57 protein-coding genes (1 of these 57 running past the window's edge) are annotated in these 57,671 nt (G+C 68.8%); 41 read left to right on the top strand and 16 right to left on the bottom strand.

What is annotated here, in order from left to right:
* The 10 genes from HOV91_RS03205 to trmD form a co-directional block, all read left to right on the top strand.
* Positions 1-479 carry the 3' portion of a [protein-PII] uridylyltransferase gene (locus HOV91_RS03205; RefSeq protein WP_174183915.1) on the top strand. It extends 2,014 nt beyond the left edge of the window, so only the last 479 of its 2,493 coding nucleotides appear in the window; its start codon lies off the left edge, out of view; it ends in the stop codon at positions 477-479.
* Positions 480-600: 121 nt separating this feature from the next.
* Positions 601-915: a hypothetical protein gene (locus HOV91_RS03200; RefSeq protein ID WP_312884447.1), complete on the top strand. Its 315-nt coding sequence runs from the start codon at positions 601-603 to the stop codon at positions 913-915.
* A gap of 104 nt (positions 916-1,019) precedes the next feature.
* Positions 1,020-2,579, top strand: a complete 1,560-nt coding sequence (gene ffh, locus HOV91_RS03195; protein ID WP_174183914.1) for a signal recognition particle protein — start codon at positions 1,020-1,022, stop codon at positions 2,577-2,579.
* A gap of 89 nt (positions 2,580-2,668) precedes the next feature.
* On the top strand, positions 2,669-3,763 hold the full coding sequence (locus HOV91_RS03190; RefSeq protein ID WP_174183913.1) for an amidohydrolase family protein: 1,095 nt from the start codon (positions 2,669-2,671) through the stop codon (positions 3,761-3,763).
* 54 nt (positions 3,764-3,817) lie between these two features.
* On the top strand, positions 3,818-4,801 hold the full coding sequence (locus tag HOV91_RS03185; protein ID WP_174183912.1) for an LLM class F420-dependent oxidoreductase: 984 nt from the start codon (positions 3,818-3,820) through the stop codon (positions 4,799-4,801).
* 49 nt (positions 4,802-4,850) lie between these two features.
* Entirely contained in the window at positions 4,851-5,588 is a 738-nt protein-coding gene (locus HOV91_RS03180; protein ID WP_217439361.1) for a class I SAM-dependent methyltransferase, read from the top strand.
* 190 nt (positions 5,589-5,778) lie between these two features.
* Positions 5,779-6,210 (top strand): 30S ribosomal protein S16, encoded by a 432-nt coding sequence (gene rpsP / locus HOV91_RS03175; RefSeq protein ID WP_043728855.1) that lies wholly within the window; start codon positions 5,779-5,781, stop codon positions 6,208-6,210.
* 94 nt (positions 6,211-6,304) lie between these two features.
* Positions 6,305-6,547 (top strand): RNA-binding protein, encoded by a 243-nt coding sequence (locus HOV91_RS03170; protein WP_011210690.1) that lies wholly within the window; start codon positions 6,305-6,307, stop codon positions 6,545-6,547.
* Positions 6,548-7,072 (top strand): ribosome maturation factor RimM, encoded by a 525-nt coding sequence (rimM, locus tag HOV91_RS03165; protein ID WP_174183911.1) that lies wholly within the window; start codon positions 6,548-6,550, stop codon positions 7,070-7,072.
* 73 nt (positions 7,073-7,145) lie between these two features.
* Positions 7,146-7,853: a tRNA (guanosine(37)-N1)-methyltransferase TrmD gene (gene trmD, locus HOV91_RS03160; protein ID WP_174183910.1), complete on the top strand. Its 708-nt coding sequence runs from the start codon at positions 7,146-7,148 to the stop codon at positions 7,851-7,853.
* Positions 7,854-8,075: 222 nt separating this feature from the next.
* Here the strand turns inward: trmD and HOV91_RS03155 are convergent, their stop codons facing one another.
* Complete coding sequence (locus HOV91_RS03155) at positions 8,076-8,927, bottom strand: LuxR C-terminal-related transcriptional regulator (protein ID WP_174183909.1); 852 nt, start codon at positions 8,925-8,927, stop codon at positions 8,076-8,078.
* 99 nt (positions 8,928-9,026) lie between these two features.
* Here HOV91_RS03155 and HOV91_RS03150 point away from each other — a divergent pair, with 99 nt between their 5' ends.
* The 14 genes from HOV91_RS03150 to HOV91_RS03090 all read left to right on the top strand — a co-directional run bounded on the left by HOV91_RS03150 (position 9,027) and on the right by HOV91_RS03090 (position 24,127).
* On the top strand, positions 9,027-10,661 hold the full coding sequence (locus tag HOV91_RS03150; RefSeq protein ID WP_174183908.1) for an AMP-binding protein: 1,635 nt from the start codon (positions 9,027-9,029) through the stop codon (positions 10,659-10,661).
* Entirely contained in the window at positions 10,658-12,298 is a 1,641-nt protein-coding gene (locus tag HOV91_RS03145) for an AMP-binding protein (RefSeq protein ID WP_174183907.1), read from the top strand. Before HOV91_RS03150 ends, HOV91_RS03145 begins: the two co-directional genes overlap by 4 nt.
* Before the next feature lie 105 nt (positions 12,299-12,403).
* The gene (locus tag HOV91_RS03140) at positions 12,404-14,785 is read left to right on the top strand and encodes a Tex family protein (protein WP_174183985.1); all 2,382 of its coding nucleotides are present in this window, start codon (positions 12,404-12,406) and stop codon (positions 14,783-14,785) included.
* Positions 14,786-14,812: 27 nt separating this feature from the next.
* Entirely contained in the window at positions 14,813-15,730 is a 918-nt protein-coding gene (locus HOV91_RS03135) for a hypothetical protein (RefSeq protein WP_246349777.1), read from the top strand.
* 169 nt (positions 15,731-15,899) lie between these two features.
* On the top strand, positions 15,900-16,241 hold the full coding sequence (rplS, locus tag HOV91_RS03130) for a 50S ribosomal protein L19 (RefSeq protein WP_011210681.1): 342 nt from the start codon (positions 15,900-15,902) through the stop codon (positions 16,239-16,241).
* 77 nt (positions 16,242-16,318) lie between these two features.
* Entirely contained in the window at positions 16,319-17,101 is a 783-nt protein-coding gene (gene lepB / locus HOV91_RS03125; protein ID WP_438822622.1) for a signal peptidase I, read from the top strand.
* A 48-nt stretch (positions 17,102-17,149) separates the two neighbouring features.
* Positions 17,150-17,935, top strand: a complete 786-nt coding sequence (locus HOV91_RS03120; protein ID WP_312884451.1) for a ribonuclease HII — start codon at positions 17,150-17,152, stop codon at positions 17,933-17,935.
* A 46-nt stretch (positions 17,936-17,981) separates the two neighbouring features.
* Positions 17,982-18,287 carry a DUF2469 domain-containing protein gene (locus HOV91_RS03115; protein ID WP_011210678.1) on the top strand — a complete coding sequence of 102 codons (306 nt, stop codon included), beginning with the start codon at positions 17,982-17,984 and terminating at the stop codon, positions 18,285-18,287.
* Between the two features lie 101 nt (positions 18,288-18,388).
* On the top strand, positions 18,389-18,745 hold the full coding sequence (locus HOV91_RS03110) for a YraN family protein (RefSeq protein WP_174183906.1): 357 nt from the start codon (positions 18,389-18,391) through the stop codon (positions 18,743-18,745).
* Positions 18,746-20,254, top strand: coding sequence for a YifB family Mg chelatase-like AAA ATPase (locus HOV91_RS03105; RefSeq protein WP_174183905.1), 1,509 nt, complete (start codon positions 18,746-18,748; stop codon positions 20,252-20,254).
* Positions 20,251-21,603, top strand: a complete 1,353-nt coding sequence (gene dprA / locus HOV91_RS03100; RefSeq protein ID WP_246349775.1) for a DNA-processing protein DprA — start codon at positions 20,251-20,253, stop codon at positions 21,601-21,603. The genes HOV91_RS03105 and dprA overlap by 4 nt, the downstream gene beginning before the upstream one ends.
* Positions 21,604-21,657: 54 nt before the next feature.
* Positions 21,658-22,581 carry a tyrosine recombinase XerC gene (locus HOV91_RS03095; RefSeq protein WP_174183904.1) on the top strand — a complete coding sequence of 308 codons (924 nt, stop codon included), beginning with the start codon at positions 21,658-21,660 and terminating at the stop codon, positions 22,579-22,581.
* A gap of 418 nt (positions 22,582-22,999) precedes the next feature.
* Complete coding sequence (locus HOV91_RS40445) at positions 23,000-23,122, top strand: hypothetical protein (protein WP_281370818.1); 123 nt, start codon at positions 23,000-23,002, stop codon at positions 23,120-23,122.
* Positions 23,123-23,560: 438 nt separating this feature from the next.
* Complete coding sequence (locus HOV91_RS03090) at positions 23,561-24,127, top strand: FHA domain-containing protein (RefSeq protein ID WP_312884445.1); 567 nt, start codon at positions 23,561-23,563, stop codon at positions 24,125-24,127.
* A 45-nt stretch (positions 24,128-24,172) separates the two neighbouring features.
* On the opposite strand, the gene HOV91_RS03085 is transcribed toward HOV91_RS03090, so the two are convergent.
* From HOV91_RS03085 to HOV91_RS03075, 3 genes are all read right to left on the bottom strand, one after another.
* Complete coding sequence (locus HOV91_RS03085) at positions 24,173-24,838, bottom strand: chymotrypsin family serine protease (protein ID WP_174183903.1); 666 nt, start codon at positions 24,836-24,838, stop codon at positions 24,173-24,175.
* 200 nt (positions 24,839-25,038) lie between these two features.
* Positions 25,039-25,296: a hypothetical protein gene (locus HOV91_RS03080; protein WP_174183902.1), complete on the bottom strand. Its 258-nt coding sequence runs from the start codon at positions 25,294-25,296 to the stop codon at positions 25,039-25,041.
* Between the two features lie 231 nt (positions 25,297-25,527).
* Positions 25,528-26,991, bottom strand: a complete 1,464-nt coding sequence (locus tag HOV91_RS03075; protein WP_174183901.1) for an MFS transporter — start codon at positions 26,989-26,991, stop codon at positions 25,528-25,530.
* Between the two features lie 54 nt (positions 26,992-27,045).
* Between HOV91_RS03075 and HOV91_RS03070 the strand changes: the two genes are divergently transcribed.
* The 5 genes from HOV91_RS03070 to HOV91_RS03050 all read left to right on the top strand — a co-directional run bounded on the left by HOV91_RS03070 (position 27,046) and on the right by HOV91_RS03050 (position 31,794).
* The gene (locus tag HOV91_RS03070) at positions 27,046-27,780 is read left to right on the top strand and encodes a TetR/AcrR family transcriptional regulator C-terminal domain-containing protein (RefSeq protein WP_174183900.1); all 735 of its coding nucleotides are present in this window, start codon (positions 27,046-27,048) and stop codon (positions 27,778-27,780) included.
* A gap of 150 nt (positions 27,781-27,930) precedes the next feature.
* Positions 27,931-28,662 carry an acetoacetate decarboxylase family protein gene (locus HOV91_RS03065; protein WP_174183899.1) on the top strand — a complete coding sequence of 244 codons (732 nt, stop codon included), beginning with the start codon at positions 27,931-27,933 and terminating at the stop codon, positions 28,660-28,662.
* Between the two features lie 511 nt (positions 28,663-29,173).
* Positions 29,174-29,539, top strand: a complete 366-nt coding sequence (locus HOV91_RS03060) for a YidH family protein (protein WP_174183898.1) — start codon at positions 29,174-29,176, stop codon at positions 29,537-29,539.
* Entirely contained in the window at positions 29,536-29,844 is a 309-nt protein-coding gene (locus tag HOV91_RS03055) for a DUF202 domain-containing protein (protein ID WP_174183897.1), read from the top strand. Before HOV91_RS03060 ends, HOV91_RS03055 begins: the two co-directional genes overlap by 4 nt.
* A 48-nt stretch (positions 29,845-29,892) precedes the next feature.
* The gene (locus HOV91_RS03050; protein WP_174183896.1) at positions 29,893-31,794 is read left to right on the top strand and encodes an alkyl/aryl-sulfatase; all 1,902 of its coding nucleotides are present in this window, start codon (positions 29,893-29,895) and stop codon (positions 31,792-31,794) included.
* Between the two features lie 349 nt (positions 31,795-32,143).
* Here HOV91_RS03050 and HOV91_RS03045 read toward each other — a convergent pair whose 3' ends face one another.
* Positions 32,144-32,659 carry a DUF1990 domain-containing protein gene (locus HOV91_RS03045; RefSeq protein ID WP_174183895.1) on the bottom strand — a complete coding sequence of 172 codons (516 nt, stop codon included), beginning with the start codon at positions 32,657-32,659 and terminating at the stop codon, positions 32,144-32,146.
* A gap of 204 nt (positions 32,660-32,863) precedes the next feature.
* Positions 32,864-33,319: a M23 family metallopeptidase gene (locus HOV91_RS03040; protein ID WP_246349786.1), complete on the bottom strand. Its 456-nt coding sequence runs from the start codon at positions 33,317-33,319 to the stop codon at positions 32,864-32,866.
* Between the two features lie 756 nt (positions 33,320-34,075).
* Between HOV91_RS03040 and rpsB the strand changes: the two genes are divergently transcribed.
* From rpsB to HOV91_RS03015, 5 genes are all read left to right on the top strand, one after another.
* On the top strand, positions 34,076-34,888 hold the full coding sequence (gene rpsB, locus HOV91_RS03035; RefSeq protein ID WP_174183893.1) for a 30S ribosomal protein S2: 813 nt from the start codon (positions 34,076-34,078) through the stop codon (positions 34,886-34,888).
* A gap of 99 nt (positions 34,889-34,987) precedes the next feature.
* Positions 34,988-35,812 carry a translation elongation factor Ts gene (gene tsf, locus HOV91_RS03030; protein WP_174183892.1) on the top strand — a complete coding sequence of 275 codons (825 nt, stop codon included), beginning with the start codon at positions 34,988-34,990 and terminating at the stop codon, positions 35,810-35,812.
* A 193-nt stretch (positions 35,813-36,005) separates the two neighbouring features.
* Complete coding sequence (gene pyrH, locus HOV91_RS03025) at positions 36,006-36,734, top strand: UMP kinase (RefSeq protein ID WP_174183891.1); 729 nt, start codon at positions 36,006-36,008, stop codon at positions 36,732-36,734.
* A 50-nt stretch (positions 36,735-36,784) separates the two neighbouring features.
* Positions 36,785-37,342: a ribosome recycling factor gene (frr, locus tag HOV91_RS03020; protein ID WP_040868343.1), complete on the top strand. Its 558-nt coding sequence runs from the start codon at positions 36,785-36,787 to the stop codon at positions 37,340-37,342.
* A 191-nt stretch (positions 37,343-37,533) separates the two neighbouring features.
* Complete coding sequence (locus HOV91_RS03015; RefSeq protein ID WP_438822624.1) at positions 37,534-38,460, top strand: phosphatidate cytidylyltransferase; 927 nt, start codon at positions 37,534-37,536, stop codon at positions 38,458-38,460.
* 9 nt (positions 38,461-38,469) lie between these two features.
* Here HOV91_RS03015 and HOV91_RS03010 read toward each other — a convergent pair whose 3' ends face one another.
* Positions 38,470-38,832 carry a LapA family protein gene (locus tag HOV91_RS03010; RefSeq protein WP_174183890.1) on the bottom strand — a complete coding sequence of 121 codons (363 nt, stop codon included), beginning with the start codon at positions 38,830-38,832 and terminating at the stop codon, positions 38,470-38,472.
* Positions 38,833-38,956: 124 nt separating this feature from the next.
* On the opposite strand from HOV91_RS03010, the gene rlmN reads away from it, so the two are divergent.
* Positions 38,957-40,066 carry a dual-specificity RNA methyltransferase RlmN gene (rlmN, locus tag HOV91_RS03005; protein ID WP_217439357.1) on the top strand — a complete coding sequence of 370 codons (1,110 nt, stop codon included), beginning with the start codon at positions 38,957-38,959 and terminating at the stop codon, positions 40,064-40,066.
* Between the two features lie 5 nt (positions 40,067-40,071).
* On the opposite strand, the gene HOV91_RS03000 is transcribed toward rlmN, so the two are convergent.
* Positions 40,072-40,485, bottom strand: a complete 414-nt coding sequence (locus tag HOV91_RS03000) for a DUF5997 family protein (RefSeq protein ID WP_174183888.1) — start codon at positions 40,483-40,485, stop codon at positions 40,072-40,074.
* A 61-nt stretch (positions 40,486-40,546) separates the two neighbouring features.
* On the opposite strand from HOV91_RS03000, the gene HOV91_RS02995 reads away from it, so the two are divergent.
* Complete coding sequence (locus HOV91_RS02995) at positions 40,547-41,467, top strand: LysR family transcriptional regulator (RefSeq protein WP_174183887.1); 921 nt, start codon at positions 40,547-40,549, stop codon at positions 41,465-41,467.
* A 51-nt stretch (positions 41,468-41,518) separates the two neighbouring features.
* Here HOV91_RS02995 and HOV91_RS02990 read toward each other — a convergent pair whose 3' ends face one another.
* Together HOV91_RS02990 and HOV91_RS02985 are read right to left on the bottom strand one after the other, a co-directional pair.
* Positions 41,519-41,833 (bottom strand): hypothetical protein, encoded by a 315-nt coding sequence (locus HOV91_RS02990; RefSeq protein ID WP_174183886.1) that lies wholly within the window; start codon positions 41,831-41,833, stop codon positions 41,519-41,521.
* A 141-nt stretch (positions 41,834-41,974) separates the two neighbouring features.
* Positions 41,975-42,241 (bottom strand): DUF2631 domain-containing protein, encoded by a 267-nt coding sequence (locus HOV91_RS02985; RefSeq protein ID WP_043728783.1) that lies wholly within the window; start codon positions 42,239-42,241, stop codon positions 41,975-41,977.
* Between the two features lie 145 nt (positions 42,242-42,386).
* Between HOV91_RS02985 and dxr the strand changes: the two genes are divergently transcribed.
* The 5 genes from dxr (at position 42,387) to HOV91_RS02960 (ending at position 48,991) form a co-directional block, all read left to right on the top strand.
* A complete protein-coding gene (gene dxr, locus HOV91_RS02980; protein ID WP_174183885.1) occupies positions 42,387-43,526 on the top strand; it encodes a 1-deoxy-D-xylulose-5-phosphate reductoisomerase in 1,140 nt (379 codons plus the stop codon).
* A 163-nt stretch (positions 43,527-43,689) separates the two neighbouring features.
* On the top strand, positions 43,690-44,892 hold the full coding sequence (locus tag HOV91_RS02975) for a M50 family metallopeptidase (protein ID WP_174183884.1): 1,203 nt from the start codon (positions 43,690-43,692) through the stop codon (positions 44,890-44,892).
* Positions 44,893-45,043: 151 nt separating this feature from the next.
* Entirely contained in the window at positions 45,044-46,198 is a 1,155-nt protein-coding gene (gene ispG, locus HOV91_RS02970) for a flavodoxin-dependent (E)-4-hydroxy-3-methylbut-2-enyl-diphosphate synthase (protein ID WP_174183883.1), read from the top strand.
* A gap of 67 nt (positions 46,199-46,265) precedes the next feature.
* A complete protein-coding gene (locus tag HOV91_RS02965; protein ID WP_174183882.1) occupies positions 46,266-47,129 on the top strand; it encodes a GNAT family N-acetyltransferase in 864 nt (287 codons plus the stop codon).
* Positions 47,130-47,203: 74 nt separating this feature from the next.
* Positions 47,204-48,991, top strand: coding sequence for a penicillin-binding transpeptidase domain-containing protein (locus HOV91_RS02960; protein ID WP_174183881.1), 1,788 nt, complete (start codon positions 47,204-47,206; stop codon positions 48,989-48,991).
* A 219-nt stretch (positions 48,992-49,210) separates the two neighbouring features.
* On the opposite strand, the gene HOV91_RS02955 is transcribed toward HOV91_RS02960, so the two are convergent.
* The 6 genes from HOV91_RS02955 to HOV91_RS02930 all read right to left on the bottom strand — a co-directional run bounded on the left by HOV91_RS02955 (position 49,211) and on the right by HOV91_RS02930 (position 56,648).
* A complete protein-coding gene (locus tag HOV91_RS02955; protein ID WP_174183880.1) occupies positions 49,211-50,218 on the bottom strand; it encodes a hypothetical protein in 1,008 nt (335 codons plus the stop codon).
* A gap of 121 nt (positions 50,219-50,339) precedes the next feature.
* Positions 50,340-54,272, bottom strand: coding sequence for a beta strand repeat-containing protein (locus tag HOV91_RS02950; protein ID WP_174183879.1), 3,933 nt, complete (start codon positions 54,270-54,272; stop codon positions 50,340-50,342).
* A gap of 336 nt (positions 54,273-54,608) precedes the next feature.
* The gene (locus HOV91_RS02945; RefSeq protein ID WP_174183878.1) at positions 54,609-54,914 is read right to left on the bottom strand and encodes a hypothetical protein; all 306 of its coding nucleotides are present in this window, start codon (positions 54,912-54,914) and stop codon (positions 54,609-54,611) included.
* A complete protein-coding gene (locus HOV91_RS02940) occupies positions 54,911-55,348 on the bottom strand; it encodes a hypothetical protein (protein WP_174183877.1) in 438 nt (145 codons plus the stop codon). The genes HOV91_RS02945 and HOV91_RS02940 overlap by 4 nt, the downstream gene beginning before the upstream one ends.
* Positions 55,345-55,566, bottom strand: a complete 222-nt coding sequence (locus HOV91_RS02935; RefSeq protein WP_174183876.1) for a hypothetical protein — start codon at positions 55,564-55,566, stop codon at positions 55,345-55,347. The genes HOV91_RS02940 and HOV91_RS02935 overlap by 4 nt, the downstream gene beginning before the upstream one ends.
* 14 nt (positions 55,567-55,580) lie before the next feature.
* Positions 55,581-56,648, bottom strand: coding sequence for an N-acetylmuramoyl-L-alanine amidase (locus tag HOV91_RS02930; protein WP_174183875.1), 1,068 nt, complete (start codon positions 56,646-56,648; stop codon positions 55,581-55,583).
* Positions 56,649-57,671: the final 1,023 nt, after the last annotated feature.

The following is a 57,671-nucleotide window of genomic DNA, read 5'->3' as shown; positions in this document are numbered from 1 at the left end:
CCGCCGCCGTGGACACTTTCGTCGTCGCGCCGAAGTTCGGCGACCCGCCGGATCCCGGGCTGTTGCGGCAGGAACTGATCCGCGCCACGGCAGGCGATCTGAACGTGTCGGCGGCGCTGGCCAAACGCGAACGCGAGGCGAGCCCCGTCGGCCGGAGCCGGTACGCGCGGGCCGTGCCGCGGGTGATCTGGACGGACACCTCGGTGCCCGGACAGGTGATCCTGGAGTTGCGCGCCGAGGACCGGATCGGGATGCTCAGCCGCTTGGCCGCCGAACTGGCCGGCTGCGGAGCCGACGTCCGCTGGGCGAAAGTGGTCACGATGGGGTCCGCGGTGGTCGACAGTTTCTGCCTCGAGCTGGGGTCCGAGGACGGTCCCGCGCGCAGGGAGGCGATCGAGAAAGCGCTCCTCGCGGTGGTTCCCAGAACTGCGCCGAATCCGCCCGAGGAGGGTGCGGAAGATGCGAAAAACAGCGACTAGCTGCGCATTTCTCCGGTGACCAATCTGTTGCGAGATATTTGCTGCATCTGAACGCCGCCCCAGCGGCCTGCCCCTACGATCTAGATCGTCCGGCTATCGCGAGCACGAGGGGAGCAGGTCGGTGGCAATCGAAGTCGTTTCGGCATCCACGATGACGAGTGACGAGACCACGCACATGGCGCGCTGCGTCGGCGGCGACCGGTGGGTGGTCTCCTGGCTTCCGGGTCGCACCTTGACCGGACAGCAGGCGGTGACCGCGATGCGGATCGCGTCCACGGTCGCCACCTCGCCCATCCCGAGCACCGCGGAGTGGGCCGCCCTCGACGACCTGGCCCTCGTGCTTGGCCTGACCGCCAACGAAGCGGTGTTCATGGTGGCCGCGGAGAACCACGACTACCGCAAAACGGTCAAACCGCGCCGTCGCGTGCTCGACTGACCGGCGCTGCTGCGCCCGAAGGACGCACCGCCTGCGCGAACCCGCGGGTGATCCCATTACCCTGGGAGAGAATGTGACGTCCCCCGAGATCAGGAGCGCGATCGGTGTTCGAATCCCTGTCCGACCGGCTTACCGGTGCCCTCAAGGATCTGCGCGGCAAGGGGCGTCTGTCACCGGCCGACATCGACGCCACCTGTCGGGAGATCCGCCTCGCCCTGCTCGAGGCCGACGTCGCGCTGCCCGTGGTCCGCGGTTTCATCGGGCGGATCAAGGAGCGCGCCAAGGGCGCGGAGGTCTCCGCGGCGCTGAACCCGGCCCAGCAGGTCGTGAAGATCGTCAACGAGGAACTCGTCGGCATCCTCGGCGGCGAGACCAGGCGGCTGAACCTGGCCAAGAACCCGCCGACCGTGGTCATGCTGGCCGGTCTGCAGGGTTCCGGTAAGACCACGCTCGCGGGCAAGCTGGCGAAACACCTCAAGGCGCAGGGCCATCAGCCGCTGCTGGTGGCCTGCGACCTGCAGCGCCCCGGCGCGGTCACCCAGCTGCAAGTGGTCGGTGAGCGCGCGGGCGTGCCCGTCCACGCGCCGCACCCCGGCACCTCCGTCGGTGGCGGCGAGAACCCGCTGGGCATCTCGGCCGCCGATCCGGTGAACGTGGCGCGCGGCGGTGTCGAGGAAGCACGGCAGAAGCAGTACGACGTCGTCATCGTCGACACCGCGGGCCGGCTCGGCATCGACGAGGAGCTCATGCGGCAGGCCGCGGGCATCCGCGACGCCGTGCAGCCGGACGAGACCCTCTTCGTGCTCGACGCGATGATCGGCCAGGACGCGGTGAACACCGCCGAGGCGTTCCGCGACGGCGTCGGTTTCACCGGCGTGGTGCTCACCAAGCTCGACGGCGACGCGCGCGGTGGCGCGGCGCTGAGTGTCCGCGAGGTCACCGGCGTCCCGATCCTGTACGCCTCGACCGGTGAGAAGCTCGAGGACTTCGACGTCTTCCACCCCGACCGCATGGCCAGCCGCATTCTCGGCATGGGTGACGTGCTCACCCTGATCGAGCAGGCCGAGCAGGTCTACGACGCCAAGCAGGCCGAGGAGGCCGCCCGCAAGATCGGCAGCGGCGAACTCACCCTCGAGGACTTCCTCGACCAGATGCTCGCCATTCGCAAGATGGGCCCGATCGGCAACCTGCTCGGCATGCTGCCGGGCGCGGGCCAGATGAAGGACGTGCTCGCCCAGGTCGACGACAAGCAACTCGACCGCGTGCAGGCGATCATCCGCGGCATGACCCCGGCCGAGCGGGAGAACCCCAAGATCATCAACGCGTCCCGCCGCCTGCGCATCGCCAACGGTTCCGGCGTCCAGGTCTCCGAGGTCAACCAGCTCGTCGACCGGTTCTTCGAGGCCAAGAAGATGATGGCGATGATGGGCCGCCAGATGGGCCTGCCCGGCTCCCGCCGCGGCAATGCCAAGAAGGGCAAGAAGGGCAAGAAGGGTCGCGGTCCGACGCCGCCGAAGGTGCGCGGCGGCTTCCCGGGCATGGGCGGCATGCCCGGCATGCCCGCCGGGATGCCCGACATCTCGAATATGCCCGCCGGTCTCGACCAGCTGCCCCCCGGTCTGGACGGTTTCGACCTGTCGAAACTGAAGTTCCCGAAGAAATAGAAGGAGCCCGTCGCTGTCGCACGTGCGGATGACCACCCGGGGGCGTGCCAAGTAGGTTGGAGGCAACCGAGGACGTCCAGGAGGTTGCCGTGCATCTGCGAGGTGTGATTCTCCCCGAAGGCGAGACGCGCGATCTCTGGGTACGGGATGGCCTGGTGTCCTTCGAGCCCGTGCCGGGAGTCGAAACGCTCTGTGACGCGGGCTGGATCGTGCCGGGACTGGTGGACGCGCACTGCCACGTCGGTATCCGGTACGGGGGCGGTCACGAGGACCGGGCGGGTGCCATCGCCCAAGCCGAGACCGAGCGCGACGCCGGGGCGCTGCTGCTGCGCGACGCGGGCTCGCCGATCGACACCCGCTTCATCGACGAGCACGACGAACTTCCGCGCATCATCCGCGCGGGCAGGCACATCGCCCGGCCGAAGCGCTACATCCGAGAGCTGGGCATCGAGCTCGACGACGAACGCGACCTGCCGGACATCGTGGCCGAGCAGGCCCGCCGCGGCGACGGCTGGGTCAAGATCGTCGGCGACTGGATCGACCGCTCCGTGGGCGACCTGCGCCCGCTGTGGAGCGACGCGATCCTGAAGGAGGCCATCGCCGCCGCGCACGCCAACGGCGCAAGGGTCACCGCGCACGTCTTCGGCGAGGACGCGCTACCCGGCCTGATCGACGCCGGGATCGACTGTCTGGAGCACGGCACCGGCCTCACCGACGAGACCATCGAGATGATGGTCGAGCACGGCACCGCCTTGGTCCCCACCCTGGTCAATATCGACACCTTCCCCGGCATCGCCGACAGTGCGGGCAAATTCCCGGTCTACGCCGCGCACATGCGTGATCTGCACCGGCGGGTGCGCGGCACGGTCGCCGCCGCGCACGAGGCGGGCGTGCCGATCTTCGCGGGCACCGACGCGGGCGGTTCCATCCGCCACGGGCGCATCGCCGACGAGATCGCCGCCCTCGGCGCCGCGGGCCTGTCCCGGCACGACGCGCTCGGCGCGGCCTCGTGGAACGCGCGCGACTGGCTCGGGCGGCCCGGCATCGAAGCCGGCGCGCCCGCGGATTTCGTTGTCTACCAGCAGGATCCGCGCACCCACCCGGAAGCGCTCGGCACGCCGTACGCCGTGGTCCTGCGCGGGCGCGTGTACGGCGAGCGCGGCCCGGTCACCGGCCATAGGTAACTCGTCATCGCGGCTCACCCGCGCGTTTGCGATCGCGGCGTAAGGTCGGATTCCGTGACAATCCGCCTCGGATATCAAATGCCCAATTTCAGCTACGGCAAGTCGGTGCGCGAGCTGTTCCCCACCGTGGTCGCGCAGGCCAGAGAAGCCGAAGCCGCCGGTTTCGACACGGCCTTCGTCATGGACCACTTCTATCAGCTGCCCGGCATCGGCACGCCCGACGAGCCGATGCTCGAGGCGTACACCGCGCTCTCCGGCCTGGCTGCGTCCACGGACCGAATCCAGTTGTCCGCCTTGGTGACCGGCAACACCTACCGCAACCCGGCCCTGCTCGCCAAGACCGTCACGACGCTCGACGTGGTCAGCGGCGGCCGTGCGGTGCTGGGGATCGGCGCGGGCTGGTTCGAGCTCGAGCACCAGTCCTACGGCTTCGAGTTCGGCACCTTCACCGACCGGTTCGAGCGCCTCGAGGAGGCGTTGCAGATCGTGCGGCCGATGCTGCGCGGCCGGCGCCCCACCTTCGAGGGCAAGCGGTACCGGGTGGAGAACGCCATGAACGAGCCGCGCCTGCGCGACGACCTGCCGATCCTGCTCGGCGGCAGCGGCGAGAAGAAGACCTTCGGCCTTGCCGCCCGCTTCGCCGACCATCTCAACATCATCTGCAACGCCTCCGAACTGCCGCGCAAGATCGATGCGCTGCGCGAACGCTGCGCCGAGGCCGGCCGCAATCCGCAGACCTTGGAGACCAGCTACCTGTGCTTCGTGATGATGGACGAGGACGGTGACCTGGTGCGCAAGCAGCAGCGGGACTACCTCGGCCGCATGGGGATCGACCTGTCGGCGCTGTCGGAGTCCGAGCGCGCGCAGAGCCCGGCCGACCGCCAGTTCGTCGGCACGCCGGACGATGTTGCCGAACAGCTGCGGACCCGCGTTCTCGACCGGGGCGTCGACGGGCTCGTCATCAACATGGTGTTCAACGGGCACGAGCCGGGCGCGGTCGAGCTCGCCGGGCGCACCTTTGCTCCACTGGTGGGCTGACGAGCGCGAACCGGGCGCGAATGCCGTTGGCGCTGGTTACAATCGGCCGATGATGGCTCCTCCGTGGCGAGCGTCGTACGGTTTCGACGCGCCGTCGGTGTTGCTGTTGCTCGGAGTTCTCGCGGTCGGGTATCTCGCCGCCGCTCTGGTGGTGGCGCTGTTCCAGCAGTTGCGTCCGAGCCTGCTGCTCCTGCTGATCGGGGTCGTGCTGGCCGCACAGTTCGGGCTGTTCCTGCATGCCACTCGCCGGGGGAAGTTCCGGGTCTGGGCGGGCCTGCTCGACGACCTCGGACTGCGCGGCGACGAACGACTACTCGACATGGGATGCGGGCGCGGCGCGGTGCTGCTGGCCGCCGCGCGCCGGTTGCCCGCCGGGCGCGCGGTGGGCCTGGACCTGTGGTGCTCGGCCGACCACTGCGGCAACACTCCGGCCACGGCCGAGCAGAACGCGCTCGCCGAGAACGTCGCCGACCGGATCGAACTGCGCACCGGCGACATGACCCGCATGCCGTTCCCGGACGGCGCGTTCGACGTGGTCGTCTCCAGTTTGGCGATTCACACCATCAGAACCGCCGAGGGCCGGGCGGCGGCGGTCCGGGAGGCATACCGCGTGCTGCGTCCGGGCGGCAAACTGGTCATCGTCGATATCGGCAAGACCCGTCGATATCGCGCCGTCCTGGCCGCGAACGGCGCGACCGCCCTCACCCTGCGCTCCGTGGGCTGGCGGATGTGGTGGGGTGGCCCGTGGGTGCCCACCCGCGCGCTCACCGCCAGCGCACCGGGGTAGGGGACGGACGCGATTTCCGGCGTGATCATCGCGTCTGGCATGATGGACCACCGTCCTTCCGGACAAGTGTCAGCCCGTCTCCGGTTCCGTACCGCGCGGCGGTCACACACTCGAAAGCGCAAAACCGGGCTCGCAGACCATGCGGGTCGCCGAATTGCGTCGTGACCAACCAACGAAAGGCAGATCAGCAGTGGCTGTTCGCATCAAGCTCACCCGCCTGGGCAAGATCCGCAACCCGCAGTACCGCGTCGTCGTCGCGGACGCGCGCACCCGCCGGGACGGCCGGGCCATCGAGTCCATCGGCAAGTACCACCCGAAGGAAGAGCCCTCGCTCATCGAGATCGACTCCGAGCGCGCGCAGTACTGGCTGGGCGTCGGCGCGCAGCCGACCGAGCCCGTCCTCCAGCTGCTGAAGATCACCGGCGACTGGCAGAAGTTCAAGGGCATCGAGGGCGCCGAGGGCACCCTGAAGGTCAAGCCGGCCAAGCCGTCGAAGCTGGACCTGTTCAACGCCGCGCTGGCCGCCGCCGACAACGAGCCGGTCGCCGAGGCGGTCACCCCCAAGAAGAAGGCCAAGAAGGACGCCGAAGAGGGCGCCGAGGCTGCTGAGGCCACCGAGTAATGAGCGGGCGTTACCCGTCCACCCCCTACCTGTCGCGAGCCGTCCACAGACCGGCCAGGACGACGGGTGAGTCGCGTCTCGAGGTGATGGAGCAGTGAGTGCCGTCGTCGCCGATGCCGTCGAGCACCTGGTGCGCGGCATCGTCGCCAATCCCGACGACGTGCGCGTCGAGCTGATCACCGGCCGCCGCGGACGCACCGTCGAGGTGCACGTGCATCCCGATGACCTGGGCAAGGTGATCGGTCGCGGCGGACGGACCGCGACCGCGCTGCGTACCCTCGTCGCCGGTATCGGCGGCCGGGGTATCCGGGTCGACGTGGTCGACACCGACCAGTAGATGGAACTCGTCGTCGGACGGGTCGCCAAGTCGCACGGCGTGCGCGGCGAGCTCGTCGTCGAGGTACGCACCGACGAGCCCGAGGCGCGTTTCGCGCCCGGTGCCACGTTGCGGGGCCGGTTGCCGCGAGCGACGGAGGTCCGCGAGTTCACCGTGGAGTCGGTCCGGGAGCACTCGGGCCGGCTTCTGGTGTTCCTGGCCGGTGTGGCCGACCGCGGCGCCGCCGATGCGCTGCGCGGCATGCTGTTCCTGGTCGACAGCGCCGACCTCCCGCCGTCGGAGGACCCGGACGAGTTCTACGACCACGAGCTGGAGGGGTTGGAGGTCCGGCTCACCGACGGCACCGTCGTGGGGTCCGTGCGCGACGTGCTGCATTCCGCGGCCGGTGAGTTGCTCGAGGTGCGCGCCGCCGAGGACGGGCGGGAGATCCTGATCCCGTTCGTCACCGCCATCGTGCCCACGGTGTCGCTCGCCGAGGGCGTCATCGTGATCGATCCGCCCGAAGGTCTGCTCGACCCGGAATGAGGCGGTCGTTCATCCGACCGCGTGGCGCTCGCCCGGCCGACGAGGTGCGGCCCGGCGGCGACAGGAGACAGGCATGAAACTCGACGTCGTCACGATCTTCCCGGAGTATCTGGAGCCGCTGCGCACGGCGCTGCTCGGTAAGGCGATCGACAAGGGACTGATCTCGCTCACCGTGCACGACCTGCGCCGCTGGACGCACGACGTGCACAAGTCGGTCGACGACGCCCCCTACGGCGGTGGGCCCGGCATGGTGATGAAGCCGACCGTCTGGGGCGACGCGCTCGACGAGGTCTGCCCCGACGAGGCGCTGCTGGTGGTGCCCACCCCGGCGGGTGTGCCGTTCACCCAGGCCACCGCTCACCGCTGGGCCGCCGAAGAGCATCTGGTGTTCGCCTGTGGCCGCTACGAGGGCATCGACCAGCGCGTCTTCGACGACGCCGCCCGCCGCGTGCGGGTGGAGGAGGTCAGCATCGGCGACTACGTGCTGATCGGCGGCGAGGCGGCGGTGCTGGTGATGACCGAGGCGGTGGTCCGGCTGCTGCCGGGCGTGCTCGGCAATCAGCAGTCCCATCAGGAGGATTCGTTCTCCGACGGATTGCTCGAAGGCCCCAGCTACACCCGCCCGGTCTCCTGGCGCGGCCTCGATGTTCCGCCCATCCTGCTCTCCGGCGACCACGCGAAGGTGGCCGCCTGGCGGCGCGAGCAAGCCCTCGCCCGCACCCGGGAACGCCGCCCGGACCTGCTCGCGGACCGGGACATGCCCCACGGTCCCGGCCGGTAGACCGGGATGCCCTGCTCGGCGCCCTGGATGTCCGCGGCGGGCCACCTCGCCGCGGACGGCAAAGGCAAAGCCTATGCCACCGACCTGGTGGACGACTTGCTCGCCTATCTTCGTCCTGCGGCGTGACGGGGAAGGCTGCCGAGGTGCCCTACTCGTGCAGGCGGCGCTGAAAGCTGCACTACATCACGGTGACGGTCGCGGCGAGGAGTGTGCGGCTCGTCCTCAGGGCAGCAAGCCGTGGCGGCGGGCCGCTACCACCGCCTCGTGCCTGGAGTGAGCGTCGAGTTTGACCATCGCGTTGCGCAGGTAGCTCTTCACGGTCTCGGGGCCGAGTGAGAGGCGTTGCGCCGCTTCCTGATTGGTGCAACCCAAGGCGATCTGGGCGAGCACGTCGAGTTCGCGGCGGGACAGGCGCGGGCTGTCGGGGTGCGGTTCGCCGGCCAGGACCCGGGTGAGTCGTTCGCACACCGCGTGCAAGCGTCCGCGCAACCGGTCGTCCTCCGTGGAACGCGCCATGCCGCGCAGTTCGGCGTGGATGTCGCGGAGTTCCTCGGTGACGGCCGGGGCGCCTGCGGCCGACGGGGAGGTCAGCTCCAGCATGCGCACGCGACGGTCGACCTCGTCGCGGATGGCGATCTCGGTGGCCAAGCGGCGTCCGGCCTGGACGACGAGATCGGCGGTGCGGTCGCCCAGCGGGCTGACGCCCCTGGTCGCGGCGTAGAGCACCGCGCGTGCGCGCCGGTCCACCACGACGGGGACGGCGAGCACGGAGCGGATGCCCTCCCCGGAGACCGGCCCGTCGTAATCATGGGTGATCGAGGAGGCGCGGCGATAGTCCGAGACCGCGGCGGGCCGCCCGGATTCCATCACCCGGCCCCCCAGCCCCGAAGTCCGCGCGACGGCCAAGCCGCGCAAGCCGTTGGTCAGCGTGCCGACGAATTCCGACAGCAGCAACGCGTCACCGTGTACTTCGCCGCCGAAGGCCACCGGCACACCCGCTGTGCTCGCCACCCAGCGGATCTCGGCGCGCAGAGCGTCGCTGTCGCGCGGGCGCAGCAGAGCGGTGTGGGTCACGAGACTCACCCCTTTTCGGGGGTAGTGGACAGCGGGATGTGACCCACATCCTATTGCACACCCGGGTTGCGCTGGATCACAGAACGAGGAGAACCGAAGATGGGCACCGATCCGAATCAGCGGGTGCGCGAACTGCTGGACTTTTACGACCGCGGTGACGCGTCGGCCGCCGACCTGCTGTGCGATCGGCACCCGGCCGACCGGGTCGCCTTCACGATCGTCGAGGCCGACCTGTCCTCCACCGACCTCACCTACGGCGAACTGCGTGAACGCTCCGCCCGCTGCGCCGCCGCGCTGGCCGACCTCGGCGTCGAGCCCGGCGACCGGGTCGCGACGCTGATGGCGAAGTCGGCCGATCTGGTGGTCGCCCTGCTCGGCATCTGGCGCCGCGGCGCGGTGCACGTTCCGCTGTTCACCGCGTTCGCGCCGCCTGCCATCGCCCTGCGGCTGGACGCGAGCCGGGCCTCGGTCGTCATCGCGGACGCCGACCAGGCGCCCAAGCTGGCGCCGGGGCCGGATCTGCCCGCGAACCCGCCCTGGCGGTTGATCATCGCCGGCGCCGAGGCTCCCGGCTCGGCGGTGGCGCTGGACGAACTGCTCGACGCCCATTCGGCCACCCACCCGGGTGCTCGTCCCGTCGCGGTGGGCGGCAACGGACTGCTCGTCCAACTGTTCACCAGCGGCACCACGGGCACGCCCAAAGGCGTCCCGATTCCGCTGCGCGCGCTCGCGTCGTTCCACGCCTACCAGGAATTCGCGCTGGACGTGCGGCCCGACGACGTCTTCTGGAACGCCGCCGATCCGGGCTGGGCCTACGGGCTCTACTACGCCATCCTCGCCCCGCTGGCCACCGGCGTCCGCAGCATCCTGCTGCACGCAGGCTTCTCCGCCTCGCTCACCTGGCAGGTGCTGGAGACCTTCGGCGTCACCAACTTCGCCGCCGCCCCGACGGTCTATCGCGCGCTGCGCGCCGACAGCGCCACCGCGCCCGTGCATTCCCGGTTGCGCCGCGCCTCCTCTGCGGGGGAGCCGCTGACACCGGAGGTGGTCGCCTGGTCCGTCGAACACCTGGGCGTCGCGGTGCGCGACCACTACGGCCAGACCGAGCACGGCATGGTCATCTGCAACGCCTGGCACGAAGACCTCGACACGGAGACGCCCACCGGATCGATGGGCCGCGCCTTACCGGGCTGGACCTGCGCCGTGCTCGCCGACGACGCCGATGTCGTCGCTCCCGCCGGCGAAGTGGGCCGGGTCGCGATCGACACCGAACGCAGCCCGCTGCTGTGGTTCCTCGGCTACCTCGACGCACCGGAGCGCACCGCGCAGCGTTACACCGCCGACGGCCGCTGGTATCTGACCGGTGACGCGGGTTCACGGGACGCGGACGGCTTCTTCCGCTTCTCCTCGCGGGACGACGACGTGATCATCATGGCGGGCTACCGCATCGGCCCGTTCGAGGTGGAGAGCGTGCTGGTGCTGCACGAGCAGGTCGCGGAGGCGGCCGTGGTCGGCGTGCCGGACGAACTGCGCGGCGAAGTGCTGGAGGCGTTCGTCGTGCTGCGCGACGGCGCCACGGGCGGTCCCGACCTGGAAACCGAGCTACAGAGCCTGGTGAAGAAGAAGTTCGCCGCGCACGCCTACCCGCGCAAGGTCCACTTCGTGCCGAACCTGCCGAAGACGCCCAGTGGCAAGGTGCAGCGATTCGTGCTGCGGCAGGGCGGTGCGCGATGACGTCGACCACGCGGCCGCCCCTGCCGAGCTACGCGTCCGGGGTCTCCGATGTCCCGTTGCTCGGTGACACCATCGGCGGCAATCTCGACCGGGCGGTGGCGGCGTTCCCGCAGCGAGAAGCGCTGGTGGACTGCCCGACCGCACGTCGCTGGACCTATCGGGAACTCGGCGCCGCGGTCGATGCTCTGGCCTGTGGCCTGGCCGGGCAGGGCATCGGCAAAGGGGACCGGGTCGGCATCTGGGCGCCGAACTGCGCGGAATGGTTCGTGTTGCAATACGCCACGGCGAAGATCGGCGCGATCCTGGTCACCGTCAACCCGGCCTACCGCACCAGCGAATTGGAGTACGTGCTGCGCCAGGCGGGCGTGCGGATGCTCGTCGCGGCCGAGCGGTTCAAGTCCTCGGACTATGTCGCGATGATCGAGCAGGTCCGGCCGAATTGCCCGGGATTGGCGCAGGTGCTCGTGCTGGGCACACCCGAGTGGGACACGCTGGCCCGCACCGAGATCGACTCCGACCGGCTCGCCGCGCTCGGCGCGCGACTGTCGGCCGACGACCCGATCAACATTCAGTACACCTCCGGCACAACGGGTTTCCCCAAGGGCGCCACGCTCAGCCACCACAACATCCTGAACAACGGCTATTTCGTCGGCGAGCTGTGCGGATATACCGAACACGACCGGATCTGCGTGCCGACGCCGTTCTATCACTGTTTCGGCATGGTCATGGGCAATCTCGCGAGCACCAGCCACGGTGCGGCGGTCGTGATCCCGGCGCCGTCGTTCGACCCGCGAGCGACGTTGGCGGCGGTCGAGGCCGAGCGATGCACGTCCCTCTACGGCGTGCCGACCATGTTCATCGACATGCTCGCCGAATTGGATTCGGCCACCGTGGAACTGTCCACGCTGCGCACCGGCATCATGGCTGGTTCGCCCTGCCCGGTCGAGGTGATGAAGCGAGTGATCGACCGGATGGGCATGCGCGAGGTGTGCATCTGCTACGGCATGACCGAGACGTCTCCGGTCAGCACCCAGACCCGCCGCGACGACGGCATCGACCGGCGCACCGCTACGGTCGGCCGGGTCGGGCCGCACCTGGAGGTCAAGATCATCGACCCCGCAACGGGTCTCACGGTGCCGCGCGGCGAACCGGGCGAGCTGTGCACCCGCGGCTATTCGGTGATGCTCGGCTACTGGGACGATCCGGACAAGACCGCCGAGGTCGTCGACGCCGCCCGCTGGATGCACACCGGCGACATCGGCGTGATGGACGACGAGGGGTACCTGGCCATCACCGGCCGGATCAAGGACATGGTCATCCGCGGCGGCGAGAACATCTACCCCCGGGAGATCGAGGAATTCCTCTACACCCATCCGGACATCCTGGACGCGCAGGTGATCGGGGTGCCCGATCCGAAATACGGCGAGGAACTGATGGCCTGGGTCCGGATGCGCGCGGGCGCAACGCCGTTGGACGCGACGGCGGTGCGCGAGTTCGCCACCGGCAAGCTGGCGCACTTCAAGATCCCCCGCTACGTGCACGTGGTCGAGGAGTTCCCGATGACGGTCACCGGCAAGATCCGCAAGGCCGAGATGCGGAAGCTGTCGCGGCGGCTGCTCGGGCTGGGCGACAGCTGAGGTTCGGAGGTTCACCTGGGCGTGGATCGCCTGTCAGGCGGCGACGGTAGTGTCTCGGTCGTGACGACAGCGCCCGAGACTGCCAGTGCAGAGTCCACACCCGCCGTGCCACGCTCCGACGCCGCGGGCCCAGCCAGCGTGAACCGGCGCATCGCCGAGGAACTCGCGGTGCGCGAGTCCCAGGTGCGCGCCGCTGTCGAGCTCCTCGACGGTGGCTCGACGGTGCCGTTCATCGCCCGGTACCGCAAGGAGGTCACCGGCGGGCTGGACGACGCGCAGCTGCGCGTGCTCGACGAGCGTCTGCACTACCTGCGCGAGCTGGACGAGCGCCGGGCCGCGATCATCGAATCGATCCGGGGCCAGGGCAAACTCGACGAAGCCCTGCACCGGCAGATCCTGCTGGCCGAGACCAAGGCCCGGCTCGAGGACATCTACCTGCCGTACAAACCGAAGCGGCGCACGAAGGCGCAGATCGCGCGCGAGGCCGGGCACGAGCCGGTGGCCGACGCGCTGATCGAGGATCCGAACACCGATCCGGCGCAGTACACCGCCGAGCAGCTCGACGGCGCGCGCGCCATCCTGGTCGAACGCTTCGCCGAGGACGCCGACCTGGTCGGCGAGCTGCGCGAGCTGATGTGGAACCGCGGACAGGTCACCTCGACCGTGCGCGCGGGCAAGGAGGAGGCCGGCGCGAAGTTCGCCGACTACTTCGACTTCAGCGAGCCGTTCGACAAGCTGCCCTCCCACCGCATCCTCGCGCTGCTGCGCGGGGAGAAAGAAGAGGTGCTCACGCTGCACCTCGAGCCGGACACCGAGGAGCCGCAGCCGGGCGAGCGCACCATCTACGAGGGCCGCATCGCCGCCCGCTTCGGCATCGCCGACCGGGGCCGTCCCGCCGACTCCTGGCTGCTGGACACCGTGCGCTGGGCCTGGCGGACCAAGCTGCAGGTCAGCCTCGGCATCGACACCAGGATGCGGCTGCGGCAGGCGGCGGAGAAGGACGCGGTCGACGTGTTCGCCGCGAACCTGCGCGATCTGCTGCTCGCCGCGCCCGCGGGTACCCGCACCACGATGGGCCTGGATCCCGGCTACCGCACCGGCGTGAAGGTCGCGGTGGTCGACGCCACCGGCAAGGTGGTCGCCACCGAGGTGATCTACCCGCACAAACCGCAGGGCCAGACCGAGAAGTCGCTGGCCGTGCTCGGCGCGCTGGTCGCACGGTTCGGCGTGGAACTCATCGCGATCGGCAACGGCACCGCCTCGCGCGAGACCGACGCCCTCGCCGCCGAACTGATCGCCCGCATCCCGGAGAACAAGCCGACCAAGATCGTGGTGTCCGAGGCGGGCGCCTCGGTGTACTCCGCGTCGGCCTACGCCTCGCAAGAGCTGCCCGAACTCGACGTGTCGCTGCGCGGCGCGGTGTCCATCGCCCGGCGGTTGCAGGACCCGCTGGCCGAACTGGTGAAGATCGACCCGAAGTCCATCGGCGTCGGCCAGTACCAGCACGACGTGTCCGAATCGCTGCTGGCCCGCTCGCTGGGCGCGGTGGTCGAGGACGCGGTGAACGCGGTCGGCGTCGACGTGAACACGGCCTCGGTGCCGCTGCTGTCGCGGGTGTCCGGCATCGCCGGTTCGGTGGCGGAGAGCATCGTGGCGCACCGGGATCAGAACGGCCCGTTCCGCAGCAGGACCGCGCTGCTGGACGTGCCGCGCCTGGGCCCGAAGGCGTTCGAGCAGTGCGCTGGCTTCCTGCGCATCCGCGGCGGCGACGATCCGCTGGACACCTCCGCGGTGCACCCCGAGGCATATCCGGTGGTCCGGCGCATCCTCGAAGCGACAGGTCGTGGCATCGCGGAGGTCATCGGGAACACCACGGTGCTGCGCTCGCTGCGCGCGGGCGAGTTCACCGACGAGCGCTTCGGTGTCCCCACCGTCACCGACATCATCGCCGAGTTGGAGAAGCCGGGCCGGGACCCGCGCCCGGAGTTCAAGACCGCGGAGTTCGCCGCGGGCGTGGAGAAGGTTGCCGACCTGAAACCGGGCATGGTGCTCGAGGGCGTGGTGACGAACGTGGCGGCCTTCGGCGCGTTCGTCGACGTGGGTGTGCACCAGGACGGTTTGGTGCACGTCTCGGCCATGTCGCACAACTTCGTCAAGGACCCGCGCGAAGTGGTGAAGTCCGGTGACGTGGTCAAGGTGAAGGTGCTCGAGGTGGACGTGGCCCGCCAGCGCATCGGCCTGACCCTGCGGCTGGACGACGAGCCCGGCGCGCCGGCCAAGGGCGGCGACAACCGGCAGCGCGGCCAAGGCGGTCAGGGCGGCCGGTCCGGCGGAGGCGAGCAGCGGCAGCGGCAGAACGGCCAGAAAGGTCAGCAGGGCCAAGGCCGCAATCAAGGACAGAACCGCGGCGGCAACCAACGCCGCAACGCGCCCGCACCCAGCGGCGCGATGGCGGACGCGTTGCGCCGGGCGGGTTTCGGTCAGTAGTCCGGTGCGCGGGAGGGAGTAGCGGCCATGCGACGGTGGCTCCACGAGGACGTGATCGCCCAAGGGCGGCTGCCGTTGCTGTGCTTCCTGCTCGGGTTCATCGTCGGGTTCCTGTTCATCCGCGTCAGCGTGCGGCTGATCCGCGCGCGGGTGCGCTGGTGGCCGGGCAACCTGCGAGCCGGTGACACCCACGTCCATCACATGGTCTTCGGGGTGGTCCTGGTGCTCGCCTCGGGCATCGGCATGGTCACGGAGTACCAGAGCGCCGATACCACCACGGCCAGTGTCCTCGCGGCCGTCTTCGGTGTCGGTGCGGCGCTGGTCCTCGACGAATTCGCGCTGATCTTCTATCTGCGCGACGTGTATTGGGAGGAACAGGGGCGCACGTCGGTGGACGCGGTGTTCGTCGCCCTCGCGGTGACGGGGTTGCTGCTGCTGGGCTTCCACCCGCTGTGGCTGCTGGACATCAACGACTTCCGGCGCGACCCGAGTATCGAGGTCCGCCTCTTCGTCGTCGTGTTCTCCGTGGTCAACCTGGCGCTGGCCGCGATCGTCATCGCCAAGGGCAAGATCTGGACCGGTCTGTTCGGCATGTTCTTCCTGCCGCTGCTGGTCGTCGGCGCGCTGCGCCTGAGCCGTCCGGGTGCGCCCTGGGCGCGCTGGCGTTACGGCGACCGCAGGCGTCTGATGTACCGGGCCATCGTGCGAGAACGGCGCTATCGCCGCCCGGTCATCCGCGCGAAGATCTTCGTGCAGGATCTGGTCGCGGGAAAGCCGGACGTCGAGCATGTCCGCACGGCGGCGGAGGCGGAACTCACCCGCACGGTGGTGCCCGCTCCGCCCGCGCCGCATCGGCCCCATTCGCTGTGGCATTCCGACCACGGCCCGCTGCACACGCCCGGCCCGCCCGAACAGGACGCCATCTCCGGCGAACGGAATCACTGACGGCCGCCACCCGGGCCGATTTCTTCCGCAGCGCGCCGATCTGGCACAATGCACAGGTTGCCCTGGGTGATTGTCGACCCGGCGCACCCCATTGATCGGAGCATGAACCGGCCGCGCACGTCCAGTGCCGCCAGGGTCCTCTGTTCGCGCGAAAACCATAAGGATGGAAATGAACACCCTTGACTTCGTCGACGAGAAGTCGCTGCGCAGCGACGTCCCCGACTTCCGGCCGGGCGACACGCTGAACGTGCACGTGAAGGTCATCGAAGGCTCGAAGGAGCGCATCCAGGTCTTCAAGGGCGTCGTGATCCGCCGCCAGGGTGGTGGCATCCGCGAGACCTTCACGGTCCGCAAGGTGTCGTTCGGTGTCGGCGTGGAGCGCACCTTCCCGGTGCACAGCCCGAACATCGACCACATCGATGTCGTGACCCGCGGTGACGTCCGCCGCGCCAAGCTGTACTACCTGCGCGATCTGCGCGGCAAGGCCGCCAAGATCAAGGAAAAGCGCTGAGCTAGCTTCTCGGCACAGCAGATTTTCCCTAGCCCGGCATCGGACCTCGGTTTCGCTGCCGGGCTAATCTGTTCGGCGTGGCAGACGAAAGTGGGTCGGTGTCGGTGTCCGAATCGGGCGACGAGAATACGCGGGCCGGTCGCGCGAAGCGGCGGGCGAAGAAGAAACAGCGGCCGTTCTGGCAGGAATTGCCGATCCTCATCGTGATCGCCGCGGTGATCGCCGCGCTGATGGTCACCTTCGTCGGTCGGCCGTACGTGATTCCGTCGGAGTCGATGGAAACCACGCTGCACGGCTGCGCCGGCTGCACCGGTGACCGCATCTACGTGCAGAAGCTGACCTACTACTGGAGCGATCCACAGCCGGGCGACGTGGTCGTGTTCGTCGGCCCGCCCTCGTGGAACACCCACTACAAGTCGATCCGCTCGGACAACGCCGCCATCCGTGGCGTGCAGAACTTCTTCTCCTTCTTCGGCCTGGTGCCGCCGGACGAGAACGACCTGGTGAAACGCGTGATCGCGGTCGGCGGTCAGACCGTGGAGTGCTGCGACCCGCAGGGCCGGGTCCTCGTGGACGGCAAGCCGCTGGACGAGCCGTACGCGCGCTACCTCGCCCCGTACGTGCCGGGCCAGCCCTACAACTCCGCCGGCGGTCGTGAGTTCAAGGCCGTGAAGGTCCCCGAAGGGCACCTGTGGGTGATGGGCGACAACCGCAACCAGTCCGCCGACTCCCGCGCGCACATCAACGACGAACTGCAGGGCACCATCCCAGTGGACAACATTCGCGGCAAGGCGGTGTTCAAGATCTGGCCGCCCGGCCGGATCGGTCCGGTGCACTCGGAGAATCCCCAGCGGAACTGAGCACGCGGGGCGCGGGATAATCGGACGGTGGGGCAAGGGCGAGTGCCGGTGGGTAATGGTTGGCCGCCGCGCGTGGTGATGCGCAGGGCCGGAGGGCTGCGCACACTCGAGGCGGCATTGATCCGCAGTGGTCTCGGGCCGGTCGCCGGAGTCGACGAGGCGGGACGGGGGCCGTGCGCGGGACCACTGGTCGTGGCGGCGTGCCTGCTCGCCCCGAAGGCCTACGACAAGCTGGCCGGTCTCGACGACTCCAAGAAACTCTCCGAGGCCACCCGCGAAGAGCTCTACCCGGTGATCACCCGGCTGGCGCTGGCCTACCAGGTCGTCGTCATCCCGGCCTGGGAGATCGACTCGATCGGCATCCACGTCGCCAACATCGAGGGCATGCGCCGCGCCGTCGCCGGGCTCGGCCACGAGCCCGGCTACGTGCTGACCGACGGGTTCCGGGTGCCCGGCATTCCTGTGCCCTCGCTACCCGTGATCGGCGGCGACGGGGCCGCGGCCTGCATCGCGGCGGCCAGCATCCTGGCCAAGGTCACCAGGGACCGCATCATGGTCGAGCTGGACCAGCGGTTCCCCGGCTACGGCTTCGCCGCCCACAAGGGGTACAACACGCCCGAGCACACCGCCGCGTTGCACCGCCTCGGCCCGAGCAGTGAGCACCGCCGCTCCTGGCGCAATGTCCGCGAGGCCGCCGGGTTGCGGCCGGTCGCGGCGGCCGCCGACGCAGCGGACGCGGTGCTGGCCGAGGGCCTGGACGAGGCGCTGTCCGAGCAGTTTCCGAACGGGCGTACGGCTGGCCGAGTGGCTACCGACGCAGCGCATGCGCGATGATGTCATCACACGACGCGATGCGGCGAGAAGGAGGACGTCCCACCCGATGAGTGCCGAGGACCTCGAGAAGTACGAAACCGAGATGGAGCTCTCGCTGTATCGCGAGTACAAGGACATCGTCGGTCAGTTTTCGTACGTGGTGGAGACCGAGCGCCGCTTCTACCTGGCCAATTCCGTGGAGCTGCGGCCGCAGAACGCGGACGGCGAGGTGTACTTCGAGGTGCGGATGAGCGATGCGTGGGTGTGGGACATGTATCGCCCGGCCCGCTTCGTCAAGCACGTCCGGGTGATCACCTTCAAGGACGTCAACATCGAGGAGCTGGAGAAGCCCGACCTGCGGCTGCCGGAGTGAGCGGCCGGAGAGTTCTGCACAGCGGCCCGGTTGTCCACAGGTTTCCTGTTCGCCCAGGTCGGCGGCGCTGACCTGATCCGGACCCGGCGCACGCTGGCCGGGTGACGGACAAACAGGCGCTCGGCGCGCACGGGGAGGAACTGGCGGCGGACTTTCTGCGCGCCGCGGGGATGGAGATCGTCGCCAGGAACTGGCGTTGCCGGTACGGCGAGCTGGACCTGATCGCCCGCGACGGGGACGTGACCGCGTTCGTGGAGGTCAAGACCCGTTCCGGGCTCGGTTACGGCACGCCGGCCGAGTCGGTCACCTTCGCCAAGCGGCAGCGGATTCGCCGGCTGGCCCTGCTGTGGCTGGCCGAACAGGACGGACCGTGGCGGCGGATCCGGTTCGACGTGGTGTCGGTGCTTGCGGTGCGAGGTCGCGCACCGGTCATCGACCACCTCGAGGCGGTGTTCTGAATGGCCCTCGGGCGGGCGCATTCCGTCGCGGTCACCGGCGTCGACGGTCTGCTCGTCGAGATCGAGGCCGATATCGGGCAGGGCCTGCCCTCCGTCCACCTGGTCGGGCTGCCCGACACCGCGTTGCAGGAATCTCGCGACCGGATCCGTTCGGCGGTGGCGAACTCGGGGGAGAAGTGGCCCGACGGCCGGGTCGTCCTCGCGCTGTCGCCCGCCACCCTGCCCAAGCTGGGCAGCGTCTACGACTTGGCGCTGGCCGTCGCGGTACTCGACGCGTCCGGGTCGGTTCCCTCCGAGCGGCTCGCGAAGACGGTGCTGCTCGGCGAGCTCGCGCTGGACGGGCGGGTGCGCCGGGTGCGCGGCGTCCTGCCCGCTGTGCTCGCGGCGCGCAAGGCCGGCTGGTCGACTGTCGTGGTACCGGCGGCGACCATGGCGGAGGCCGGACTGGTCGAGGGTATCGAGGTCTTCGGGGCGCGCAGTTTGCGTGGGGTGGTGGCCTGGCTGCGCGGGGAAGGCGCGCTCGACGAGCCGGACAACGACCTGCCGGATACCGTGCGGCAGGGCGGCGATCTCAGCGAGGTGGTTGGGCAGGACGAAGCGCGCTGGGCCTTGGAGGTGGCCGCCGCGGGCGGCCACCATCTCTTGCTCACCGGCCCGCCCGGCATCGGGAAAACGATGCTGGCACAACGTCTTCCGGGACTGCTGCCACCGCTCACCGAGACCGAGGCGCTGGAGGTGACCGCGATCCACTCGATGGCGGGCACGCTCGCCGGTGACCAGCCGCTGATCACCGCGCCGCCGTTCGTCGCCCCGCACCATTCCACCTCGGTCACCGCGATGATCGGAGGCGGCTCGGGGACCGCCCGGCCCGGCGCGGTCAGCCGGGCCCACCGCGGCGTGCTGTTCCTCGACGAATGCGCCGAACTCGGCACGAAGGTGCTGGAAGCGATGCGGACACCATTGGAAGAGGGGGAAGTACGCATTGCCCGGCGCGACGGTGTGGCGCGATACCCGGCCCGCTTCCAGCTCGTACTGGCCGCGAATCCATGCCCTTGCGCCCCGGCCCGCGACGTCGACTGCATCTGCGCGCCGCTGGCGCGCCGCCGCTACCTCGGCAAGCTGTCCGGGCCGCTGATCGACCGAATCGACATCTGGGTGCGAATGCACGGGCAGTCCGGCGCGGCGTTCAGCACCGACGCCGCCGAGAGCAGTGAGGTGGTCCGGGGGCGGGTCGCCGTCGCGCGGCACGCCGCCGCCGAGCGCTGGCGGGAGTACGGGTGGCTCACCAACGCCGAAGTCCCCGGTCACATCCTGCGCCAGCGGTTCCGGCTGCCCCGCGAATCGCTCGCTCCCGTCGAGACCGCGTTGCGTCTCGGCCGCATGTCCGCGCGAGGCGCGGACCGCGCCATCCGGGTCGCATGGACCATCTGCGATCTCCGCGGAGGCGAATCGCCCTCGGCACAAGACGTTCTGGCCGCATTGAACTTCCGTCAGCGGGGTGCACAATGAGCGCGCCGATGCCGACCGAGGGCGCGGCGGCGAATGTGCCTGCGGTGGACGTATCGCATGTAGCGGCCGCCCACGTGCCAGCCGCAGTGGGCGTGCCTGTGGCGGCGAGTGGGCCTGTGGCCGCTGACGTGCCTGTGGCCGCTGACGTGCCTGTGGCGGTGGACGTGCCTGCGGTCGTCGACGCGCCCGCGTTCGGTTCCGGGTTGTCGTTCGGTGGAGGTGATGCTCGACGGCTCGCGTGGGTGTACTTGTCGCGGGTGGTGCAGGGGCCGTGCGCGCCGCTGTCGGCGCTCATCGAGTCGGTCGGGGTGGTCGAGGCGGCGCGTGCCGTGCGGGAGTGCGCGCTGCCCGAACCGCTGCGCGGGCCGACGGCGCAGCGGCGGGATATCGACGTGGCTGCGCGGGATCTGGAGGCGATCGAGCGGATCGGCGGACGGGTGGTGACGCCGGACGATCCGGAGTGGCCCGCTTGGCGCATGCTCGGTCTCGCGCAGCTCGAGCCGGGGCGGGATCGCGACGGCGCCGTTCCGCTCGTGCTGTGGGCGCGCGGCCCGCGCTCGCTGCTGGAATCCAGCGAACGTGCGGTCGCGGTGGTGGGGGCGCGGTGCAGCACCGGGTACGGCAACCGGGTGACGGCGGAGATCGCGGGCGATCTCGCGGCGCAGGGGTGGACCATCGTGTCCGGGGCGGCGTTCGGGATCGACGGTATGGCGCACCGAGCGGCACTGGCGGTAGAGGGTCCGACGATCGCGGTGCTGGCGTGTGGCATCGACCGTCCTTACCCGGCGCAGCATGAGCGCCTGCTGGCCGACATCGCCGAATCCGGCTTGGTGGTCAGCGAGTACCCGCCCGGTGTCGTCGCGCGGAAGCACCAGTTCCTCGCCCGGAACCGGTTGATCGCGGCACTGGCCGACGGCGTGCTGGTCATCGAGGCGGGACTGCGCAGCGGCGCACGCAACACCGTCAAATGGGCACGCCGCCTCGGCCGTCCGGCCTTGGCGGTGCCGGGCCCGGTCACCTCGGCCGCGTCGGTGGGCTGCCACCGCATGATCCGTGACGGGGAAGCCCTCCTGGTGACCCGTGCCGAGGAAGTCGTCGACGAGGCGGGGCCACTGCGATTGTCGATTCCCGCGGCGGGGGCAGGCGGTAGTCCGGAGGACCAGCTGACCGGCGACGAGGCGCTGATCTTCGCCGCCCTACCGAGGGTGGGTTCGCGGTTGCCTCTGGAGGTTTCCCGGCAGTGTGGCTTATCTCTTCCGGTAGTACGTGCGACATTGGCCGCCCTCGAATTGGCCGGTCTGGTGGCCAGTGACGAAAGTGGTTGGCACCGAACGGCACGGCGCCGGTGAGCGCGTCCGGTGGGGTGGCTTGCCAATCGGGGCGCGGGCCGGGACGGTGGAGGGATGGCGGAACTGCCCGAAGATCTGGAAGCGCTGCTGGTGGAATACGGCAGGCATCTGCGGCTCGGGCGCAACCGCTCGGAGCACACGGTGCGGGCGTACCTCGGGGACGCTCGGTCACTGCTGGAGCATCTGTACACGCGATCGGCGGATTCGGCCGTCCGCGAGCTGGACCTGCTGCTCCTGCGGTCGTGGCTGGCTCAGCAAGCGGCAGCGGGTGTGGCGCGAACGACTGTGGCGCGGCGGGCGTCTTCGGCGCGCACGTTCACCGCTTGGCTCACCCGGACCGGCCGATTGCCCATCGATCCGGGGCTGCGATTGGGTTCGCCGAAAGCGCATCGCGTGCTTCCCGCAGTGCTCGGTCGGCAACAGGCGCTGGGGGCCATGGACGCGGCGCAATCCGGCGCCGCCCAGCGTGATCCGATGGCACTGCGGGATAGGGCCATCGTGGAACTGCTGTACGCCACCGGCATCCGCGTCAGTGAGTTGTGCGGGCTGGACATCGAGGACGTGGACCGTGAGCGGCGCGTGGTGCGCGTGCTCGGCAAAGGCAACAAGGAGCGATCGGCGCCCTTCGGCGCGCCCGCCGACGAGGCGGTCGGCAACTGGCTGCGCCACGGGCGCCCCGCCTTCGCCACCGCCGAGTCCGGCCGAGCGCTACTGCTCGGCCGCCGCGGCAGGCGGCTCGATCAGCGCCAGGCCAGAACCGTGGTGCACGAGGTCGTGTCGGCCATCCCGGGCGCCCCCGACATGGGTCCGCACGGCTTGCGGCACTCCGCCGCGACCCACCTCCTCGAGGGCGGGGCGGACCTGCGTGTGGTCCAGGAACTCCTGGGCCACGCCAGCATGGCCACCACCCAGCTGTACACCCACGTCTCCATCGACCGCCTCAAGAAGGTGCACGACCAGGCCCACCCCCGCGCCTGACACGGCTCACGCGGTGCGGCCATCAACCAGCCGGGCGGCGATCCCACGCGGGACGCGGCGCCGACGGAGGGATAGCCGGCGCCAGCCGGTCGGTCTGTAGCCGCCGAGTCCCGGGCGACGCCCGTGCAGGCGGTGGATCGCGGGAGCTGCGCGATGTCGGGGGTGAATCGCGGACCTGCGCCATGCCGCATGGCATCGCGAAGCTGCGCCAATGCCGGGGGTGAATCGCCGGAACTGCCCCATGCGCAGAGTGATCGTGGGGCGGTACTGGTTCCTGTCGAGTGGCGCCGTGGTGTCGAGTGGCGTGGCGGTGTCGTATGGCATGTCGGTGACGCGTGACGCGTGACGCGTGACGCGTGACGCGTCGCGGTGGCGTGTCGGCGTCGGGGGTGGGCCGGTATCGGTATCGCGTCTGCTGATGGCAGCCGTGCGCATGGCCGCGGACTGCGGGCGGCGCGCGGTGCTCACCGTGATATCCGACAGCGCGCCGGTGGCCGTGCCGAACGCGCGACTCGCGCGGTGCCCGGTGCGCTCACCGTGACATCCGACAGCGTGGCGACGGCGGTCGCGATGAACGGCCGACTCGCCCGGGTCAGGCTTCCGGACAGCGGTGGACGTCGTAGACGATCCGCAGGGCGGCGCAGGCATCGAGGTCGATGCTGGTTCGCGGTCGGAGAAGGACGCTCATCCGTGCTCGCGGCACTGATCCCTCGTCACGGGCGCGCGATCGATTCCCGCACGCCCCGGTCAGGCACCGAAGTAGGCGAAACCGCATGTGATCCCCGCTGAGAGAGCGCACTCTGAAGATAGCGAATCGGTGCCCGCAGTTCATGACGTACTTCGATGGGAAACACGGACGATGTCTACGTCCAGCGGACCACAGGCCCTGCGTCGCGGAACCTACCCATTGGCAGGACAGTCCGCGTGGCGGCGGTCGGCCGCCATTTCTACCACGACCCGGCCCGGCGGCCGGGAAACGGTGCGCGAGATTTCCCTCGACGGCGGAGTGTCGACCGTGACCATAGGACGGTCCGCCGCCGCCGACATCGTCTTGACCGACGCGACCGTATCCCGCTTGCACGCCATTATCGAGCGGGTGTGCGGGTGCTGGGTACTCGTGGATGACGGGCTGTCGAAGAATGGCACATTCGTCAATGGCGAACGCGTCGGCGGGCGGCGGAAACTCCACTCCGGCGACACTGTTCGCGTGGGCCGATCGGTATTCGTCTTCCGGGCCGCCGCACCCTCCGATGAGGAGCTGACGCTTGCCCATTCGCCACTGCCCGACCGGAATTCCTTGACGCCGGCCCAGCATATGGTTCTCGAGGCGCTGTGCCGCCCGTACGACGCACGAAACTCGTATTCGTACCCCGCGTCCAACAGTGCGATCGCCGAAGAGTTGTGCCTGAGTATCTCGACGGTCAAGACGCATATGCGGGCGCTGTTCCGCATATTCCAGGTCGAAGCCTTACCACCGAACCAGAAGCGGCTGTTCCTGGTCGAACGCGCCATCGAATTCGGCGTTCTCACCGACCAGGAAAGGTAAGGCTTCGGCTGGATCGGTCGAGGGGATGGGTGGGCGGCCGTCCGGTCAGATCGGCTGGAAACCGGCCCCGGCGCCACCACGCGCGTTCGCGTCGGCGACGACCGCGTTGATGTCCGTTCCGAGTTGCGGTCCGAGGCACGGCACGACCAGGTAGCCGTTGACCATGCCGACGAGCGTGGTGCCCACGACGACCGGCCCGCCCGAGTCACCTTCGACGACGCACGTCCCGGTCCAGGTCGCATTGCCTGCCGTGAACACGTCGCCGAAGGCAGGCCCGCAGGTCCGGCCGGTTGTCCTGCCTTCTTTGCAGACGACGTCGGGGTAGCGGGCGGGCCCGCCCAAACCGGTTATCGTCGTTCCGCCCACTTGGTTCACCGGGACGACCATCCCGGGATCGAACACGATCACGGCGTAATCCAAGCCGCTGTCGGCGTAGTCGATTGTGCCGACGGCGCCCGCGTCGCGATTGCTTTCGGCGACGACCGTGGCATTCGCCTCACCGCAATGAGCGGCGGTGAACCCGACCAGCCGACCGCCGGAGTCACGCCCGATCGTGGTGAGGGTGCAGATATTCTGACCGCCGACGACGATGCCCGAGCCGCCGCCCAGAACGGACGGAGACTCGGCGTGTGCGGCCCCGGGTGCCCCGAACAGCGCCGTGCCGATGGCAAGTGCCCCGGCAGCGCCCACGAGTTTCCTGAACTTGGCCATCCGGTAATTCAACCGCACTTATCCGCACCGCATGCTTGATTTGCAGAAGTTCCCCGACCGGGTGCGTCGATGGAACGGGGACATAATTGCTCGGCCCATCGACGGAGAACCCGGTCAGGGTATGTACGAGACACTTGCGACGCGACCGGAGGCGCGCCGCGTCACTTGCCGGTCCTCAGCTTCCCTTCTCGGGAGTGTGGTCAGGCGGCGCAGACGAATACGGCGACCGCGTTGACGACCGGAGGAAGGAGCAGCAAAGGAGCGCAGAAAATGCCCAGCGGCCAAATCAGGCCCAACGTCGCGGGCTCGACCTGCACCGGGATCGGCGTGGAATTATCCGCCACTTGTCCTGGTCCCGGGGTTACGTCCGGGGCAGCGGAAGCAAAACCTGAACCGAGTGCGATGATCGGTGCGAGCGCTACCGCCGCCGCCGTTGCGCGCATTTTGTTCGTGGTCATGATGTCTCCAGAGGATGAGTTGCTTCACTAGCCCTCGTTGGTTGAAGGCCGTTGTATTGTGAACACTTTCAACTCTGCTCGGAGCACGCGCGCGAGACCATCAACCCCCGGGTTGGAATCATTCATACCGGGATCCGAAGAGACCCTTCGTCGCTTCTGGAATCCCCGGGTCGGCGGCGCCGCGACGGGTGCGTCGACCACTCCCGCGCCCGTCCCGGCCTGCCTACCCGATCATCCGTTCGCGACCGGGACGGTGTCCGGCTGCTCGGCTGTTTGCGGCCGCCGCGCGCGCAGCAGGACCGCGCCGAGCAGGGCGGCGGCGATGCTGAACCCCGCGCTGATCCACGCGCCGGTGGACATCGCGGCGGTGAAGGCGTCCTTGGCCGGTTCCAGGTAGCCGAGCTGGAAGGCGGCTCCGATGGATTCGCGGGCCGCTTCAGGGGCGTCGGCGGGCATGTTCGAGGTGAACACCCCGGCCAGCACACTGCCGAGGACGGCGATGCTGATCGCCATGCCCACCTGCTGCAGCGTGTCGTTCATCGCGGAGCCGACACCGGCGTGCTGCAGCGGGATGGCGCTCATGATGGCCGCGTACGCGGCCGGACCCGCCAAGCCGCCGCCAACGCCCATCACCAGCATGCTGACCAGAATCCCCAGGTATCCGCTGGCCACGGCGAGGATGCCGAAGGCAGCGCCCATGACGAGCAGGCCGGACACGATCAGCGTCTTATTGCTCAGAGTCTTGCCGAGCGTCGCGCCGAGCCCGTTGCAGACCGCCGCGGCCACGGCGTACGGCAGCAGCGCCAGACCCGCTTTCATCGGGCCGTAGCCGAGCACGAACTGCAGGTACTGCGTCAGCATCAGCATGACCGCGCCCATGCCGAAGACCATCAGCAGCAGCGTGAGACAGGTGCCGGTGAAGTCGCGGCTGCCGAACACCGCGAGCGGCAGCATCGGATGTGCCGATCGGCTCTCCCACATGACGAAGGCGGCCGCCGCGACGACGGCCAGCGCGATCACGCCGACGTTCCACTCCCGCTCGATGATCACGTAGACCGTCGCGCTCAGCGCCACCACGGACAGGACCACCCCGACGAGGTCGAGCGGCCGTTGCTCACCGGTGGTCTCGGGCATCAGCACCACCGCCGCCACGATCGCGAGCACGGCGACCGGGATGTTGAGCAGGAACACCGACCCCCACCAGTAGTGCTCGAGCAGAAAGCCGCCCAGCGTCGGCCCGGCGACGATGCCGACCATGGAGACCGTCGACCACGCCGCCATCGCCGTGCGCCGTTCGTCCTCGGCGAAGGTGGTCATCAGGATCGATAGCGTCGAGGGCATCAGCAGCGAACCGCCGACGCCCATCGCGGCGCGCGCGGCCACGACCTGCCACGGCTCGGTCGCCAGCACGGCGGCCAGCGATGCCACGCCGAACACCGCCAGTCCGGTGATCAGCGCCCGGCGCCTGCCGAAGCGGTCGGAGAGGCTTCCCGCGGTGAGCAGCAGCCCGGCGAAGACCAGCACGTAGGCGTCCAGAATCCACTGGACGTCCGACGGTGTGGCGCCGAGCTCCCTGATCAGCGACGGAATCGCGAGATTGAGCACGGTGCTGTCGAGCATCAGCACGAGTAAGGACAGGCAGAGGACCCCCAGGACCCACCAGCGGCGGGGGTCTCGTACAACGTTCGATTCCACTCGCACAGTGTACGAAGAACTCGAACAGTGTGCGAGCAATTATAAAATCGTGTTGTGACCAAGCAGTTCGACTCGGTATGGACCAAGCAGCCGCGTCAGCCCAAGTCCACCGGGCTGCATCGTGAGCAGATCATCACCGCGGCCGTGGAACTCCTCGACGCCGAGGGGCTGGAGTCGCTGAGCATGCGCAAACTCGGCGCGAAGCTCGGTGCGGGCGCGACGAGCCTGTACTGGCATGTCGCGAACAAGGACGAACTGCTGGAATTGGTGCTCGACCAGTTCTGGGGGCTGGTGCGGACCCCGGAGCCCGAACAGGCCTCGTGGCGCGAACTGCTGACCACCTTCGCCTACAGCTTCCGCGCCAGCATCCGCGAGCATCCCTGGATGGCGACACTGGTGGGGCGGTTGCCCAGTATCGGCCCGAACTCGCTGCGCCTGAACGATCGGCTGCGCCGCGCGTTCGTCCAGGCCGGTTTCCAGGGCGTGGACATCTACCTGGCCAGCGGAACGGTGCTGTGCTTCGTCCTCGGCCAGGTGCTGCCCGAGATCGCCTGGGACTCGGCGTACAAGGGAGCCGAGATCGACACCGACGGCATGCTGCGCGTGATGACAGAACTGGCCGGTGAATATCCCGAAATGCTCGCGGACTATCAGGCGGCCGTGCCGACGGATCCGGAAGTCGCGCGCGCGATGGCCTTCGATTTCGGGCTGCTGTGCGTCCTCGACGGCCTGGAAGCGCGCCTGCGGGACGCGGCGCGATCGCCGCAAGCCCACATTCAGGAGGAATGAGCCGTCGGAAGTGAAACAAGTTCCCTACGCGTGAAGCCCAGTAGGTACCATTGTTGTGCCGATAAACTGATACGTGTTCTATGGATGTGATCCCGGCAGGGGCCGGGGGCAACGCGGCGCGCGGGCGCCGATGCGCAGAAAGGCGTCGACGTGAGCACGCACACCGTTCTCGGCCGCGAGGTGCGAATGCCGGTCCGTATCCGGCTCGCGCGCGCGTTCATGGCCACCTATCTGGTGCCCGCGGCAGCGGCCCAACACCTCATCGACTACTCCGGTCTGCGGATTCTCCGGCTACCCGGCGGACGGGCGATGTGCACGCTGGTCTTCGTCGACTACGTCGACGGCGATCTCGGCCCGTACAACGAGTTCGGCGTCTCGTTCATGGTCCGCCACCACACCGCGGGCGCGGCCTCCGGATTCGGCGATCTGCGGGCGCTGCGGACCGGTCAGGCCGGCGTACTGATCCACCGGCTGCCGGTCGACGGCGATTTCACCCTGGCCGCCGGGCGCGGTATCTGGGGATTTCCCAAGGAACTCGCCGACTTCGTCGTCGACCACGACGGCCGGACGCGCAGTGGCGCGCTGCACCAGAACGGGCGGCTCATCGCCGACCTCACGCTGCGGCCAGGGTTGGCGACCCCGAGCGGGCGCGCCACCGCGTCCTCGTTCGACGCCTACTCCCACATCGATGGCGTCACGCGCTGCACGCGCTGGCAGATGCAGCCGTCCGGCATGCGAGCGCGGCCCGGCGGGGCGCAGTTGCGGCTGGGCGATCACGAGATCGCCGCGGAACTCCGGTCGCTCGGTCTGCCGCGCCGGGCGCTGATGTCCTCGTCCGTCTCGCGGCTGGCCATGACGTTCGAGGACGCCATCGCCATCTGACGGCCCGCGGGATAACCACCCGGTCACGGGCGGGTGGGAACGTGGACGGTCCCCGGACCGGCGGTTAATCTGACGTAGCGGATCGTTTGCCAGCCAGCAGCGATGGAGTGATGCGCGTGATCCTCGCCGACCGGAACCGTCCTGTTGCTGAACACTGTGAACCGGTTCGATCGTGCGATTCCGGGCCGCGAACAGGAGTTGTTCGCTGTGCGGGTCCTGTGTCGCGAACCTCGATGCTGAACGACGCGGGCATCGTCTGGCTTCCGCTCAGCTATCTGAATGCCGTCACCGTGCGTGTGCTCGCCCGCGCGCAGAGCCGGTCGCGTCAACGAACCCGAAACGGGTTCCCTCGGTCGGCAACGGCCCGCCGCGAGCTTCCGCGATCCCCACTAGCGTGGTGTGTCGTGACCACCGTGCAGTCCGGCGTGCGCCCCCGCGGGGAAACGTCGCCTCGCGTGGGCCGCCGTTCGCGTGCGGTCGCGCAGCGCCTACCGATCCGAGCCGAGGCGGCGTGACGCTGCCGAATCCCGAAGCCGAATCCGAAGAGGGCGAAGAGGAGCTCGACTATCGCTTCACGCTCGCGAACGAGCGCACCTTCCTCGCCTGGATGCGGACGGCGCTGGGGCTGCTGGCGGGCGGCGTCGCGGTGCACACCCTGGTGCAGTCGTTCCGGATCGCGGGCCTGCGGCGCGCGATCGCGCTCAGCTGCCTGCTCTTGGCGTCGGTCGTCGCGATCGGCGCGTACGCGCACTGGCGGCGCGTCGGCGTGGCCATGCGGCGTGGCGACCCGCTGCCGGACACGGTGCTGGTACCGGTCCTGTCGGCGGGTATCGCGATCGTCTCGGTGCTGGCGGCGGTGGCGGTGCTGCTGCGGTGAACACGTCCCATCTGGCCGCCGAACGCACCGCGCTGGCGTGGCGGCGCACCGCAGCGGCCGCGATGGTCGTCGGCACGCTGTTCCTGCATCAGGCGCTCGACAGCGGGTGGCGTGCGGCCGCGGTCGCGCCGATCGGCGCCGCGACCGCGATGGCGGCGTTGGCCGTGGCCTGCTATCTGCGCAACCGCGGTCTGCGCCGAGGCCGCTTCGCCCATGGTGGTCGCATCGTCGCCGCGACGTCCGCGGCGGTGGTCGTGGTGGCAGTGGCCGCCGCGGTCGCCGGTTCCCTCGAACTGCTGCCCTGAACACGGCAGCGGCTCAGCAAGGTTGGTCGAGACGACAGGAGGACGAGAATGAGCACAGCGAGCGAGCCGAGCGGCTTCATCGTCGCGGAGAACCAGCGTGCGGCCGCCGCACTGCCCTTCGCCGACACGACCGATCTGACCGACGCCGAGCGCGGGTTCATCGCCGCGCTGGCGCCGGGCGTGATCACCTCCGAAGACGGAACCGTCGTGTGGGACAACGACTCCTACGCGTTCCTGCGGGAGCCCTGCCCGGCCTCGGTCCACCCGAGCCTCTGGCGGCAGTCCGGCCTCGCCGTGCGTCAGGGGTTGTTCGAGGTCAGCGCGGGCATCTATCAGATCCGCGGTTTCGACATCTCCAATATGACGCTGGTCGAGGGCGACACCGGTGTCCTGGTGATCGATCCGCTGATCTCGGCCGAAACCGCGGCGGCCGGGCTCGCGCTCTACCGCGCCCACCGTGGCGACCGTCCGGTGACCGGGCTGATCTACACGCATTCGCACATCGACCACTTCGGTGGGGCGTACGGGGTCACCACCGCCGAGGCGGTCGAGGAGGGGCGCTGCCCGGTGCTCGCGCCGGCCGGTTTCGTGGAACACGCGGTGGCCGAGAACATCTACGCGGGCACGGCGATGGCACGCCGCGCGGGATACATGTACGGCGCGGTGCTGCCGCGCGGCCCGCTCGGGGCGGTGGGGTCCGGGCTCGGCCAGACCACCTCGGTCGGCACGGTCACACTGATTCCCCCGACCGTCGACATCACCGCGACCGGCCAGGAGGAGACGATCGACGGGATACGGATGGTCTTCCAGCTCACGCCCGGCACCGAAGCGCCCGCGGAGATGAACTTCTACTTCCCGGATCGCCGCGCGCTGTGCATGGCGGAGAACGCGACCCACACCCTGCACAATGTGCTCACTTTGCGCGGTGCCCTGGTGCGCGACGCCCACATCTGGGCGAAATACCTCACCGAGGCGATCAACTTGTTCGCCCACGAATCCGACGTCGTCTTCGCCTCGCACCATTGGCCGACCTGGGGCACCGCGCGCCTCGTGGAATTCCTCGCGCAGCAGCGAGACCTGTACGGATACCTGCACGACCAGACCGTGCGCCTGCTGAACCAGGGCTACGTGGGCACGGAGATCGCCGAACTGGTGACGCTCCCGCCCGCCCTCGAGGACGCCTGGCATGCGCGCGGGTACTACGGTTCGGTGAGCCACAACGTGAAGGCCATCTATCAGCGCTATATGGGCTGGTTCGACGGCAATCCGGCGCACCTGTGGGAGCACCCGCCGGTCGAGTCCGCGCGACGGCACGTGGATTTCATGGGCGGTGCGGAGGAAGTGCTGCGCAAAGCGCAGGTCTCCTACGACGCCGGGGACTACCGCTGGGTGGCGCAGGTGCTCAACTATGTCATCTTCGCCGACCCGGACAACGATGCCGCCAAAGCTTTGCAGGCCAGCACATTCGAGCAGCTCGGCTACGGCGCGGAGAACGCGACCTGGCGCAACTTCTACCTCAGCGGGGCCTACGAATTGCGCTACGGCTCGTTCGGCACGCCGACCAAGAGCGAAGCGCCGACCATGGTCGCCGCGCTGAGCATCGACCAGATCTTCGACGCTCTGGCGTTGCGTGTCGACGGACCCAAGGCCTGGGACCACCGGCTCGTCACCGACTGGATCCTCACCGACCTGGACCGCACCCACCGGCTCGAACTACGCAACGGTCGCCTCACCCATTTCGATGTCACGCCTGGCATGCGCCTGCCGCAACCCGACGCCTCGTTCACGCTGGCCAAGGCCACGCTGATCCGGGTGCTGCTGGCCGGCGACGATTTCGGCGTCGCGGCGGCCGCCGGCGACATCGTCATCGAGGGAGACGTCACCAAGCTGGCCGAACTGGTCGACATCTTCGACGTTCCGGACCCCGATTTCCCGATTGTCACACCGTAGGCAGTGTGTCCGATGGCGCGGCAGGCGTTCGTTCGTCTCCGGATCGGTTGTCGGCGCGGTCGCCTCCGGACCGCGAAGACAGCCACGTTCCGACCGCGCAGAGCGGCGCCCGCGAACCGGTCGATTCAGGCGAGTTGCGCCGGAGGCAACCGCCTGACGTCATCGTGTGGATCGGGACGTGTAATCGAACAGATCGTGCGCTCCGAGATCGCCGAGTGGCGCACGGCCGCCGCGCACTACGGGTCGCTCGGCGGAGTCGATCGCGTCGCGACTCTGTATGCCGAGCGACAGCACTGAGCGACCTGCTGTAGGTCGTGCGCAACCGGGCAGTGGTGCATGTCGCCGGTGTTCAGGCAGATGTCGGCAATGCCGCGATGTATCTGCCCGCGACGAAGCGCTGGATGACCCGCACCGCGGGTCCGCCGAGCCGGGTGTACCAGGTCGCGGGGCGGGAGAACGCGACGATCAGTCCGTACACCCCGTCGTCGGCGGGGTCGTACTCGACGGCGAACAGCTCCTCACCGGACGCCGGATGTCCGGGCAAGGTTCCGTACGCGAAGCCCCGTCGGTCGGGTTCGTCGAGGACGTACACCACGCGGCACGGTGCGGTGATCCCGACCGAGCCGAACCCGAGCCGCACCGTGATGGCTGTGCCGGGTTCGGCCACCGGGGTGTCGGCGGAGCGGAAGATTCCGGTGCCCTTCTGGATCCGATAGGCCACGATCTCCGAGCCCGCGTGTTCGAACAGCGCGCGGCCCCGGCCGATCCGCCGCCGCAGCCGGAATCCGTGATACCCCTCCGGCAGCTCTCCTCGGGTCGCGCCGACCTCGGAATACGTGAACGACCGCCCGGACCCATCCGCCATGCACCGATCTTCGTCCCACCGCGCGCGCTCGCGCCACCGCGAACCGCCGACACGCCGGTCCCGGTCGCCGAGGCTTCCGCGAAGACCCCCACCGATGCGCGAACAGTGCGCGGATCTTCCGCAGGCGATCCGCGGTCGCGGTGCGCGCTGCCACCAGGCCCGCACCGGATGCGTGAACAGTCCGCGGATCTTCCGCTGCCGGATTCAGGGGTGCACCGGTTTGAGCCGCAGGGGAGTGAGCTGCAGGAGCCCGAGGGGATCGAGATACTCGCGGGTGCGGCGCGCGCCCTCGGTGCGGGCGCCCCAGTGCAGGCATGTCGTGGCGCATCCCGGGTGACCGGCTTCCAGCGTGCCGATCCGGGTGCCGCGCCCGACCCGCCTGCCCACGGGCACCTCCGCTCGAACCGGCTCGTACGTCGTGCGCAACCCGCCGGGGTGGTCGATGGACACGACCGGCTTGTCGGCCACGGTTCCGGCGAAGACGACGATTCCCTCTCCGGCGGCGAGCACGGCTTGCCCCTGCGCCCCGGCCAGATCGACCCCGCGATGCCCTGGCAGCCAGTTCTGCGCGGGCTTGTCGAAACGCTGTAGGACCGAGGGGCGAGGTTGCAGCGGCCAGCCGAACCGCCCTTCGGGCGCGGCTGTCGCCACCGGCGCCATCGCGACGATCGCGGCGATGCCGAGACCGAGTACCGAAGAGAGACGCCGAGAGGTTCGCATGGCAAACGCACTGGTCATTCCTGTCGAATCGAGAATTGGGTTACGACTCGCACAGGGGCATGGGTGGTGCGCACAGGTCGTCCGCTGAGCCGGGACTCGTCTTCTCTCGGTGGTCTCCATCGCCGGCGTCGAGACCGGATTGCCGGAAGGGCGCGCGCCGGAAGGGTTGGGAAAGCGACGGCAGGCACACCGACCCCGTGCACGCCCCCAGGGCGGATTTCGGGGCAGGTGTCCCGGCCACGGCCGCTGGTGCGGCAACGAGCCCGAGCACGAAGAACAGCGGAACGAGGAAAGTCATCGTCGTAGAGATCGGTTTCATGCCTCCACCCTCCTGCGACTCCGGCGTTCCCTGCGGCTCGTTTCGCGGAATGTGGATAACCCCGTCGCCTGTGAAAAGTTGCCATTCCACCTGGTTGGGCACCTCCGATCGGATCGATTTAGGTCTGCGTGCCCGAAGGCCGTAAACTGATCGGGCGGTCTGTGCCTGCATGGACCGACTTCGCGCGCCACCCGTGCTTGTTCATAGCGGCGCTGTTCGAATCGGGCTCGAGATATCTGGGTTCGCGGCAGCGTGTTCGGAACAGGGATCGTCGGCTGGTCCCCACCTCGTGGTCGGGTCCGGCGATTCGGTGGCGCCAGGGCAGCGGATCGCCGATTCGCTGCGTCAACCGGCAACGAAAGAGAGATACGGGAGCTATGGCTGTCGTAACCATGAAGCAGCTGCTCGACAGCGGCGCGCACTTCGGACACCAGACCCGGCGCTGGAACCCGAAGATGAAGCGGTTCATCTTCACCGACCGCAACGGCATCTACATCATCGACCTGCAGCAGACGCTGACCTACATCGACAAGGCCTACGAGTTCGTCAAGGAGACCGTCGCCCACGGTGGCACCGTCCTCTTCGTCGGCACCAAGAAGCAGGCCCAGGAGTCGATCGCGGCCGAGGCGACTCGCGTCGGGATGCCGTATGTCAACCAGCGCTGGCTGGGCGGCATGCTCACCAACTTCTCCACCGTGCACAAGCGCCTGCAGCGCCTCAAGGAGCTCGAGGCCATGGAGCAGACCGGTGGCTTCGAGGGTCGCACCAAGAAGGAAATCCTCATGCTGACGCGTGAGATGAACAAGCTGGAGCGCACCCTCGGCGGTATCCGCGACATGCAGAAGGTGCCCTCGGCCATCTGGGTCGTCGACACCAACAAGGAGCACATCGCCGTCGGCGAGGCGCGCAAGCTGAACATCCCGGTCATCGCGATCCTGGACACCAACTGCGACCCCGACCTGGTCGACTACCCGATCCCGGGCAACGACGACGCGATCCGCTCCGCCGCCCTGCTGACCAAGGTCGTCGCCTCCGCGGTGGCCGAGGGTGTGCAGGCGCGCGCCGGTGTGTCCGCGGGCGACGAGAAGCCGGAAGCGGGCGCGGGCGAGCCGCTGGCCGAGTGGGAGCAGGAGCTGCTCGCGCAGGCCGCACCCGGCGCCGAGGCCGCCGAGAGCTCGGCCGAGGCCTGAGACTCGTCGTAACCAGCTGTTTCGGCGGCGATCACGAGCGAGTGCCATCGTGATCGCCGCTGCCAACACCCACACTTCTCCAAAGGAGGCTCGCCGAGAATGGCGAACTACACCGCTGCCGATGTGAAGCGGCTCCGGGAGCTGACCGGCTCCGGCATGATGGACTGCAAGAACGCGCTGGCCGAGACCGACGGTGATTTCGACAAGGCCGTCGAGCTGCTGCGCATCAAGGGCGCGAAAGACGTCGGCAAGCGTGCCGAGCGCACCACCGCCGAAGGCCTGGTCGCCGCCAAGGACGGCGTCATGGTCGAGATCAACTCCGAGACCGACTTCGTCGCGAAGAACGCGGAGTTCCAGCAGCTGGCCGAGCAGGTCGTCGCCGTGGCGGCGGCCGCGAAGCCCGGTGACCTGGAGTCGCTGAAGGCGCTGGACCTGGGCGGCAAGACCGTCGACGAGGCCGTGCAGGCGCTCGCCGCGAAGATCGGCGAGAAGCTCGAGCTGCGCCGGGTCATCTCGCTGGACGGCCCGGTCGCCACCTACCTGCACAAGCGTGCCTCGGACCTGCCGCCCGCCGTGGGCGTGCTGGTCGAGTACACCGGTGAGGGCGACGCCGCGGCCGAGGCCGCCCGTGCCGCCGCCATGCAGGTGGCCGCGCTCAAGGCCAAGTACGTGACCCGCGACGAGGTTCCGGCCGACATCGTGGAGAACGAGCGCCGCATCGCCGAGCAGACCGCTCGCGAGGAGGGCAAGCCCGAGGCCGCGCTGCCGAAGATCACCGAGGGCCGCGTCAACGGCTTCTTCAAGGACGTCGTGCTGCTGGAGCAGCCGTCGGTCACCGATTCGAAGAAGACCGTCAAGGCGCTGCTGGACGAGGCCGGTGTCACCGTCACCCGCTTCGCCCGCTTCGAGGTCGGCGCCAACTGAGTCGCCGCACCCCCAGCGTGCAGGCCCCCCGCCGACCGAACGAACGCCGGTTGACGGGGGGCCTTCTGCTGCCGCTCGAACCGAATAGGGCAGGATGGATGCCGCTCTGCCTTGCTCTACGTCACAGGCGCCTGCCGTGAGCTACGAATCGCCGGAAGAACCACAATCCCTCGCCTAAGGAGACTGGAGACCCATGACGGACCCGGGGACCGATCGCCCAGGATATCGCCGGGTACTGCTGAAACTCGGCGGCGAGATGTTCGGCGGAGGCAAGGTCGGTCTCGACCCGGATGTCGTGCAGACGGTCGCCGAGCAGATCGCCGAGGTGGTCGCCAGCGGTGTCCAGGTGGCCGTGGTGATCGGCGGCGGCAACTTCTTCCGCGGCGCCGAGCTCGAGGAGCGCGGCATGGAACGCGCGCGCTCCGACTATATGGGCATGCTCGGCACCGTGATGAACAGCCTTGCGCTGCAAGACTTCCTGCAACAGCAGGGCGTGGACACGCGGGTGCAGACCGCGATCACCATGGGACAGGTCGCCGAGCCCTACCTTCCGCTGCGCGCCAAACGGCACCTGGAGAAGGGTCGCGTGGTCATCTTCGGAGCCGGCATGGGCATGCCGTACTTCTCCACCGACACCACGGCAGCGCAGCGCGCGCTGGAGATCGGTGCGGACGTGGTTTTGATGGCCAAGGCGGTCGACGGGGTGTTCACCGCCGACCCGCGCGTCGACGAGACCGCGACCATGTACTCCGAGATCACCCACAAAGAGGTCATCGAGCGCGACCTCAAGGTCGCCGACGCGACCGCCTTCAGCTTGTGCATGGACAACCAGATGCCGATTCTGGTGTTCAATTTGTTGACCAAGGGCAATATCGCCCGCGCGGTCGCCGGTGAGAAGATCGGCACACTGGTTCGGTCCTGATACCCGCAGACCGCGGATCATGACATGACGACGCTGTGGAGGAAACGGTCGTGATTGAAGAAGCGCTCTTCGACGCCGAGGAGAAGATGGAGAAGGCCGTCTCGGTGGCGAAGGACGATCTCGGAACCATTCGCACCGGTCGGGCGAACCCGGGCATGTTCTCCCGGGTCGTCGTCGACTACTACGGGTCGCCGACCCCGATCACCCAGATGTCCAGCATCACGGTGCCGGAGCCGCGCATGGTCGTGATCAAGCCGTACGAGGCGGGCCAGCTCGGGGCGATCGAAACAGCGATCCGCAACTCGGATCTCGGCGTCAACCCGACGAACAACGGTGACATCATCCGGATCTCGGTGCCGCAATTGACCGAGGAGCGCCGCCGGGAACTCGCCAAGCAGGCGAGGGGCAAGGGCGAGGACGCCAAGGTCGCCATTCGCAATGTCCGTCGCAAGGCGATGGACGAACTGTCGCGCATCCAGAAGGATGGCGAAGCGGGGGAGGACGAGGTCGGGCGCGCCGAGAAGGAGCTCGACAAGACCACCGCCAAGTATGTCGGCCAGGTCGACGAACTGGTGAAGCACAAGGAAGCCGAACTGCTCGAGGTCTGACGCGGATCGGTCGGCAGGCGGGACGGGCCCGGAGGAGGCCAGGTCAGCGAGTGCCGCCGAAGACAAGCGGAGGGCCCGCCCGGGCGGGGGACGAACGGAACGACGAGTTGAGCGACGGGACAATCGTGGCCGAGAACGCCGCCGCGACCGGTGCGGCAGAGGAGCCGCCGGTGAACGGGACAGCCGATGCGATGCAGGAGCGCGCGCACGATGCTGGTGCGTCCGGTTATGAACCGTTAGGCGGCCCCGCGGTGTCCGGGCCCGACACACCGCCCGCCCACAGCGCTCCCGCGCCGAGTGGTTCGCGCGCGGGACGCAATCTGCCCGCCGCGCTGACCGTCGGCTTCGGACTCGGTCTCTCGCTGATCGCGATCCTGCTGTTCGTGCCGAAGGTCTTCATCGGCGTCGCCGCGGCCGGTGTCGGCGTGGCCACCTGGGAGGTCGCCAAGCGGCTGCGCGAAGCCGACGTGCTCGTCCCGCGCGTCCCGCTGATCGTGGGCGGTCAGGCGGTGTTCTGGCTCGGCTGGCCCTACGGCGCCAGCGGTGTCGCCGGCGCGTTCGCCGCCACCACGCTGATCTGCATGGTGTGGCGGCTGTTCGATCACGGCTTGCGGACCGCGCCGCGAAACTTCTTGCGCGACACCGCTATCACGGTGTTCACGCTGGCCTGGATTCCGCTGCTCGCTTCGTTCGCGACCTTGCTGCTGCTCGAGCCGGACGGCAACCTGCGGGTGCTCACTTTCATGATCCTGGTGGTCTGCTCCGATGTCGGCGGTTACGTGGCGGGCGTGCTGTTCGGCAAGCATCCGATGGTGCCCTCGATCAGCCCGAAGAAGTCGTGGGAGGGTTTCTGCGGCTCGCTGGTGTTCAGCGTGATCGGTGGCCTGCTCACGGTGACGCTGCTGCTGGAGGCCAACTCGATGATCGGCGTCGTGCTCGGCGTCGGCCTGGTGCTGGTGGCCACCTGCGGGGATCTGATCGAATCGCAGATCAAGCGCGAACTGGGGATCAAGGACATGGGCACGCTGCTGCCGGGCCACGGCGGCATCATGGACCGCCTCGACTCCATGCTCCCCTCGGCGTTCGTCTCCTGGCTGGTGCTCTCGACGCTGCTGTGATCCGCGGTGTCAGCCCTTCTTGGCCGCGCGGCGCAGCTGCAGGATGCGAACCCCGCCCACCGACGCCATGACGGCTGCGCCGCCGATCATCGACAGCAGCACGGTGACGCCGAGCGGCAGCGAGAAGTCCCAGAAGAAGAAGTGCACTTGGACCTGTTCGAGGTTCTGCACGATGAAGATCAGCAACAGGATCAGGATCAGGATGCCCGCGACGAGCCCGGTCCAGGCATAGCCGGTGCGCGTGGACAGTGACGTCTTGGTTGCGACGGATTTCGTGGTGGGAGCGACCGGCGGAACGCCCGGCGGCGTCGTGCGTTGACGCTGCGACAGGTCCGGGTCCGGCTCCGCCGGCTGTTCGGGGTGCGTGGACATATCTCGATCATGGCCGACGGCTATCGCGGCCGCAGGTATTTCCCGCGACGAACCGCGCATGTCGGACCGCTCGCACGCGGTCGAGTGCAGGGGTAGTTCCGGCGAATGGGAGAATGGAGCAACTATGACCGTCTCCCTGCCCCTGGTTTTCGATGCTCCGCGCCGTGGCATGCCGCCGCGCCATCTCGCCGATCTCGATGCCGAGGGCAGGCGCGCGGCCGTCGAGGAACTGGGTCTGCCGAAGTTCCGCGCCGATCAGATCGCCCGCCAGTACTACGCGCGCCTGCAGGCCGACCCCGCGCGGATGACGGATCTGCCCGCCACGGTGCGGGAGAAGATCGGCGCGGCGCTGTTCCCGCCGCTGCTGAGCGTCGTCAAGCACGTGGCGTGTGACGAGGGGGAGACCCGCAAGACGCTGTGGCGCGCGGGCGACGGCACGCTGCTGGAAAGCGTGCTGATGCGCTACCCCGACCGCGCGACGCTGTGCATCTCCAGCCAGGCGGGTTGCGGTATGGCGTGCCCGTTCTGCGCTACCGGTCAGGGCGGGCTGAACCGCAACCTGTCCACCGCCGAGATCGTCGACCAGGTGCGCGCCGCGGCCGCCGCGCTGCGGGACGGGGAAGTCGCGGGCGGGCCGGGCCGGCTGTCCAACATCGTCTTCATGGGCATGGGCGAGCCGCTGGCCAACTACAAGCGGGTGGTCGCCGCGGTCCGCCGGATCACCTCCTCCGCGCCGGACGGCCTGGGCATCTCGCAGCGCAACGTCGTGGTCTCGACCGTGGGGCTGGCTCCGGCAATCCGCAAGCTGGCCGAGGAGGGATTGTCGGTCACGCTCGCGGTCTCGCTGCACACGCCCGACGACGAACTGCGCGACACCCTGGTGCCGGTCAACAATCGCTGGCCGGTCGCCGAGGTGCTCGACGCGGCGCGCTACTACGCCGACAAGACCGGTCGCCGCGTCTCGGTCGAGTACGCGCTCATCCGTGACATCAACGACCACCCGTGGCGCGCGGACATGCTGGGCGAGAAGCTGCACAAGGCGCTCGGCTCGCGCGTGCACGTCAACGTCATCCCGCTCAACCCCACCCCGGGCTCCAAGTGGGACGCCAGCCCCAAGCCGGTCGAGCAGGAGTTCGTCCGCCGCGTCAACGCCAAGGGCGTGCCCTGCACGGTTCGCGATACCCGCGGTCAGGAGATCGCCGCCGCGTGCGGACAGCTGGCCGCGGAGAACTGAGAACGCTACCCGCGGTTCTTCGCCGGGCGGTTGCTGGCGGCGCGGCGTTCGGCTTCTTTCGCCTTGATCCGGGCGTTCTCCGCGCGCACCGCGGCGAGGTTCTCCCGTTCGCGGACGAGCCATTCCGGCGGGTCGGCCAGCAGCGTGCTGATCTCGTCGGCGGTCAGGGCGTCGGACACCTCGGCGCGGGCCAAGCCGGCGTTGGAGACACCGAGCTTGCGTGCCACGACGTCGCGGGGAAACGGGCCGGTGCGGCGCAGCTCGGTGAGCCATTCGGGGGGATCGTCGCGCAGCGCGTCGAGCTGGGCGCGGGAGATCGGCGCGTTGCGGAATTCCTCGGGCGCGGCCGGAAGGTAGATGCCGAGCTTGTTCGCCGCGGTCAGCGGCTTCATCATCTGCGGTTTCTTGTCCGGGCTCACCGATACAGCTTACTGGGCGGCGCGGCGGGCCCCGACCGCGCGGTGGCATACGCTTCCACGAATGAGCCGGTTGGAGTCCATCGATCTGGTGCGCCTGCGCTGGTTCGTCGCGGTCGCGCAGGAACTGCATTTCGCGCGCGCGGCGAAAGCGCTGCACATCTCGCGGCAGAAGCTGAGCCACACCGTCATCGACTTGGAGAACGAGCTGGGCACAAAGCTTTTCGTGCCCGGGGCACAGCCGACCCAGCTCACCGACGACGGGCGTGCGCTGCTGGAGCAGGCACGCGAGGTGATCAGCCGGGCGGACTCGGCGGCCGGGGAGCAGCCGGAAGCTCCCGCGGGCCTGCGCGTGGGTTTCGTGCCCGGCGTGACCGTGTCGAAGTGGACCCGGATCTGGGGTGAGCGGTTCCCGCAGACCCCGCTCGAGGTGATCGCGCTGGCGCAGGCGGGCCAAGAAGTGGCGTTGCGCGAGGGAGCTGTCGACATGTGCTTCGTCCGGCTGCCGATCGACCGCGCGGGCATGAGCGCCATTCCGCTCTACCGGGAGGTCCCCGTCGTGGTGGTGCAGAAGGAACACCCGCTGTCGGTATTCGACGAGGTGCGCTTGGCCGACCTGGCCGACGAGCGCCTCCAGGACACCTCGGACCTCGACGCGGTCGCCGGCGCGCTGGAACTCGTCGCGGCGGCCGGGGGCGCGGCGATCGTGCCCCACTCGCTCGCCCGCCTGCACCACCGCCGCGACCTCGTCTACCGGCCGCTGCTCGACGTCCCGGACACGGAGGTCGCGCTGGCCTGGCCGGTCGGCCACACCAGCGACCTGGTCGAGGATTTCATCGGCGTCGTACGCGGACGTTCCGAGCGCAGCTCCCGCGCCCCGGCCCGCGCCGAGGACGACGAGCCGCGAAAGAAGACCGCGGCGAAGAAGGCGAGTGGTCGCCCCGCTCCGGCGAAGAAGAAACCCGCCCGGCGGCGCGGGCGCTAGCCGATCCGGTGGCGGCGCGGATCACGGCCGATCCGCGCCGCCGCGCGTTGGTCAGCCCTTGCAGACCCGGTTCAGTTCGTCGGTCGCCGGGTCCATGCTCGCGACCTTGTCGTCGGTGAGGGCACGGGCGTAGGCGGCGATGGCGTCCTTCTCCGCGCCCTCGGCCTCGATGGCCGAGAGTTCGGCGGCCAGGGACTGCTGCACGGTCGGGTCCAGGTTCCCGCCCGACTTGTCGATAGCGGCGTTGATCGCGTCGATGGCCGCGCCGCACGCCGGGGACTGGGCGTGCGCGGGCGCGGCGGGCAGCAACAGCAGCGAACCGAACGCGCTCGCGGCGAGCAGGGCGGCTGAACAGGTCTTGATCATTGCGTCCTAAGGGTCTTGTGCGAACGGAAACCGAGGTCCGCGACCTGGCTGGGACGCGGACCCGGACGCACACGGTACCGGGCTGCCGCCGCGCGGTACAGGACGAATGAAGTTGTGCGAGAAGACTTTCCGAAAAGGAGACTAGCGCGGCTTGCGCTGCAGCACCGAGTCGCGGATCAGGATGCCCGCGATGAGGGCGGCGAAGCCGACCAGGAAGATGTCCTCGACCTTGCCGCTGTGGTTGCCGATCAGCATGGCCAGCAGGATCAGCGCGACGATCCAGCCCGCGATCCGGAAGGTGCGACGCGACTCGCCGCTCCAACCCCAGGCGGCGGAGGGAACTTCGGCGGGATCCACGCGAGTGACGACGCGCTCGGTGTCGGCGTGTTCGAGTTCCGTGGCGGCCACGATCGCTCCTTAGCTGTTACTTGTACCGCGATTCCGGTACGCACTCGATGAGCTGCTGCCGGATATCGTGACATACGACGGTGTGTCGTTGTAAGTCGGCCCGCGCCCGTCGGACGGGTTGCGCCGGGTAGGACACAATGATGTCGTGTCCGACATCGTGAGAGTCCTGCTGCTGGGCAGCACCGGATCCATAGGCACCCAGGCGCTCGAGGTGATCGCCGCCAATCCCGACCGCTTCGAGGTGGTCGGACTCGCCGCGCGCGGCGGCAACACCGAGCTGCTCGCCGCCCAGATGACCGCCACGGGCACGCGCAATGTCGCCGTCGCCGATCCGGCCGCGGCCCAGCAGTTGGACCTGCCGCTCGGTGGCCCGGGGGCCGTGACCGAGCTGGTGCGCCGCACCGAGGCGGACGTCGTGCTCAACGCTCTGGTGGGTTCGCTGGGACTGGAGCCGACGCTGGCCACCCTCCAGTCGGGCACCCGGCTCGCCCTGGCCAACAAGGAATCGCTGGTCGCTGGTGGTTCCCTGGTCACACGCGCCGCCGCTCCCGGACAGATCGTCCCGGTCGACTCGGAACATTCCGCGCTGGCGCAGTGCCTGCGCGGCGGGCGCGCCGACGAGGTCGACCGGCTGGTGCTGACCGCATCGGGCGGCCCGTTCCGCGGCTGGACCGCCGAGATGCTGGATTCGGTCGAGCCAGCCGAGGCCAAAGCGCATCCCACCTGGTCGATGGGCCTGATGAACACCTTGAACTCGGCTTCGCTGGTGAACAAGGGCCTCGAACTGATCGAGACCCACCTGCTGTTCGGGATTCCCTACGACCGCATCGACGTCACCGTGCATCCGCAGTCGATCGTGCATTCCATGGTCACCTTCACCGACGGTTCCACCCTCGCCCAAGCCAGCCCGCCGGACATGAGACTGCCCATCGCGCTGGCTCTCGGCTGGCCGGACCGGGTGCCCGGCGCCGCCGCTGCCTGCGATTTCGGCACCGCGTCCACCTGGACGTTCGAGCCGGTCGACAACGACGTCTTCCCGGCCGTCGAGCTGGCCCGCGCCGCCGGTCAGGCCGGTGGCAGCGTCACCGCGGTGTACAACGCCGCCAACGAGGTCGCGGTGCAGGCATTCCTCGACGGCGCCATCCGCTTCCCCGAGATCGTGCGGACGGTGGCCGCCGCGGTCGAGGCCGCCGAGCGGTGGCGCGCCGAGCCGGAATCGCTCGACGAGGTGCTCGCCGCGGACCGCTGGGCGCGCGAGTTCGCCGCCGCTCGGGTCCGCGGCTGACTCGGTCTGGGCGGGATCGGACTCGCCAACCCACGGCCTCCTGGCACACTGAACACAGGGCAGACCTATGTCCGGTTAGGGTGAACAGAGTGCTCGCGGCCAGGTGCGGACGCGTGCGTGCGGGATTCAGAGCTGGCGCAAGCGCAGGAGGGCTGTAGAGCAGATGGTGTTCGCGTTGGGATTCGCGCTGTTCGCGCTCGGCATCACGGTGTCGATCGCGCTGCACGAATGTGGGCACATGTGGGCCGCCCAGGCGACCGGAATGAAAGTGCGCCGGTATTTCATCGGCTTCGGACCGAAGATCTTCTCGTTCCGCCGCGGCGAGACCGAGTACGGCCTGAAGGCGCTTCCGCTCGGCGGCTTCTGCGATATCGCGGGCATGACGGCGCTGGACGAACTCCGTCCGGAGGAACTCGACCGCGCCATGTACCGCCAGGCCACCTGGAAGCGTCTGCTCGTCATGTCCGGTGGCATCGCGATGAACTTCGTGCTCGGTTTCATCCTGATCGTGGCGCTGGCCGTCGGCTGGGGCTTGCCCAGTCTGGAGCAACCCGCGCCGACCGCGCTGGGTGCCATGAGCTGTGTCCGAAGCGAGCTTCCCGGCAAAGTTCAGCAGGACTGCGCTGGGCCGGGTCCGGCGCAGCAAGCGGGTCTGCAGCGTGGTGACGTGGTCACCAAGGTCAACGACGTTCCGGTCGAGACGTGGCAGCAATTCGTGGTCGAGACGCAGAAGGCGACGGCAACCATCACCTACACCGTCGAGCGCGACGGGCGCACGCTGGTGATCCCGGTGACGCCGGAGCGCGTGATGCGCTACCCGGACGACGGCGGTCCGGGACGTGAGGTCAGCGCTATCGGGGTCGGCCAGGATTTCTATGAGCCCGAGCAGTACAGCCTCCTGCCTGCGATCCCCGCGTCCGTCGCGTTCACGGGTGATCTCGCGGTGGAGGTCTTCAAGTCCTTGATGCAGATGCCGGCCAAGGTCGTGGACTTGTGGGAGGCCGTCACGGGCGGCGACCGCGACGCGGACACTCCGGTCAGCGTCTACGGAGCCAGCCGTATCGGCGGCGAGAGTGCCGAGGCGGGCCTGTGGCAGGTGTTCGTGATGATGCTCGCCAGCCTGAACTTCTTCCTCGGCGCGTTCAACGTGCTGCCGCTGTTGCCGCTCGACGGCGGCCACATCGCGGTGGTGCTCTACGAGAAGATCCGCAATACCGTGCGTGGCTGGAAGGGCCTGGCTCCCGGTGCGCCGGTGAACTATCTGAAACTACTTCCCGTCACCTACGTGTTCGTGGTGATGGGCGGCGCGTACATGCTGCTCACCCTGGCCGCCGACATCGTCAACCCGATCAAACTGTTCCCCTGAGCCGGGCCGGCGGCCGTGCCGCGCGGTTCGCGACGTAGTCTGGCGTGGTCACCGGGGAAGCCTTGTCGTTGCTGTCACAGGGTGGGCGTCGTGCGCCAAGGCTAGACTCGGCACCGAACCGGCCGGACACGATGAAAGTAGGCAGCCGAAGGTGACCAGCACAATCGGATTGGGGATGCCGACCGCTCCCGCGGCAGTGCTCGCTCCACGGCGTAAGACCCGCCAGTTGATGGTGGGCAATGTCGGGGTGGGCAGTGCTCACCCGATCTCGGTGCAGTCCATGACCACGACCAAGACGCACGACGTGAACGCCACCCTGCAGCAGATCGCGGAGCTGACCGCGTCGGGGTGCGACATCGTGCGGGTGGCCTGCCCGCGTCAAGAGGACGCGGACGCGCTGGCCACGATCGCGCGGAAATCCCAGATTCCGGTGATCGCCGACATCCACTTCCAGCCGCGCTACATCTTCGCCGCGATCGATGCCGGCTGCGCGGCGGTGCGGGTGAACCCGGGCAACATCAAGGAGTTCGACGGCCGGGTCAAGGAGGTCGCCAAGGCCGCGGGCGCCGCGGGAATCCCGATCCGCATCGGCGTGAACGCCGGTTCGCTGGACAAGCGGATGATGGAGAAGTACGGCAAGGCCACGCCGGAAGCGCTGGTGGAGTCGGCGCTGTGGGAGGCGAGCCTGTTCGAGGAGCACGGCTTCGGCGACATCAAGATCTCGGTCAAGCACAACGACCCCGTGATCATGGTGGAGGCCTACCGCCAGCTGGCCGCGCAGTGCGACTATCCGCTGCATCTCGGCGTCACCGAGGCGGGCCCGGCGTTCCAGGGCACGATCAAGTCGGCCGTCGCCTTCGGCGCGCTGCTGTCGGAGGGTATCGGCGACACGATTCGCGTTTCGCTGTCCGCGCCGCCCGCCGAGGAGGTCAAGGTCGGCGGGCAGATCCTGCAATCGCTGAACCTGCGCCCGCGCAAGTTGGAGATCGTGTCGTGCCCCTCCTGCGGGCGCGCGCAGGTGGACGTGTACACGCTGGCCAACGAGGTGAGCGCCGGTCTGGAGGGCATGGCGGTGCCGCTGCGGGTGGCCGTCATGGGCTGCGTGGTGAACGGCCCCGGTGAGGCGCGCGAAGCCGATCTGGGCGTGGCTTCCGGCAACGGCAAGGGCCAGATCTTCGTCAAGGGCGAGGTCATCAAGACCGTCCCGGAGGCGCAGATCGTCGAGACGCTCATCGAAGAGGCGATGCGCATCGCCGAGGAGATGGGTGAGGACGCCGCCGGCGAGCCGGTCGTCACCGTCGGCTGAGCCGCCGCCTACCACGGCTTTCCGCGGAGACGTACCGCATCGCGCCGGTTCGTGGCAGGCTGTGATCGTGCGGAGTCTGCTGGAGCCGGCGCGACGGGCCAAATACGCCCCTGCGCGGCAGCTCGCTAATCGGGACCTAGCCCAGGTGCTACGTGTGCTGGATGCCGATCCGGTGGCCTCGTGTATGGTCGCGGCCCGGTTGCAGGAGTTCGGCCTGGATGCCAGGTGCGGGCAGGGTGAGCTCTGGTCCCGGGGCGGCCCCGCGGAGTCGCTGTGTTTCTCGGGTGCGAACCTCGTGCCGCTGCTCGGCGACCGTGACGCACTGCGCGCGTTCGCCGACCGGGCGATCCGGTGGCCGCGGATCTGCTCCTCGGTGGTCGGCCGCAGGGAATTGGCGTTGCCGCTGTGGGAGATGCTGACCCGGCACTGGGGCCCCGAGCGTGAGCTGCGCGGGGAACAACCGCTACTCGCGCTGGCCCAGCCGCCGCTGGCCACACCCGACCAGGAAGTCCGGCGGGTGCGGCGCGACGAACTCGACCGCTACCTCTCCGCCGCGATCGCCATGTTCATCGAGGAAGTCGGCGTCGACCCGCGCGCGGGTGATGGCGGCCGCGGCTATCGCCGCCGGATCCAGAGCCTGATCGAATCCGGCCGTGCCTGGGCCCGTTTCGAGGACGGGGAAGTGGTGTTCAAGGCCGAGATCGGCTCGCTGTCCCGGCGCACCGGTCAGATCCAAGGGGTCTGGGTGCATCCGGACCATCGGGGGCGGGGGCGCGGCACCGCTGGCACCGCGGCGGTCGCGAACGCCGTGGTCGCCTCCGGCCGCACCGCGAGCCTGTACGTGAACGACTACAACGCGATCGCCCGCCGTGCCTACAGCCGGGTCGGGTTCCGGCAGATCGCCACCTTCGCCACCGTCCTGGTCGACTGAGCGCGCCGGTCGGCACGGCGAATTCCGGAGTGCCGCAGGCGTTTGCCCGTCAGTGACTACTACCATCGGTGCCGATGTCGACTCGGATGATCCTCGCGCTCGCGGCCGCGGCCCTCACCGTGGCCGCGGCTGGTTGTGCGAGCGCGCCGCAGGGACCTGTTCCCGCAGCGGACGCGTTCGTCAAGGCGTTCGCCGAGCACCGGGTGAGCGCCGCCGCGGAGTTCACCAATCTGCCGCAGCGAGCGAGCGGCGCACTGCGTTCCGCATGGGACCAACTCCAGGCCGAGCAACTCACCGCGCGCACCGGTGCGGCGCGCGTCACCGGCGACACCGCGACCGTCGACTACACCTACGAGTGGCGGCTGCCGAAGAACCGGACCTGGAAGTACTCGGGCCAGTTGCAGATGGGCCGCAGTAACGGGCGCTGGATGGTCCGCTGGACCTCCTCGAACATCCATCCGAAACTCGGCGACACCCAGACCATGGCGTTGCGGTCGAATCCGCCGCCGCGATCGCGGGTCAACGAGCAGTCCGGCACCGACGTCATGGTGCCCGGCAAAGTATCCCGGGTCGCCTTCGCCGTGGAGGACGCCGCCGATCCCGCGACGGTCTCCACCGCGCTGGCCGCCGCGCTGCATCGTTTCGACCAGTCGCTGACACCGCAGTCGATTCTCGACGCGGCGAAGGCGGCTCGGGGTACTTACACCGTCGCCCTGCTCAACGAAGTCGAATCCGGCCAGGTGATCACCGATCTCATCGGATTGCCCGGCGTCACGCTCACCCAGCAGTGGGATCTGGTCGCGACGGATCGGGAGTTCGCGCCCGATCTGCTCACCCAGGTGCGCAAGACGGTGATCGCGGAGGTGGACGGCAAAGCGGGCTGGAGCGTGGTCACCATGAACGCCAACGGCGCCGACACGGATGTGCTGATGGAGGTGCCCTCGCAGCCCGCCCCGTCGTTCTCGCTCAGCGTCGACCGCAACGTGCAGATCGCCGCCCAGCGCGCCGTGCGGCCGCGGGCCGAGCAGACCATGATGGTGGTGCTGCGGCCGTCCACCGGCGCGATTCTGGCGGTCGCGCAGAACAAGGCCGCCGATCGGGACGGGCCCCTCGCGACGATCGGTCAGTATCCGCCGGGCTCGGTGTTCAAGACGGTGACCGCCGCTGCCGCCATGTCGAACGGTCTGGCGACACCCGACACGGTGCTGCCGTGCCCGAACCGGATCGTCATCGGTGAGCGGACCATCCCCAACTACAACATGTTCACAGTCGGCAATGTGCCGATGTCCACCGCCTACGAACGGTCCTGCAACACCTCGTTCGCCAAACTCGCCAGTGCGCTGCCCGGTCGCGCCCTGCACGAGACCGCCGCGAAGCTCGGTGTCGGGCCGACCTATTCGGTGGTCGGGCTACCCACCACCTCCGGCTCCGTGCCGCCCACCGAGGACCTGATCCAGCGCACCGAGGACGGCATCGGCCAGGGCAAAGTGGTGGTCAGCCCGTTCGGCATGGCGCTCATGGCGGCGACCATCGCGAACGGTTCGGCGCCCGTGCCCTACCTGATCACGGGACGGCCCACCCGGATCGACGGCGACCGTCCGGCTCTCGCGCCCGACGTCGTCGAAGGACTGCGCGCGATGATGCGCAAGGTAGTCGTCGGCGGCACGGCGGAGCGCATCGCCGATCAGGGCGAGGTGTACGGCAAGACCGGCGAGGCCGAAGCCGACGGTGGGTCGCACTCCTGGTTCGTCGGCTTCCGTGGCGACATCGCCTTCGCCACGCTGCTGGTCAAAGGCGGCAGCTCCGACAATGCCGTCGCGGTGACGCGGGACATGCTCGCGGCCTTGCCCGCCGGTTATTGATTCCTCGTCGCTCCCATACGGGAACGACCCAGACCAGGACCTCATGGTGCCGCGGCGCGGGGAACCGCACCGTGCGAACCAATGTCGACCGAGAGTTCACCACTGTCCTCCTTCGTCGAGCTCGGACCGGAGCCCGCCGCGGGGGCGGGCGCCGATGCGTCCGCGCAGCCCGGACAGTGCTGTTCGCACTGTCCGGGCCGACGACGGTGTGCGTGCCTTTCATTTCCGTTCGGGCGAGGCGATCAGCAGATGCTCCAAACTGGTCGTCCGGTCCGAATATTCGTCGACGCCGATGACCGCGACGAATTCGCGATCCCCGACACGGTGCTGGAGCGAAAGCCACGAGTCGGCCAGAAACCAGCCCGCTCCGGCGGTGCCGCGTGGCCCCAAACCGCCGCAATAGAACCAGTAGCGATCGGGATGCTGATCCGCGTTCGGCCGCACTCGCGCGACGACGCCGATATTGCGGTCGTCGTTCGAGTCGTACCGGCTTCCGTCGATCAGCTCCAAGCGCACCGCTGCCAGGCCGTCCTCCGCGCCGCTGTCATGGATGGTGAACAGCGGGTCGTCGACGATGTGCGCATACAACCGGGTGCAGTTGTTGCCGCTCAGCCCGAAACTGATGTAAGGGCGGTCGTAGTGGGTGACCATGTATCGGTCGCTACGGACCTCGGCTCGAATGCTGGTGTGGCGCTGCAGCAAAGAGAACATGTACAGCAGTCCGCGAAAATCGTTCTCCGCCACTACCGAGGGGATATCGACGGGGCGATCCGGGAAGGCACCCTCTTGCTTCCCGAATATTCGCCGCCGGGAGATCCCCGCCGCCCGCAGTGCGTCCACGGACGACCCGGTCAGCTCGAACGAGGGGTAGACCAGCGTAGTTCCCCTGGTGCTGGTCTCCACCCCCAGGAACGCCTCGAGCCGGACATCGGTGCCGGAAGGCCCCGGTCCGAGTGATTGCGTGCCCGCCGGTGTCGAGTTGGCCATTTGGAACAATCCTTCAACTGTCCAGCCGGGAAACATCTTCTCGAGCACCCGGCAGTGATAGTCGCGTGGAAGCCCGATCATGCGCCCGGACAGCCACTGGTAATACTGCGCTTTCGCCGGCCCATGCCCTGGGGGAATGGGCGGGTCCAGCTGCGCCGCGCATCGGTCGTACGCGACAAGGAAATCCGGATGACTTTTCAGATGCCGCTCCGCTAGCAGCATCTTCAGTACGGTCGCCAACGAAAACCCCCTTACCCCTGCAGCCTCCCTCGACGGTGAAGGAGACTCTGTTGTATTGGCTCGACCGCAACGAGACTGGGCCGCCGGCAATAGCCTGCCGACGGCCCAGCCGCATCAGCCGTCAGATATAGATGAATGGGAGACCATTACTGGTTCCTCCGGAGTTGGTCGCGGTGACTTGCACTGTTCCCGTTCCGGCGGGAGTGACGGCGGTGATCTGTGTTGCGGAATCGACGGTGAACGAAGTTGCCGGTGTGCCGCCGAAGTCGACGGCCGTGGTGCCTGTCAGGTCCGTCCCGGTGAGGACGACTGTCGTGCCACCGGCCGCCGGTCCTACGTTCGGGAGCACGACCGAGAGGGTCGGAACCGCGATGTAGGTGAAGGCGAGGCCGTTGCTGGTTCCGCCGGAGGTGGTGGCGGTGACTTGCACCGTACCGGTCCCGGCGGGCGCTACGGCGGTGATCTGGGTCGGTGAGTCGATCGTGAACGAGGTCGCCGGCGTGCCGCCGAAATCGACCGCGGTCGTGCCGGTCAGATCGGTCCCGGTGAGGACGACGACGGTTCCGCCGGTTGCCAAGCCCACGTTCGGAAGCAGAGTGGTCAGGCCGGGCGTCGCGATGTAGGTGTAGGCGACGCCGTTGCTGGTCCCGCCGGAGGTGGTGGCGGTGATCTGCACTATTCCGGTCCCGGCTGGGGCGACCGCGGTGACCTGGGTGGCGGAGTCGACGGTGAACGAGGTGGCCGGTGTGGCACCGAAGTTCACCGCGGTCGTTCCGGACAGGTTCGTTCCGGTGAGAACGACGGTCGTGCCGCCCGCAGCCGGTCCTACGCTCGGCACGCCCACGGTGAGGGCGGGCACCGGAATGTAGGTGTAGGCGACGCCGTTGCTGGTCCCGCCCGCGGTGGTAGCCGTGACCTGCACGGTTCCGGTCCCGGCGGGGGCGACGGCGGTGATCTGGGTGGCGGAGTCGATGGTGAACGAGGTGGCCGGTGTGGCACCGAAGTTCACCGCGGTCGTTCCGGACAGGTTCGTTCCGGTGAGAACGACGGTCGTGCCGCCCGCTTCCGTGCCCACATTCGGGGCCGCCACGGTGAGCGTGGGAACCGCGACGTAGGTGTAGACGACGCCGTTGGTGGTTCCGCCCGGGGTGGTTGCGGTGATCTGCACGATCCCGGTCCCCGCCGGGGCGACGGCGGTGATCTGCGTGGGCGAGTCCACGGTGAACGAGGTGGCCGGTGTGGCACCGAAGTTCACCGCGGTCGTTCCGGACAGGTTCGTCCCGGTGAGGACGACGGTCGTGCCGCCGGAGACCGATCCCAGGCTCGGAACCGAAGCGGTGAGCGTGGGCAGCGCGACGTAGGTGTAGGCGACGCCGTTGCTGACACCACCCGCGGTGGTTGCCGTGACCTGCACAGTTCCGGTCCCCGCCGGGGCGACGGCCGTGATCTGCGTGTCGGAGTCGACGATGAACGAGGTGGCCGGTGTGGCACCGAAGTTCACCGCGGAGGTGGTGGACAGCCCCGTACCGGTGACGACGACGATCGTCCCGCCGGTGACCGGTCCTACGTTCGGTACCACTGTGGTCAAAGCGGGTATCGGGATGTAGGTGTAGGCGACACCATTGCTGGTCCCGCCGGGCGTGACGGCGGTGACTTGCACCGTCCCGGTTCCGGCCGGGGCGACAGCGGTGATCTGGGTGGCGGAGTCCACGGTGAACGAGGTGGCCGGTGTGGCGCCGAAGTTCACCGCGGTGGTGCCGGTCAGTCCTGTTCCGGTGAGAACGACTGTCGTGCCGCCCGATACGGAGCCCACATTGGGGACCGTCGTGGTCAGGGTGGGCACCGGGATATAGGTGTAGGCGACGCCGCTACTGGTTCCGCCCGGGGTGGTGACGGTCAGTTGCACGGTTCCGGTCCCGGCGGGAGCGATGGCCGTGATCTGGGTGGCGGAGTCCACGCTGAACGAGGTCGCCGGTGTGGCGCCGAAGTTCACCGCCGTCGCTCCCGTGAATCCCGTTCCGGTGATGACCACCGTCGTACCGCCGGTCGCCGGACCCACATTCGGCACCACCACGGTCACGGCGGGGACGGGGATGTAGGTGTAGGCGACGCCGCTACTGGTTCCGCCCGGGGTGGTGACGGTCAGTTGCACGGTTCCGGTCCCGGCGGGAGCGGTGGCCGTGATCTGGGTGTCGGAGTTGACGGTGAACGAGGTCGCCGGTGTGGCGCCGAAATTGACCGCAGTGGTTCCGGTCAGTCCGGTGCCGGTGATGACGACCGTCGTCCCGCCTGCTTCCACGCCCGCGTTCGGCACCACTGCGGTGACAGTGGGCAGTGCGACGTAGGTGTAGGCGACGGCGTTGGTGGTTCCACCAGCGGTGGTGACGGTCACTCCCACGGTCCCGGTTCCCGCAGGGGCGACCGCGGTGATCTGGGTGTCGGAGTTGACGACGAACGAGGTCGCCGGTGTGGCGCCGAAGTTGACCGCGGTTGCTCCGGTCAGTCCGGTGCCGGTGATGACGACCGTGGTCCCACCCGAGACCGGTCCTACGCTCGGAACCACTGTAGTGAGGGCGGGCACCGCGACGTAGGTGTAGGCAGCGGCGTTACTCGTTCCACCAGCGGTGGTGACGGTCACTCCCACGGTCCCGGTTCCCGCAGGGGCGACCGCGGTGATCTGGGTGTCGGAGTTGACGACGAACGAGGCGGCCGGTGTGGCGCCGAAGTTGACCGCGGTTGCTCCGGTCAGTCCGGTGCCGGTGATGACGACCGTCGTCCCGCCGGTGACCGGTCCTACGTTCGGCACCAGCGTGGTGATGGCGGGCACTGGAATGTAGGTGTAGGCGAGGCCGTTGCTGGTTCCGCCGGGTGTCGCGACGGTGACCTGCACCGTCCCGGTCCCGGCCGGGGCGACCGCCGTGATCTGGGTAGCCGAGTTGACGGTGAACGAGCTCGCCGGTGTGGCACCGAAGTTGACCGCCGTCGCTCCCGTCAGATTCGTTCCCGTGATGACGACCGTCGTCCCGCCGCTGACCGGACCGGCATTCGGCACCAGCGTGGTGATGGCGGGCACCGCCACGTAGGTGAAGGGAAGGCCGTTGGTGGTTCCGCCCGCGGTGGTGACGGTGACCTGCGCGGTCCCCGTTCCGGCCGGCGCGACGGCGGTGATCTGGGTGTCGGAGTTCACGACGAACGAGGTGGCCGGTGTGCCACCGAAGTTCACCGCGCTAGCGGTCGACAGGCCCGTGCCGGTGATGATGACCGTGGTTCCGCCGGTGGTCGGGCCGGTGGTGGGCGCGAGGCTGGTCAGCGCGGGGACACCGGCGTAGGTGTAGGTGACGCCGTTGCTGGTCCCACCCGAGCCGGTGACCGTGACCTGCACACTTCCCGTGCCGGGAGGCGCGACGGCGGTGATCTGGGTGGGCGAATTCACCGTGAAGATGGTTGCGGTGTTGCCGAACCGGACGGTCAGCGGGCCGGTGAACCCGGTGCCGGTGATCGTGACGGTGTTACCGCCCGAGGCGGGCCCGGCCGTCGGCGAAATGGCGGTGATCGTCGGGACGACCACGTAGATGAACGGCACCGCACCGCTGGTGCCACCCGGACCGGTGACCGTGACCGGCACGATCCCGGTTCCGGCGGGCGTGACAGCCGTGATCTGCGTGTCGGAGTTGACGGTGAACGACGTCGCCGGTGTGCTGCCGAAATTGACCGCGGTGGCTCCCGTGAAGCCCGATCCGGTGAGCGTGACCGTCGTCCCGCCTCCGGTGGACCCTTGGTTGGGGTTGATGCTGTTCAACGCGGGAACCGGGACATAGGTATAGGGAAGGCCGTTGCTGGTTCCCCCCGGGTCGGTAACGGTCACCTGCACCGTACCGACCGAACCGGCAGGCGCGATGGCGGTGATCTGGGTGGGCGAGTCGATCGTGAAAGTGGTCGCCGTACCACCGAACCGAACGGTCGTCGGACCGCCGAATCCGGTTCCGGTGATCACGACACTGGTTCCGCCCGTTACGGGCCCTGATGTCGGGGAGAGGGAAGTGATGGTAGGCATGGCGCTGCCTCCTTTTGCCGTGGTGATGATTCCTCTGCACCGGGGGGCGCCCGCCGCTCTTCAACGGCCCGGCTATCTCCATTAACGCCTCTGACTCGGTGCCTGGCAACGTGTCTGGCGATCCGTTTTGGTCCGTTTTCGGATCGGTAGCGGTGCGGCAGGTTGCGGCACGAACGTCCTGGCAGGCGTTGTGGCAGCAGTGATTTCGACAGTGCTGCGGCGCTGCCGGTGGGCACACCGGTACCGCGCAGCCCGCCGAGAGCTGCGGTCTCGGCGAACGATTGGCGACCATCCGGAATGTTCGTCAACTTCCGACGCCGGAGGTCCCTTTCAGCGTCACAGGAACAGCTCGGGCGGGTCGTCGAATTCGATGCCCGCCTGCCGTGCCCGAGTCACCATCTTCCGATCCCACTCGCGGTGCACCCGCAGTGCCATCCGGAACGCCCCCATCTGCTCGGACATCTGCTGGGTCTGCGAAATGGCAAGGTCGCTCAGTACCTTCGCGGCGTCGGCCTTCGTCTTGGTCATGGTGGCGTCGACGTCGCCGCGCTTGAACCACGCCGTCACGGCCGCCGAGAGCACCGATGAACTGGCGATGAGCAGGAGCGCCGCGAAGATCGGCGACTGCTGGACGATGTTCATGACGCCTCCCGAATCTTCACCCCGTGCAACGTCCGGACGTCCTGCAGCACCTGTCGGCGCTTCCACAGGAACGCGACGCCCAGCGCGATCGGCAGCGGACCCCCGAGAACCGTGGCAGGCCCGAGGGTTCCGTGCTGGATCTGCAGCAGCATCAGCTGCGCTCCGAAGGCCACCAACGACCAGCCGAGTGCCCCGAGACCGACTTGCTCGACCAGATAGCCCCAGACACGCCGGGCGAACAGGCCGACCAGCGTCGCGGTGCAGCCGACCAGCATGAGGACCAGCCACAAGGTGCGGAATCCCGAGGGCATGGCCGCGGTGGCCGAGCCCTGCGGCGGGCCGTAGACGCACTGCAACAGCATCGAGACGCCGAAGACGGCGCACAGCACCACCTCGAAGGGGTCGTGCCGGGTCGTGCCTTTCGGGGTCCTCATGCGGGTTCACCGCTGTCCGGTGGCGCCGGGCTCACCCGGTGGCGGGCCGACTCGACCGCCGGGAGGCCCAGCGCCGCCGCCACTATGGCGAGGACGAAACCGGAGAGGTCGGAGGAGAGGACGCCCTTGGTGACGCCGTACCCGATCAGCGCTACCAGCAGTGGGTAGAGCAAGGCGCGGACGGGCTCACTGCGCAGGATGGTGATCAACTTGTTCATCGGTTTTCCCTTTCTCAGTTGTGCGAATCGTGCAGGGGTTCATCGATTCCGTCGGCGGTCACCGTGGCCAGGGTCTGGCGCGGCGTCCAGTAGACGAGACCGTTCTCGAAGGTCTGGTAGGTACCGGTGTCCCAGGCGATCTCGTCGGAGGTCGGCCAGCCGAGCCGGCCGTTCTCGGAGCCGCTGCGGTGCCAGCGGGCGCGGATCGCGCCGTGCACCCAGTAGGTCTTCGTGCCGTCACGCCGGTACAGCGCGCCGCCTTGAAAGCCCTGGACCTCGCCCCACTCGAAGCCGTCGGGTCCGGTCAGCACGGTGCAGTCGGTGACCGGATATCCGAGTGGGCCCACTTCCCAGCCCAACTCGCCGAACCTCGACCACAGTGTGTGGGGGATCGGATGCGCGCCGGTCGCGGGATGCCAGTAGATATAGCCGTGCGTGAACTGGGCGTATCGGCCCACTCGGTCCGCGGTCACGGAGCTGCCGCTGATCCGCTCACCGAGCCAGGGATTCACGGCGTAGGTATCGTCGATCGCGCTCGGCGGTGGTCCGGTAGGTGCGCCGGAGGCGTATTCCTCGACGTAGCCCATGAACCGGGCCCACGGGAAGTTGAAGCCGACGTCGGTATGGGTGCCGATGCCGAGGCAGTCGGTGACGTAATTGTGGTCGCTCAAGCCCTCGCGCTGCTCATAGGGCGGCGCGATGACGTCGGTGGCGAAGCCGTGTCGCCGCGCGTCCTGTACGGCCAGCCATGCGGCGATCCGGATGTCCCCGTCGATCTGTGCCCAGTCGTCGGGGCCCCAGCCGGCCCGGCTTCCGGCGAAGCACAGGTTGATCGTGTACGGATTCGCGTCCAGCACCGACCAACTCGCGAGGTCGGTGTCGACGACGTCGCACACGACGCCGTCGCGCACCGTGTAGTGGTAACTGACCCCGTGGCCGGGATCGTTGAGGTAGCTCGCCAGGCTCTCGGCCGTGCCGTCGCCCTCCTGCGTGTGCAGCAGGAAGTTGGTGATCCGCGCGCCGTGGCGCGAGGACCCGGAGGCGCCCATGCGAGCGAGTTCGGTGTATTCCGGTGGCATCATCGTCGTGCCTCCCGATGAATCGGATTGCGGTGCGGCGACCATCGATCGCCGAGGATGGGCGAATCGGGTCGCGGGGGATCCGGACTGCACCCCTCGATAGGCAGCCGGGCCCCGCGACTCGGATTGCGCCGGGACGTCGGGTTCGCTGACGAACTAGTCGAACCCGTATGCGAAGGAGGACGGTTCGTGGTGTCTCGCACCCGCGGGTACCGCAGCGGTGTCCTCGACCGGGATGCCGGTCACGCTGACACGGGGACGCCACCAGTCATGCCCCGAGGAAGGGGAGAGGAAAGTAGGCATATCGCTGCCTCCCTGTTTGCTGGATCCTCGATACCGGGGGGCGCCCGACTCTGTCTGTGGCCCGGTAATATCCATTAATGCCCCAGGAACAGCGCTTCGGCAACGCGTCCCGCCATCCGTTTTTGTCCGTTTTCCGGATCGTTGCCAGGTGTTGACCGGTGCACGCCGCCGCGGCGGATCGCACCCGTCCGGCGTTGCCGTACGGCGCTTCTCGCGAGCGTGGTGCGGCAGCCCGCCCACCGCTGATTCCGGCTACGGAGACCACTGAACCGAACCCGAACGGGCACAGCGTCTGTCGCTGTTCTGCGTTGTCCGTCTGCCCCTCGGCGGCTTCGATCAGGATCGGGTGCCCTATCCGGTGCTCGGACCACGGATGCCCCGCAATGCGATCGGGCCGCCGCCGGATACCGGCGACGGCCCATGATGCGGCCTCGATCAGAGGTAGGTGTGCCCTCGTTGCTGGTTCCGCCGGAGGCGGTGACGACCTGCGTGACTCCCGGCCGGGGCGACGGCGGTCATCTACGCAGTGGAGTCGATCGTCAAAGTCGTTGCGATGGCTTCGAAGCTCACGGTCGCAGGTCGGTGAACCCGGTTGCCGGTGATCGTGCCGCGGATTCCACCCGGGGTGGGGACCGAGATCGGGGGAAGGCTCACTGCGGCGGCGGCTGGTAGTGGCCCGGGAATGCGGCGGGCGGTTGGCCCATCGGGGGATGGGGCCACGGG

It is taken from the genome of Nocardia barduliensis (genome assembly GCF_013315795.1).
GTDB classification, from domain to species: Bacteria; Actinomycetota; Actinomycetes; order Mycobacteriales; family Mycobacteriaceae; genus Nocardia; species Nocardia barduliensis.
This window is presented reverse-complemented; position numbering and strand designations above follow the sequence as displayed.

Coding starts and splice junctions, on each gene's coding strand:
- HOV91_RS02990 (WP_174183886.1), bottom strand. CDS start 41,833: ATGATCAAGACCTGTTCAGCCGCCCTGCTCGCCGCGAGCGCGTTCGGT.
- dprA (WP_246349775.1), top strand. CDS start 20,251: ATGAGCGCGCCGATGCCGACCGAGGGCGCGGCGGCGAATGTGCCTGCG.
- HOV91_RS03085 (WP_174183903.1), bottom strand. CDS start 24,838: ATGGCCAAGTTCAGGAAACTCGTGGGCGCTGCCGGGGCACTTGCCATC.
- HOV91_RS03105 (WP_174183905.1), top strand. CDS start 18,746: ATGGCCCTCGGGCGGGCGCATTCCGTCGCGGTCACCGGCGTCGACGGT.
- HOV91_RS02950 (WP_174183879.1), bottom strand. CDS start 54,272: ATGCCTACCATCACTTCCCTCTCCCCGACATCAGGGCCCGTAACGGGC.
- HOV91_RS03180 (WP_217439361.1), top strand. CDS start 4,851: ATGATGGCTCCTCCGTGGCGAGCGTCGTACGGTTTCGACGCGCCGTCG.
- rimM (WP_174183911.1), top strand. CDS start 6,548: ATGGAACTCGTCGTCGGACGGGTCGCCAAGTCGCACGGCGTGCGCGGC.
- HOV91_RS03015 (WP_438822624.1), top strand. CDS start 37,534: ATGCAGGAGCGCGCGCACGATGCTGGTGCGTCCGGTTATGAACCGTTA.
- HOV91_RS03135 (WP_246349777.1), top strand. CDS start 14,813: ATGCGACGGTGGCTCCACGAGGACGTGATCGCCCAAGGGCGGCTGCCG.
- pyrH (WP_174183891.1), top strand. CDS start 36,006: ATGACGGACCCGGGGACCGATCGCCCAGGATATCGCCGGGTACTGCTG.
- HOV91_RS03050 (WP_174183896.1), top strand. CDS start 29,893: ATGAGCACAGCGAGCGAGCCGAGCGGCTTCATCGTCGCGGAGAACCAG.
- HOV91_RS02940 (WP_174183877.1), bottom strand. CDS start 55,348: ATGAGGACCCCGAAAGGCACGACCCGGCACGACCCCTTCGAGGTGGTG.
- HOV91_RS03045 (WP_174183895.1), bottom strand. CDS start 32,659: ATGGCGGATGGGTCCGGGCGGTCGTTCACGTATTCCGAGGTCGGCGCG.
- HOV91_RS03115 (WP_011210678.1), top strand. CDS start 17,982: ATGAGTGCCGAGGACCTCGAGAAGTACGAAACCGAGATGGAGCTCTCG.
- HOV91_RS02935 (WP_174183876.1), bottom strand. CDS start 55,566: ATGAACAAGTTGATCACCATCCTGCGCAGTGAGCCCGTCCGCGCCTTG.
- HOV91_RS03010 (WP_174183890.1), bottom strand. CDS start 38,832: ATGTCCACGCACCCCGAACAGCCGGCGGAGCCGGACCCGGACCTGTCG.
- HOV91_RS03095 (WP_174183904.1), top strand. CDS start 21,658: ATGGCGGAACTGCCCGAAGATCTGGAAGCGCTGCTGGTGGAATACGGC.
- trmD (WP_174183910.1), top strand. CDS start 7,146: ATGAAACTCGACGTCGTCACGATCTTCCCGGAGTATCTGGAGCCGCTG.
- HOV91_RS40445 (WP_281370818.1), top strand. CDS start 23,000: ATGGCAGCCGTGCGCATGGCCGCGGACTGCGGGCGGCGCGCGGTGCTC.
- HOV91_RS02995 (WP_174183887.1), top strand. CDS start 40,547: ATGAGCCGGTTGGAGTCCATCGATCTGGTGCGCCTGCGCTGGTTCGTC.
- rlmN (WP_217439357.1), top strand. CDS start 38,957: ATGACCGTCTCCCTGCCCCTGGTTTTCGATGCTCCGCGCCGTGGCATG.
- HOV91_RS03080 (WP_174183902.1), bottom strand. CDS start 25,296: ATGACCACGAACAAAATGCGCGCAACGGCGGCGGCGGTAGCGCTCGCA.
- HOV91_RS02975 (WP_174183884.1), top strand. CDS start 43,690: ATGGTGTTCGCGTTGGGATTCGCGCTGTTCGCGCTCGGCATCACGGTG.
- rpsB (WP_174183893.1), top strand. CDS start 34,076: ATGGCTGTCGTAACCATGAAGCAGCTGCTCGACAGCGGCGCGCACTTC.
- HOV91_RS02930 (WP_174183875.1), bottom strand. CDS start 56,648: ATGATGCCACCGGAATACACCGAACTCGCTCGCATGGGCGCCTCCGGG.
- HOV91_RS03150 (WP_174183908.1), top strand. CDS start 9,027: ATGGGCACCGATCCGAATCAGCGGGTGCGCGAACTGCTGGACTTTTAC.
- HOV91_RS02945 (WP_174183878.1), bottom strand. CDS start 54,914: ATGAACATCGTCCAGCAGTCGCCGATCTTCGCGGCGCTCCTGCTCATC.
- HOV91_RS03040 (WP_246349786.1), bottom strand. CDS start 33,319: ATGGCGCCGGTGGCGACAGCCGCGCCCGAAGGGCGGTTCGGCTGGCCG.
- HOV91_RS03145 (WP_174183907.1), top strand. CDS start 10,658: ATGACGTCGACCACGCGGCCGCCCCTGCCGAGCTACGCGTCCGGGGTC.
- HOV91_RS02960 (WP_174183881.1), top strand. CDS start 47,204: ATGTCGACTCGGATGATCCTCGCGCTCGCGGCCGCGGCCCTCACCGTG.
- tsf (WP_174183892.1), top strand. CDS start 34,988: ATGGCGAACTACACCGCTGCCGATGTGAAGCGGCTCCGGGAGCTGACC.
- rplS (WP_011210681.1), top strand. CDS start 15,900: ATGAACACCCTTGACTTCGTCGACGAGAAGTCGCTGCGCAGCGACGTC.